This window comes from Eubacterium sp. AM46-8 (assembly GCF_003466705.1).
Classification (GTDB): domain Bacteria; phylum Bacillota; class Clostridia; order Lachnospirales; family Lachnospiraceae; genus Lachnospira.
In genome coordinates, this window is the sequence record NZ_QSEU01000010.1 from 57,672 (window position 1) to 115,342 (window position 57,671).

General features: G+C 38.3%; 45 protein-coding genes, 2 tRNA genes, 2 pseudogenes and 1 riboswitch (2 of these 50 cut by a window edge). Of the genes and pseudogenes, 39 read left to right on the forward strand and 10 right to left on the reverse strand.

What is annotated here, in order from left to right:
• Window positions 1–843 carry the 3' portion of a stage V sporulation protein AD gene (locus DW963_RS08165; RefSeq protein WP_117914969.1) on the forward strand. The gene continues 171 nt to the left of window position 1, outside the view, so the window shows 843 of its 1,014 coding nt (coding positions 172–1,014); its start codon lies off the left edge, out of view; the stop codon is at window positions 841–843.
• A gap of 4 nt (window positions 844–847) precedes the next feature.
• Window positions 848–1,207 (forward strand): stage V sporulation protein AE, encoded by a 360-nt coding sequence (spoVAE, locus tag DW963_RS08170; RefSeq protein WP_041688222.1) that lies wholly within the window; start codon window positions 848–850, stop codon window positions 1,205–1,207.
• A gap of 51 nt (window positions 1,208–1,258) precedes the next feature.
• On the opposite strand, the gene DW963_RS08175 is transcribed toward spoVAE, so the two are convergent.
• Window positions 1,259–3,946 (reverse strand): transglycosylase domain-containing protein, encoded by a 2,688-nt coding sequence (locus DW963_RS08175; RefSeq protein ID WP_117914971.1) that lies wholly within the window; start codon window positions 3,944–3,946, stop codon window positions 1,259–1,261.
• A gap of 135 nt (window positions 3,947–4,081) precedes the next feature.
• Between DW963_RS08175 and DW963_RS08180 the strand changes: the two genes are divergently transcribed.
• The 7 genes from DW963_RS08180 (at window position 4,082) to DW963_RS08210 (ending at window position 13,635) form a co-directional block, all read left to right on the forward strand.
• Window positions 4,082–4,684: a YigZ family protein gene (locus DW963_RS08180; protein WP_117914973.1), complete on the forward strand. Its 603-nt coding sequence runs from the start codon at window positions 4,082–4,084 to the stop codon at window positions 4,682–4,684.
• 383 nt (window positions 4,685–5,067) lie between these two features.
• Entirely contained in the window at window positions 5,068–6,687 is a 1,620-nt protein-coding gene (locus DW963_RS08185; protein WP_117914975.1) for a type 2 periplasmic-binding domain-containing protein, read from the forward strand.
• Window positions 6,688–6,855: 168 nt separating this feature from the next.
• A complete protein-coding gene (locus DW963_RS08190; protein ID WP_117914977.1) occupies window positions 6,856–8,352 on the forward strand; it encodes an ABC transporter permease subunit in 1,497 nt (498 codons plus the stop codon).
• A 13-nt stretch (window positions 8,353–8,365) separates the two neighbouring features.
• Window positions 8,366–9,232: a carbohydrate ABC transporter permease gene (locus DW963_RS08195; RefSeq protein WP_117914979.1), complete on the forward strand. Its 867-nt coding sequence runs from the start codon at window positions 8,366–8,368 to the stop codon at window positions 9,230–9,232.
• 163 nt (window positions 9,233–9,395) lie between these two features.
• Window positions 9,396–10,286, forward strand: a complete 891-nt coding sequence (locus DW963_RS08200; RefSeq protein WP_117914981.1) for a hypothetical protein — start codon at window positions 9,396–9,398, stop codon at window positions 10,284–10,286.
• Complete coding sequence (locus DW963_RS08205; RefSeq protein ID WP_117914983.1) at window positions 10,277–11,833, forward strand: glycoside hydrolase family 28 protein; 1,557 nt, start codon at window positions 10,277–10,279, stop codon at window positions 11,831–11,833. Before DW963_RS08200 ends, DW963_RS08205 begins: the two co-directional genes overlap by 10 nt.
• 29 nt (window positions 11,834–11,862) lie before the next feature.
• Window positions 11,863–13,635, forward strand: a complete 1,773-nt coding sequence (locus DW963_RS08210) for an ABC transporter ATP-binding protein (protein ID WP_353652791.1) — start codon at window positions 11,863–11,865, stop codon at window positions 13,633–13,635.
• Between the two features lie 76 nt (window positions 13,636–13,711).
• On the opposite strand, the gene DW963_RS08215 is transcribed toward DW963_RS08210, so the two are convergent.
• Window positions 13,712–14,035 (reverse strand): helix-turn-helix domain-containing protein, encoded by a 324-nt coding sequence (locus DW963_RS08215; protein ID WP_117914985.1) that lies wholly within the window; start codon window positions 14,033–14,035, stop codon window positions 13,712–13,714.
• Between the two features lie 22 nt (window positions 14,036–14,057).
• Window positions 14,058–15,887, reverse strand: coding sequence for a translational GTPase TypA (gene typA / locus DW963_RS08220; protein ID WP_055287768.1), 1,830 nt, complete (start codon window positions 15,885–15,887; stop codon window positions 14,058–14,060).
• Between the two features lie 236 nt (window positions 15,888–16,123).
• On the opposite strand from typA, the gene DW963_RS08225 reads away from it, so the two are divergent.
• The 3 genes and pseudogenes from DW963_RS08225 (at window position 16,124) to dapB (ending at window position 18,841) form a co-directional block, all read left to right on the forward strand.
• On the forward strand, window positions 16,124–16,768 hold the full coding sequence (locus DW963_RS08225) for a single-stranded DNA-binding protein (RefSeq protein ID WP_117914987.1): 645 nt from the start codon (window positions 16,124–16,126) through the stop codon (window positions 16,766–16,768).
• A gap of 90 nt (window positions 16,769–16,858) precedes the next feature.
• Window positions 16,859–17,031: riboswitch (Lysine riboswitch) on the forward strand.
• Window positions 17,032–17,175: 144 nt separating this feature from the next.
• On the forward strand, window positions 17,176–18,060 hold the full coding sequence (gene dapA, locus DW963_RS08230) for a 4-hydroxy-tetrahydrodipicolinate synthase (RefSeq protein WP_117915053.1): 885 nt from the start codon (window positions 17,176–17,178) through the stop codon (window positions 18,058–18,060).
• Window positions 18,061–18,077: 17 nt separating this feature from the next.
• Window positions 18,078–18,841 (forward strand): annotated as a pseudogene (gene dapB / locus DW963_RS08235) (4-hydroxy-tetrahydrodipicolinate reductase).
• Here the strand turns inward: dapB and DW963_RS08240 are convergent.
• A complete protein-coding gene (locus tag DW963_RS08240) occupies window positions 18,838–19,602 on the reverse strand; it encodes a GNAT family N-acetyltransferase (protein ID WP_117914989.1) in 765 nt (254 codons plus the stop codon). The pseudogene dapB and the gene DW963_RS08240 overlap by 4 nt on opposite strands.
• 152 nt (window positions 19,603–19,754) lie before the next feature.
• Between DW963_RS08240 and DW963_RS08245 the strand changes: the two genes are divergently transcribed.
• From DW963_RS08245 to DW963_RS08260, 4 genes are all read left to right on the forward strand, one after another.
• Window positions 19,755–20,630 (forward strand): DegV family protein, encoded by an 876-nt coding sequence (locus DW963_RS08245; protein WP_117914991.1) that lies wholly within the window; start codon window positions 19,755–19,757, stop codon window positions 20,628–20,630.
• Between the two features lie 94 nt (window positions 20,631–20,724).
• Window positions 20,725–22,497 (forward strand): oligoendopeptidase F, encoded by a 1,773-nt coding sequence (gene pepF / locus DW963_RS08250; RefSeq protein ID WP_117914993.1) that lies wholly within the window; start codon window positions 20,725–20,727, stop codon window positions 22,495–22,497.
• Between the two features lie 150 nt (window positions 22,498–22,647).
• Entirely contained in the window at window positions 22,648–23,202 is a 555-nt protein-coding gene (locus tag DW963_RS08255; protein ID WP_117914995.1) for an RNA polymerase sigma factor, read from the forward strand.
• Window positions 23,199–24,074 (forward strand): hypothetical protein, encoded by an 876-nt coding sequence (locus DW963_RS08260; RefSeq protein WP_117914997.1) that lies wholly within the window; start codon window positions 23,199–23,201, stop codon window positions 24,072–24,074. The genes DW963_RS08255 and DW963_RS08260 overlap by 4 nt, the downstream gene beginning before the upstream one ends.
• Window positions 24,075–24,197: 123 nt before the next feature.
• Here the strand turns inward: DW963_RS08260 and DW963_RS08265 are convergent.
• Window positions 24,198–24,269 (reverse strand) — tRNA-Gly (locus tag DW963_RS08265).
• A 263-nt stretch (window positions 24,270–24,532) separates the two neighbouring features.
• A tRNA-Gly gene (locus DW963_RS08270) sits at window positions 24,533–24,604 on the reverse strand.
• Between the two features lie 182 nt (window positions 24,605–24,786).
• Here DW963_RS08270 and DW963_RS08275 point away from each other — a divergent pair.
• The 7 genes and pseudogenes from DW963_RS08275 to DW963_RS08305 all read left to right on the forward strand — a co-directional run bounded on the left by DW963_RS08275 (window position 24,787) and on the right by DW963_RS08305 (window position 30,890).
• Entirely contained in the window at window positions 24,787–25,014 is a 228-nt protein-coding gene (locus DW963_RS08275) for a hypothetical protein (RefSeq protein ID WP_286169210.1), read from the forward strand.
• Between the two features lie 41 nt (window positions 25,015–25,055).
• The gene (gene trkA, locus DW963_RS08280) at window positions 25,056–26,447 is read left to right on the forward strand and encodes a Trk system potassium transporter TrkA (protein ID WP_117914999.1); all 1,392 of its coding nucleotides are present in this window, start codon (window positions 25,056–25,058) and stop codon (window positions 26,445–26,447) included.
• 20 nt (window positions 26,448–26,467) lie between these two features.
• Window positions 26,468–27,954 (forward strand): annotated as a pseudogene (locus DW963_RS08285) (TrkH family potassium uptake protein).
• Between the two features lie 2 nt (window positions 27,955–27,956).
• Window positions 27,957–29,054 (forward strand): DUF2974 domain-containing protein, encoded by a 1,098-nt coding sequence (locus tag DW963_RS08290; protein WP_117915001.1) that lies wholly within the window; start codon window positions 27,957–27,959, stop codon window positions 29,052–29,054.
• A gap of 14 nt (window positions 29,055–29,068) precedes the next feature.
• The gene (locus tag DW963_RS08295) at window positions 29,069–29,224 is read left to right on the forward strand and encodes a FeoB-associated Cys-rich membrane protein (protein WP_286169211.1); all 156 of its coding nucleotides are present in this window, start codon (window positions 29,069–29,071) and stop codon (window positions 29,222–29,224) included.
• Between the two features lie 18 nt (window positions 29,225–29,242).
• Window positions 29,243–29,965: a helix-turn-helix domain-containing protein gene (locus DW963_RS08300; RefSeq protein WP_117915003.1), complete on the forward strand. Its 723-nt coding sequence runs from the start codon at window positions 29,243–29,245 to the stop codon at window positions 29,963–29,965.
• Window positions 29,949–30,890: a magnesium transporter CorA family protein gene (locus tag DW963_RS08305; RefSeq protein ID WP_117915005.1), complete on the forward strand. Its 942-nt coding sequence runs from the start codon at window positions 29,949–29,951 to the stop codon at window positions 30,888–30,890. Before DW963_RS08300 ends, DW963_RS08305 begins: the two co-directional genes overlap by 17 nt.
• A gap of 68 nt (window positions 30,891–30,958) precedes the next feature.
• Here the strand turns inward: DW963_RS08305 and DW963_RS13310 are convergent, their stop codons facing one another.
• Entirely contained in the window at window positions 30,959–31,120 is a 162-nt protein-coding gene (locus tag DW963_RS13310) for a hypothetical protein (RefSeq protein ID WP_158556568.1), read from the reverse strand.
• Between the two features lie 237 nt (window positions 31,121–31,357).
• On the opposite strand from DW963_RS13310, the gene DW963_RS08310 reads away from it, so the two are divergent.
• The 3 genes from DW963_RS08310 (at window position 31,358) to DW963_RS08320 (ending at window position 37,407) form a co-directional block, all read left to right on the forward strand.
• Window positions 31,358–33,160: a GGDEF domain-containing protein gene (locus DW963_RS08310; RefSeq protein WP_117915007.1), complete on the forward strand. Its 1,803-nt coding sequence runs from the start codon at window positions 31,358–31,360 to the stop codon at window positions 33,158–33,160.
• Between the two features lie 192 nt (window positions 33,161–33,352).
• Entirely contained in the window at window positions 33,353–35,533 is a 2,181-nt protein-coding gene (gene nrdD / locus DW963_RS08315) for an anaerobic ribonucleoside-triphosphate reductase (RefSeq protein ID WP_117915009.1), read from the forward strand.
• Window positions 35,534–35,778: 245 nt separating this feature from the next.
• On the forward strand, window positions 35,779–37,407 hold the full coding sequence (locus DW963_RS08320) for a glycoside hydrolase family 43 protein (protein ID WP_117915011.1): 1,629 nt from the start codon (window positions 35,779–35,781) through the stop codon (window positions 37,405–37,407).
• Here the strand turns inward: DW963_RS08320 and DW963_RS08325 are convergent.
• A complete protein-coding gene (locus DW963_RS08325) occupies window positions 37,404–37,886 on the reverse strand; it encodes an XRE family transcriptional regulator (RefSeq protein ID WP_243269232.1) in 483 nt (160 codons plus the stop codon). The genes DW963_RS08320 and DW963_RS08325 overlap by 4 nt on opposite strands.
• Before the next feature lie 34 nt (window positions 37,887–37,920).
• Window positions 37,921–39,132: a cell wall hydrolase gene (locus DW963_RS08330; protein WP_117915015.1), complete on the reverse strand. Its 1,212-nt coding sequence runs from the start codon at window positions 39,130–39,132 to the stop codon at window positions 37,921–37,923.
• Window positions 39,133–39,566: 434 nt separating this feature from the next.
• Between DW963_RS08330 and DW963_RS08335 the strand changes: the two genes are divergently transcribed.
• Together DW963_RS08335 and DW963_RS08340 are read left to right on the forward strand one after the other, a co-directional pair.
• Window positions 39,567–42,254, forward strand: coding sequence for an ABC transporter ATP-binding protein/permease (locus tag DW963_RS08335; RefSeq protein WP_117915017.1), 2,688 nt, complete (start codon window positions 39,567–39,569; stop codon window positions 42,252–42,254).
• 80 nt (window positions 42,255–42,334) lie between these two features.
• Window positions 42,335–42,649, forward strand: a complete 315-nt coding sequence (locus DW963_RS08340) for a YerC/YecD family TrpR-related protein (RefSeq protein ID WP_012739789.1) — start codon at window positions 42,335–42,337, stop codon at window positions 42,647–42,649.
• A gap of 61 nt (window positions 42,650–42,710) precedes the next feature.
• Here the strand turns inward: DW963_RS08340 and DW963_RS08345 are convergent, their stop codons facing one another.
• Window positions 42,711–43,352: a DUF1836 domain-containing protein gene (locus DW963_RS08345; protein WP_117915019.1), complete on the reverse strand. Its 642-nt coding sequence runs from the start codon at window positions 43,350–43,352 to the stop codon at window positions 42,711–42,713.
• 319 nt (window positions 43,353–43,671) lie between these two features.
• Here DW963_RS08345 and DW963_RS08350 point away from each other — a divergent pair, with 319 nt between their 5' ends.
• From DW963_RS08350 to DW963_RS08400, 11 genes are all read left to right on the forward strand, one after another.
• A complete protein-coding gene (locus DW963_RS08350; RefSeq protein WP_117915021.1) occupies window positions 43,672–44,355 on the forward strand; it encodes a PspA/IM30 family protein in 684 nt (227 codons plus the stop codon).
• Between the two features lie 53 nt (window positions 44,356–44,408).
• Window positions 44,409–45,365 carry an SPFH domain-containing protein gene (locus DW963_RS08355; RefSeq protein ID WP_012739786.1) on the forward strand — a complete coding sequence of 319 codons (957 nt, stop codon included), beginning with the start codon at window positions 44,409–44,411 and terminating at the stop codon, window positions 45,363–45,365.
• A gap of 147 nt (window positions 45,366–45,512) precedes the next feature.
• Window positions 45,513–47,981, forward strand: a complete 2,469-nt coding sequence (locus DW963_RS08360; protein ID WP_117915023.1) for an ATP-dependent helicase — start codon at window positions 45,513–45,515, stop codon at window positions 47,979–47,981.
• Window positions 47,982–48,047: 66 nt separating this feature from the next.
• Window positions 48,048–48,320, forward strand: coding sequence for a hypothetical protein (locus tag DW963_RS08365; protein ID WP_022098403.1), 273 nt, complete (start codon window positions 48,048–48,050; stop codon window positions 48,318–48,320).
• Between the two features lie 191 nt (window positions 48,321–48,511).
• Window positions 48,512–49,573 carry an FUSC family protein gene (locus DW963_RS08370; RefSeq protein WP_117915025.1) on the forward strand — a complete coding sequence of 354 codons (1,062 nt, stop codon included), beginning with the start codon at window positions 48,512–48,514 and terminating at the stop codon, window positions 49,571–49,573.
• A gap of 131 nt (window positions 49,574–49,704) precedes the next feature.
• Window positions 49,705–51,102 carry a 23S rRNA (uracil(1939)-C(5))-methyltransferase RlmD gene (gene rlmD, locus DW963_RS08375; protein WP_199669372.1) on the forward strand — a complete coding sequence of 466 codons (1,398 nt, stop codon included), beginning with the start codon at window positions 49,705–49,707 and terminating at the stop codon, window positions 51,100–51,102.
• Window positions 51,103–51,231: 129 nt separating this feature from the next.
• Window positions 51,232–53,394 (forward strand): DUF8426 domain-containing protein, encoded by a 2,163-nt coding sequence (locus tag DW963_RS08380; protein WP_117915029.1) that lies wholly within the window; start codon window positions 51,232–51,234, stop codon window positions 53,392–53,394.
• Complete coding sequence (gene mcrC, locus DW963_RS08385; protein ID WP_117915031.1) at window positions 53,391–54,440, forward strand: 5-methylcytosine-specific restriction endonuclease system specificity protein McrC; 1,050 nt, start codon at window positions 53,391–53,393, stop codon at window positions 54,438–54,440. The genes DW963_RS08380 and mcrC overlap by 4 nt, the downstream gene beginning before the upstream one ends.
• 136 nt (window positions 54,441–54,576) lie before the next feature.
• On the forward strand, window positions 54,577–55,806 hold the full coding sequence (locus DW963_RS13665) for an SEC-C metal-binding domain-containing protein (RefSeq protein WP_286169215.1): 1,230 nt from the start codon (window positions 54,577–54,579) through the stop codon (window positions 55,804–55,806).
• Window positions 55,807–55,949: 143 nt separating this feature from the next.
• Entirely contained in the window at window positions 55,950–56,639 is a 690-nt protein-coding gene (locus tag DW963_RS08395; protein ID WP_008120506.1) for a response regulator transcription factor, read from the forward strand.
• Window positions 56,615–57,671, forward strand: the 5' portion of a protein-coding gene (locus DW963_RS08400; protein ID WP_117915035.1) for a sensor histidine kinase. Its footprint extends 209 nt past the window's final position; the window shows 1,057 of its 1,266 coding nt (coding positions 1–1,057); it begins with the start codon at window positions 56,615–56,617; its stop codon lies beyond the right edge, outside the window. The genes DW963_RS08395 and DW963_RS08400 overlap by 25 nt, the downstream gene beginning before the upstream one ends.

Genomic DNA, 57,671 nt, shown 5'->3' on the forward strand with positions numbered 1-57,671 from the left:
GAGATGGCGGTTGACAAGCTGCTTATTAAAAGCGGTATGGCTGCGTCAGACATAGATTATATCTATGCCGGAGACCTTCTTGGACAACTTATAGCAACATCTTTCGGTCTTATGAGATATGAAATACCGATGTTTGGTCTGTACGGAGCATGTTCAACGATGGGCGAGGCATTATCACTTGGTGCAATGTGTGTTAATGCCGGATATGCGCAAAATGTAATTGCCATCGCGTCAAGCCATTTTGCAAGTGCTGAAAAGCAGTTCCGTTATCCGCTCGAGTATGGAAACCAGAGACCAGTTGCATCTACATGGACAGTTACAGGAGCAGGGGCGTATATCGTCGGCGATAAGCCTCTGGATAAGAAAAAATGTGTTCTCATAAAGGGTATTACAACGGGAAAGATTGTTGATTACGGCGTTAAGGATTCAATGAATATGGGAGCATGTATGGCTCCAGCAGCAGCAGAGCTTATAGAAGCTAATTTCAAAGACCTTGATGTTGATAAGGACTATTATGATGCAATATTTACAGGCGACTTAGGAGAGATTGGCAACAGGATATTGTCTGAGCTTCTAAAAGAAAAAGGCATTGATATTGCTGATAAGCTGTATGACTGTGGAATGCTTATATACGAAGGGGAAACTAAGTGTTCAGGAGGAAGCGGCTGTGGCTGCAGTGCAGTTGTTCTTGGAAGCTGTATTATGGACAGGCTTATAAGAGGAGAATATAAAAGGGTTCTTTTTGTTCCTACAGGAGCTTTGTTATCTACCGTAAGTTACAATGAAGGAAAAAGTGTGCCGGGCATAGCCCATGGTGTAATTCTTGAAGGAAAGGAGAGTTAAAGCCATGGATTTTGTTAAAGCATTTGTATGTGGGGGGTTAATATGTGTTCTTACACAGATTCTTATGGAAAAGACAAAGCTTATGCCGGGAAGGATAATGGTTATTCTTGTAACAACAGGAGTTGTACTTGGAGCAGTTGGGATATACGAGCCGTTTGTTAAATTTGCAGGAGCGGGAGCAACAGTTCCTCTTACGGGATTTGGCAATGTCTTATGGAAGGGTATGAAGAAAGCAATAGATGAGCAGGGATTTTTAGGATTGTTTACAGGTGGATTTACTTCATGTGCAGTCGGAGTATCAGCAGCACTTATATTTGGATTTATTGCATCACTTATATTTGAACCTAAGATGAAGAAAGAATAAAATAAAAGGATAGTGGTTCGTTCAAATTGAACCACTATCCTTTTTTAATGATTAAGGCCGTTTGTCAGATGAATTAGTTTTATCAGATGTCTCTGTTGAGGCAGCTGTTGATTCTTTAGAATTGTTCTTGTTGCTGCCTGTTCCGGTTGTAACTTTGGAAGGCTTGGTTGTTGCACTGTGAATAGTGCATAACTTAGATAACTCAGTATCTGTAATTGAGATATCAGCATCCCATGTCTTAAACTCAGAACCGTCTTTATCCTCACCAAGCTTATCAGCAGAAGATTTCTTTCTCATAATCTTAGTTGTAACACTTGGACAACCGGAAGTAGCAATATCTCCGGATTCATTACATATTGAAACCTTAACATGTGTTGTACAGTATTCAGTAGGAACTGTGTCTTCAGTGAAATATTCTGTTATAACACAGTTTCCTTCAGGGTCCTGGTCACATAAGCCCTCAACAGGAAGAAGCCCTGACTTAGAGCATACAGCCGCCTCTACAATACCAGATGGCTGTTCATAACTTCCAGTTGGAAGATTAAGATTTTCATGAATTGTCTGCATAATTGTACGCCATATAACATTGTGGTTGACAACATTTCCAAGCTCTTTGGAGTTATCATCATAGCCTGCCCATATTACGGCTGTGTAATATGGAGTGAAGCCACAGAACCATCTGTCGCTGTCGAACTGTGTTGTACCTGTCTTACCTGCTACAGGCTGGCTTGAAAAGTTAGCTGTACGTGCAGTACCGTCAGTAGCAACAGAGCGTAATCCCTGAATAAGAAGCCAGTCAGAATTCTCATTAAGTACCTTATGCGTTTCAGGTACAGAATTATCGATAATAATGTTGCCTTCTGAATCAAGCACTTTTGTGTAGTAAATAGGCTTTGTGTAAGTTCCTTTATTAGCAATGGCTGCATAAGCGGCACACATGTCAATATTGGAAACACCTCGTGTCATACCGCCAAGTGCAAGTGATTGTACAACGTCGTGTGCACCGTTGATTGCATTTTTAGGAGAAACCAGCGTTGTAATACCAAATTTCTCAAGGTAATTATAACCAACCTGGGGCGTAAGCTTTGAAAGAATCTTAACAGCAGGTACATTCTGTGAAACAGTAAGAGCTTCTCTTAATGTCATCAGACCTCTGTATTCACCTTTTGTAAAGTTAGTAACAAGCTTTGCATCAGTTCCTGAATAATAATAAGGAGCATCATCAATGGCAGATGCCAGAGAATATGTCCCTGTATCAAGGGCGGGACCGTATACAGCAAGTGGCTTAATACTTGAACCCGGCTGTCTTGCAATATCATTAGAAGCACGGTTTAAGCTTCGGTTAAGAGTTTTATCACCGCGTCCGCCAACCATAACTTTAACATGTCCGTTGGTCTGATCCATTACAGTAAATGATATCTGGGGCTGTATTGTAAATGTAAGTGTCTCAGCATATATTTCACCACCCTCTTTAAGGAGCTCCTGCTTATATGCTTCAACATAACTTCTTGCAGCATCTTCATCGGTCATCGTAAGACTGAAGCGGGTATCTCCAAGAGTCTTTGTGTACCAGTTAGCCATTGAATTGTGTGAATAATATGAAAATGATCCATCAGTCTGCTTTATTGTTAAAGCATAATTGATAGAAAAATGTGTATTATCATTGTAGTTGCCAGGATTATTGATAACATCGTCAGCAACCTGCTGCATCATTGTGTCCTGAGTTGAATAAACCTGAAGTCCGCCACGATATATAAGGCTTGTAGCCTGTGCTTCTGTATATCCCTTCTGTGACATAAGGTCAGAAGTAAGCTGATTGATAAGTTCATCAACAAAATATGAATAAGTTGTAGTTGATGTTCCGGCAAGTTCAATCCCTTCAAGTCTTGCATAGACATCATCGGAAACCGCTTCATCATATTCTTCCTGGGATATATATCCCTGCTCTTTCATATTGAGAAGGACCTGACTCTGCCGGTCTTTGTTTCTGTCGGCGTGCCTTATTGGATTAAGACCAGTAGGACTTTTAGTGATGGATGCAATTACAGCACATTCACTGATAGAAAGCTCTGATACATCCTTGTTAAAATATCCTCTGGCAGCAGACTGTACACCATAATATCCGTTACCAAGGTTAATGGTATTAAGATAATTCTCAAGAATGGCATCTTTAGACATTACTGTCTCAAGCTTTATAGCCAGATATTGTTCCTGAACCTTTCGCTTAATCTTTTCAATTGTAGATTCGTTAAAAGCATTGAAAACATTATTCTTTAGAAGCTGCTGTGTTATTGTACTTGCACCCTGTGACATCTCACCTGATGAAAGTGTAATTGAAGCAGCTCGTAAGATACCTCTCATATCGATACCATTATGCTCATAGAAACGCTCATCTTCTATAGCTATAAATGCATGTTGCAAATCTTTAGGTATCTGGTCAAGTGTTACATATGTCCTGTTAGCTCCGGCAGAAGAAAGTGTCTGTATTTCATTCTCATCTGAATCATATATCTTAGTTGCAAAGCCTTCAGGCGAAACATTAATAGAAGCTATATCAGGAGCATTTTCTATAATTCCCTGAAATGAACCGAATACAAGGCATGAACCTGCTACAACTAATGCTATTATTCCGACCAGAGCCAGCTTTATAAAAAATATACCTAATTTGGTGCCAAGCTTGGTAGTAGCTGAATTGAGCAGTTTTTTCTTTTGTTTTATGCCTTTATCACCATAATTCATATATTGTCCTCCTTAATAAAGTCATGATATTATATCATAAAAAGAAGGCACAGGCAAATAATTGGAGTTGTGCCGAGTGATTTGGAAAAGGAAAAAATATGAAAAAAATAATTAAAAAACGGACAGGGAGAATATATAGAGAAAAAATCAAAATTTATAGCGCATATTTTTAATGTTGAAAGCGAACAACAGGCAGCAGCCATAATAGCAGAAGTAAAAAAGAAATACTGGGATGCCAGACATAACTGTTATGCCTATATACTTGGGAATAAAGGGGAGATACAGAGGTTTTCAGATGATGGAGAGCCATCTGGAACAGCAGGAAAACCAATACTGGAAGTATTATCGGGCAATGAATGCAGCAATTGCCTGTGCATTGTAACAAGATATTTTGGAGGAGTATTGCTTGGGACAGGCGGACTTATAAGGGCGTATACAAGTGCATCAAAGGAGGCACTGGATGATTGTCTGACAGGTGAGCTTGTTGAAGGAGTACATGCATATCTTGATGCTGATTATAATTATGTAGGGAAAATACAGCATTTATGTATACAGGATGACATTACAGTTGTTAATACAGAATATTCAGATAATGTAATATTTGAATTGATGATGGAAAAGCAGGTGCGGCAGAAGTTTGAGAAAGCACTGACAGAAATGTCATCCGGCAGTATAGGATTAAGAGAAATTAAGGAAGTTAAGATGTATAGAGATGGCAGAGGAATATTGAGCCTGTAAAATATGAATAAAAAATTAACAGTAGTAAAAAATAACAATACATTGGTCAACTTTTGTGAATCTAAAAGAATAATATGTAAAAGTGATGTAAAAAAACATAAAAAATGCGAGTTCGCTAGTGCATTTTTTACATAAAAATATGATAGTTATTGAAAGAAAAAGTATTCTTACGAAATAATTTAGACAATAAATTAAGAAAAATTAAAAAAATGTGAACATGGTAAGCCGCATAAATACTAGGGTTTCACAGAAAACACAAAAAAAATACAATATTTATTAAAATTAGTCTTGTTAAAATAGTACAAAAATGATAATATATCAATGTCTAAAAAACGAAATGGGGGTTAAACCCCGAAAACCAAATAAGGAGGGTTTTAAGGTTTATGAAAAAGACATTAAAGAAGTTTGCTGCTGTAGGTTTAACACTTACATCAGTAGTAGGACTTGTTGCTTGTGGTTCTAAGAACAACACTACAGACAACAAAAAGGAAACAGTTGATTGGGCTTCAGTTGAAAAGCCAGGTAAGTTTACAGTTATGGTAGACGGAACTGTTGTTAAGGAAACTAACGGAGCTGCTAAGTTCTATCAGTATTATAAGGAACTTACAGGACTTGACATTGAGTGGATTCGTCCAGATCATTCAAGCTACGCTGACTCTGTAAAGAACACATTTGCATCAGGTGATCTTCCAGATGTAGTTCTTCTTAACTCAGATTATCTTGCAAACTTCGCATCAAACGGATATCTTTGGGATATGACAGATGCTTGGGAGCAGTCAGCTACTAAGAATTCAGGAAGACTTACTGATATGGCTGATACTGTTATGGCAGGTAATGTACTTGCTGGTCCAGACGGAACAAAGGCTCTTTACGGTTTCTCACCAACACGTGGTAACGGATGCTGTACATATGTAAAGGCTTCTGCATTAAAGGCAGCTGGATTAGAAGCAGATAAGGTTGCTAATGAGACAATGACATATGATCAGTACTATGATATGCTTAAGAAGATTCAGGCAGCATCATCTAACAAGAACTATGTAATCTCTACATCAGGTTTTGTTGCTGGTGGTAACAAGCCAGAAGCTCCATATACTAACTACCTTCCAGAATTCTATCAGGATGCTCAGTTCACATTCTATCTTAAGGATGGAAAGTATGTAGATGGATTCTCAGAAGAAGCAATGAAGAAGGCTATGGACAGACTTAAGACAGCAATTGATGATAAGATTCTTGATCCAGCTACACAGAATGCTTCAACAAAGGAAGCTCGTAACAAGTTTACTAATAAGGACGCTAACCTTGCATCTTCAGTATTTACATACTGGGCTGGTACATGGGATAAGAACCTTACTAAATTACTTCCAGATCAGACAGACAGCCTTGTAGCTATCAAGCCTATCAAGGAAGTTGGCAAGTATATGGAGCGTCTTGCTCCAGCTTGGGCTATTACATATAAGGCATATGAGGATGGAAAGGCTGAGGGAATCTTTAAGTACTTCATCGATACAATGCTTGACGGTGGAGATATCCAGGTAGCTTGGGAATACGGCGCTAAGGGAACACACTGGGATGATAAGGCAGAGACATATACAGTAGCTGGTAAGGATGGAAAAGAAGGTAAGACTTATACAGCAGCAGAAGGAGAATTCCATAATCTTCCATCTCCAGAAACACCATCAACACTTACAACTAAGAACCATATTGATCCAGATCTTGCAATTGCTGGATTTGGAGATAAGGAAGATCCAGGTCACAAGGCTCAAGATCCAATTATTACTGAATGCTACAAGATGTTCAATGCTAACTGCGAAATGGTTGAAGTTCTTCCTACAACAGACGTACTTAGTAACAATATCACAGATATCAATACTAAGAGAGTAGAAGTTCTTTCACAGGTAGTTCTTGGAACTAAGACATATGACGAAGCTATGGCTGATTACAACAGCCAGGTTGGTGCTAAGGTTACAGCTGTTATCGAGTCATTAAATGCGACAATTAAGTAATTTAACTTAAATGTTAAGAATTTAAGATGCGGATGCATCAGATGTTCAATATGGCGGCGCAGAGAAATCCGCGCCGCTTATATTGAGAAAAGATTTGCTTATGAAATTTGTATTTTTTGTATTTATTTGGTAGGCATACGATAAATTATTAGGAAAGAAGGTAAAAAAATGCAGTGTCCATCTTGTAACACAGAGCTTCCTAAGAAAGCAAAGGTTTGCCCTAAGTGTGGTACAGCAATAGGAAAACCAAAGGGAAACTTAAGAGTAATGGCTATCATTGGATTTGTTGTAATGCTTGTTGCAAGTCTTTTACCAATGGTACAGTCAGGCGAGAAGATTAAACTGGGATTATATCCTAAAGCTTATGCTTTCGGCTACATGAATATCAGTATGCCGGTTATGTGGTATTTATTTATTGCATGTATAGTTGTTGCAATTATTCTTGTAGTAGCAAGAAAAGAAATTCTGTCTATTATTCCGGTAGCAGTTTCAGTTGTTATTACAATTGTTTCATTCCTTGCATTCGACTTTAACAGTGTTGAAGGAAAAGTAATGGGTGGTGGTCTTAAATTTGTCCCTCATTCACTTACAGATCTTCTCAGCAATGGTTATAATGGTAATTCATATCATATCGGATGTGGATTAATTGTTCTTGCAATTGGTGTTGTTATTGCAATTGCAGGTTGCTTCATTGATATTATGAAGCCATTTAAGAAAGATCTTCATGTTGATACTAAGTATCTTTCTAATTCATTAAATCAGAGCCTTTCTAATAAAATCTATTATTATAGAGGTTTCTACCTTATGTTCTTACCAGTATTTGTAATGATTATGTTGTTCAACTACTGGCCAATGCTTGGATGCCGTTATGCATTTACATCTTATATCATTGGTAACCCTTATTATATGGGACTTTACCATTTTGTAACAATGTTTACTAACGATGTATATTTCTGGCAGGCATTTAGAAATACATTAATTTTGTCAATTATTAAGTTGTTCTTAAATACAGGCGCAGCTGTTATAATTTCACTTCTTTTGAACGAAATTACAAATATGATTTTCAAGAAGACAGTACAGACAATTATTTACCTTCCACATTTCATGTCATGGGTAGTTGTTGCTTCAGTTTTCAAGATGATGCTTGCACCATATGATATCGCTCCAGTAAACTCAATTCTTATGAACATGGGCCTTATTGATACACCTATTGATTTCATGAATTCTGCTCAGTACTGGCGTGGAACATTCTATGTAATGAATGTTTGGAAAGATACAGGATGGGGAACAATCTTATTCTTAGCTACATTATCAGGTATCAGCCCAGACCTTTATGAGGCTGCACAGATTGATGGTGCTAATAGATTTAAGAGACTGATATATATTACATTACCAGCTCTTGCTAATACTATTATTACAGTATTTATTCTTAACCTTGCCAAGGTTATGAACCTGTTTGAGTCAGTATTCGTATTACAGTCACCTATTACTTATACTAAGTCACAGGTATTACAGACATATGTATATGTTAAGACATTCGGTGGTGGTAACTCAGATTATGGTTATACAACTGCTGTAGGTTTATTTAAGTCGTTCGTTGGTATGATCTTAGTTCTCGGTTGTAACTGGGCAAGTAAGAAAGTGCGTGGACGTGGTATTGTATAGGAGGGAATAAATAATGAGTGATAGTACAACATTAGTTTACAAAAAGAAAAAGAAAAAATTTAAAGTATTCCCATTAGTTAATGCAATATTCTTTATTATTGTTGCATGCTTGATTATGATACCAATTTATCGAGTAATTATCAGTTCTCTTGATGCTAATACTTCATACAACTTTGTATGGTTACCATCTAAGTTTACATGGGGTGGATATACAGCCGTATTAACCAGATCAAGCTTATATACACCATTCTTGATTTCAGTTGTTACAACAGTTATCGGTACATTTGTTGGACTTTTAGTTGTAACACTTGGTGGTTATGTATTAATTCAGTGGGAGATGCCAGGAAGAAACTTCTTCGCTTATATGCTTCTCTTCACAATGATTTTCGATGGTGGTATGATTCCTAAGTACCTTGTTGTCAAGCAGTTGGGATTAATGAATACACTTTGGGCAGTTATTTTACCAATGTCAATCAATGTATATAACTTAGTTCTTATGAGAAACTTCTTTGAAGGTATCCCAGAGTCTCTTTTTGAAGCAGCTCAGATTGATGGATGCTCTCCAATGGGAATTTTCTTTAAGATTGTTCTTCCTCTTTCAAAGGCAGCTCTTGCATCAATTGGTTTGATGTTCGCAGTTAGTTTCTGGAATGATTATACAAACTTCAAGTTATATATTACTAAGAATAAGCTGTTCAACTTCCAGATTCAGTTAAGAAACATGGTTATTGATAGTGATATTCCGGTTGATGACGCAGTTAATCAGGAAACAATTGGTAATGCAGCTACAATCATTGCTATTCTTCCTTTCATGGTTATCTATCCATTCTGTCAGAAGTACTTTGTACAGGGTGTTAACGTAGGTGCCGTTAAGGAGTAATGTTAATATTTTGAATTTATTTTGGACGAGCCTTAAAAGGCTCGTCCTTTTTTGCGCGAGTAGCGAAAAAACTGTATTTTTATTCGTCATTACCAGTCAAATAGTGGAATAATACTGTTTAACATGATACAATAAAACAAATATTGGTTAGGAGGAAAAAGGCTTGGATAAAAGTTTTGAAATTAAAGGATACATTAATAATGTATTAAAAGAAACCGGGCTTGAAGGAGCAGATGCATTTGATAAGGCACTTCTTCTTAATGCCTTAGGTAAACTGGAAGAAGCAGAGCATAGTGATGAATATAAGGATGTTATTACAGGTGAATTAGAGAAGCTTGTAGAGAATGATAATATCAGCATAGGCGAGAATGACCTTGTAAATTATATGTATGGTAATGCATGCTACAGTGTTGGAAAGAATGATATTGCTGTTAATATTGCTAAGCAGACAGAGAGACAGCCACGGACAGAATCAGGTTATTTTACAGGCGCAGAAGGTGGCAGATGCTTATGTACTGCTTTTAAGGCTTTAAGCTTCTATATGAATTATGAGACTAAAGATGGTGGTAAAGAACATTATAATGATATCATTGCGCAGTATAATGCAATATATACAGAATGCTTTGAGAACGCAGGAAAGGCAGCACATGATGGTGATGCTAAGGCTGTAAAAGCACTTGCTTTATTTGCAGCAGGAGCAGTTGATACACTTGAAGTTATGGATCAGGCGTTGTATGAGATATTTGCAAGAATAAGAGAAATGTATAAAGCAGCAGTTTCAGTTCTTAATGATACAATTGATAATACAGATTCATGGTTTGTAAAGCTTATGTATGCATATGCAGTATTGAAAGGTTGCCGTATGAAGCTTATACAGACAGAAAAATATGCATCCAAGGCTGAGGAAATCTTTGAAAAAGCTACTGATAAGCATGTTGCGGATAAGAACAGTATATCTGTATCAGCGGCGTATATAACAGCTTACAGTGAGTATATAAGAAACAGGGATTATCAGGATTACGGACGCAGCAATGGAGGTGTATTATGGAGTTAAAGTTAGTTATCAAGACAGGAAGAAGTGCTGTAGTAGAATTTGATGACGGTGGAAAGTATTATTCTAAGGAAGAATACACACTCCTGATTAATGGAGAAGAATATGGCAAGACAGAAAAGGTTGTTACAACAATATATGGTCTTAAGCCAGATACAGAATATAAGATTATGGCAGTGTATGCAGGAAAAGAATACGGACCTGTAGAATTTAAGACAGATTATGAATATGTGACTCTTAATGTCAGAGAATTTGGTGCGTATGGTGATGGAGAGCATGATGATACTAATGCAATCCAGTGTGCAATTATGGCAGCTCCTAAGGATTCCAGAGTATTAGTTCCAGAGGGTGTTTATAAGATATCAAGTATATTCTTAAAAGATAATCTTAATCTTGAGCTTGCTAAAGGAGCAGTACTTTCAGCATTTACAGAAAGAGATAAGTTCCCTGTATTACCGGGACAGATTGAGACATACGATGAGAAAGATTATTACAACCTTGGTACATGGGAAGGCAATCCTCTGGATATGTTTTCAGCAATTGTATGTGGTATCAACTGTTCAAATGTCACAATTACAGGTGAAGGAACTATTGATGGATGCACAACTCACGATAACTGGTGGAAGAATTGTAAGATAAGAAATACTGCGTGGAGACCAAGATTATTCTTTATCAATAACTGTAGTAATGTTACTATGCATGGAATTACAGTCCAGAATTCACCATCATGGACAATCCACCCATATTTTAGTAAACATCTTAAGTTTATTGATGTTAAGATTCTTAATCCTGCTAATTCACACAACACAGATGGTCTTGACCCGGAAAGCTGTCAGGATGTTCTTGTGCTTGGAACATACATTTCAGTTGGTGATGACTGTATAGCAATCAAGTCAGGCAAGATATATATGGCTCAGAAGGAAAAGACTCCTACAGAGGATATGACAGTTCGCCAGTGCTGTATGAGAGACGGACATGGTGCAGTAACAGTAGGAAGCGAGATAGCTGCGGGAGTTAAAGATGTTCATATCAGAGACTGTATGTTCATGAATACAGACAGAGGTTTAAGAGTTAAGACAAGAAGAGGCCGTGGTAAATTATCTGTACTTGATGATATTTCATTTGAGAATATTGATATGGATAACGTTATGACACCATTTGTTGTTAACAGCTTCTATTTCTGTGATCCAGATGGAAAGACAGAATATGTTGGTTCTAGAAAGCCACTTCCTGTTGATGACAGAACACCTTCAATCAAGAGCCTTACATTTAAGGATATCAATGCGAAAAACTGCCATGTTGCAGGTGCATATATATTCGGTCTGCCAGAGAGTAAAGTTGAGAAGCTTACATTTGAGAATATTAACTTCAGCTATGCTAAAGATGCAAAGCCGGGGGTAGCAGCAATGATGCTTGGCTGTGATGAAGCAAGCAGACAGGGACTTATTGTAAGTAATGTAGAAAAACTTATATTAAAGAATGTCAATATTGAGGGCTGCGATGGAGAAGCAATTGTGGCAGATAATGTTGATAAGATTGAAAGAGATTAGTATAAATATATGGAAAATGAGGAACAATCATGAATTTACATGCACCAAAGGGAATTGATGTTGAGAATTGGTTCATTGAGTGCTATAGGAAGTATAAGGGGCATCCGTTAAAGATACTTATAGGGCTTTATAAGGGAAATTATAATAAGTTCTTTCTTGCAGTATTATTTTTCTTTATAAAGCATGCCCCTGTGTGGGTGCTGCCAATTGTTACGGCTAATATTATTAATGATATTACAAGTGGTTCGCCAGAAACTGTACAGAATATTATTATTCAGGCAATAATTATGGTTGCATTAGTTGTTCTTAATGTGCCAATGAATTATCTGTATACAAGATATAAATCATTAGCAACAAGGTATGCAGAAACAGGACTTAGAAAAGCACTTGTAAGGAAACTGCAGCAGCTTTCAATTTCGTACCACAAAGAGACACAGTCAGGCAGGCTGCAATCAAAGATAATGCGAGATGTAGAAGCGGTTGAGACGCTATCAACACAGATGTTTTTAAGCATATTAAATATTGCACTTAATATTGGAGTTGCACTTTTTGTTACGATATCAAAGAGCCTTATAGTGTTCTTATTCTTTCTTCTTACTACACCTCTTGCGGCGGCAACTATGGTATTTTTCAGAAATATTATGAAGAAGAGAAATACCGAGTTCCGTAAAGAGATGGAAGAGACATCTGCAAGGGTTATGGAGATGGTTGAGCTTATTCCGGTTACAAGGGCACATGCACTTGAAGAGGAAGAGGTAACCAAGATGAGCGGACAGCTTTTTGCAGTTGCTGAGAAAGGCTATAAGCTTGATGTTATACAGGCATTATTTGGCTCGGTTGGATGGGCAATATTCCAGATTTTTCAGGTTGTGTGTCTGGGATTCACAGGATTTCTTGCTTTAAAGGGAAGTGTTGGTCCTGGAGATATTACACTTTACCAAAGTTATTTTGCAACAATAGTAAGCCAGGTATCATCACTTATGTCACTTATACCAGTAATTGCCAAGGGCGTTGAGTCGGTTAATTCTATTGGAGAAGTACTTCTTGAAGAAGATATTGAATGTAATGACGGAAAAGAAGCACTTGATAGTGTAGAAGGTGAGTTTGATTTTAAAAATGTCAGATTTGCCTATAATAATACAGATAAACCGGTACTTCATGAACTTAATCTTCATGTTGATAAGGGACAGACGATTGCACTTGTGGGAGAATCAGGAGCCGGTAAATCTACAATTCTTAACCTTGTTATAGGCTTTAATTTCGCCACAGACGGAGTTGTTACGATTGATGGACATGATATGAGAGATATTGATCTTAGAAGTTATAGAAAGCATCTGGCAGTTGTACCGCAGACATCAATATTATTCTCAGGAACTATAAGAGATAATATAACATATGGAATAGATGATTTCGATGAAGATACACTTAACAAAGTTGTTGACGCAGCTAATTTAAGAGATCTTATAGATTCACTTCCGGATGGATTAGACACAGTTGTGGGAGAGCATGGTGGAAAGCTTTCAGGAGGACAGAGACAGCGTGTATCGATTGCAAGAGCACTTATGAGAAATCCTGAAGTAATAGTTCTTGATGAGGCAACATCAGCATTAGACAGCATATCTGAGAAGCTTATTCAGGAGGCACTTAATAATCTTACTAAAGACAGGACAACATTTATAGTTGCACACAGATTATCGACTATAAAGGGTGCTGACAGAATAGCAGTAATAGCAGATGGTCACTGCGTTGAATATGGAACATATGATGAGCTATGGAACTTAAAGGCGAGTTCTATCAGATGAAATCAATACAGAGCTAAAAAATAATAGGAGGCGGGAAAATAACCCGTCTCCTTATTTATATGCCTGCCGGTTTTAATTACTTATTATCAGCAAACCAGATTCTGAGTGTTGAGATAAGCTTCTCTTTAGAATCAACATCTAACTTCTGTACAATCTGCATGATTTCGTTGTCAAGAGCTGTGTTCTGGTATGACTTGTCAACGCTTCCTGCAAGGTAATCAAGAGAAACACCTGTAAGCTCTGCATAATATGAAAGCATTCTTAATGTCATAAGATTACGTCCGTTTTCTACGTTACTTATGTAACCAGGTGTAACCTCTAATGCTTTAGCAACGTCTTCCTGTGTAAGACCGTGTGCAATTCTTAACTTCTTAACTTTAGCTCCTAAATCGCTATCCATAATTGAAACCTCCTTAAATAAATTACTTCTTGTTAGCTCTGTATCTTGCTGTGTGGTCAAGAATCTTTTTGCGGATTCTAAGACTCTTAGGTGTTACTTCAAGTAATTCGTCTGTGTCGATATAATCCAGTGCCTGCTCCAAGCTAAGAATTTTAGGTGGAACAAGACGGAGAGCCTCATCAGCACTTGAAGAACGAGTGTTGGTAAGATGCTTTGTCTTGCATACATTAACCTCAATATCCTCAGTACGAGGATTTTCGCCAACGATCATTCCGGCATATACCTTCTCACCAGGTCCGATGAAGAGAGTACCTCTCTCCTGAGCGTTGAAAAGACCATAAGTGATAGCATCACCGCTTTCGTAAGCAATAAGAGAACCATTCTTTCTGTAAGAAATGTCTCCTTTGTATTCTTCATATCCTTCAAAAGAAGAATTGATAATACCGTTACCCTTAGTATCAGTAAGGAATTCACCTCTGTATCCGATAAGACCTCTTGAAGGGATAGAGAACTGAAGTCTTGTGTATCCACCGTTAATTGGTGACATACCAAGGAGTTCGCCCTTTCTCTGGCTTAACTTCTGGATAACAGATCCTGTGCAGTCATCTGGAACATCGATATAAGCAAGTTCCATAGGCTCAAGCTTCTTACCTCTCTCATCTGTGTGGTAGAGTACCTCGGCTTTACTTACTGCAAATTCATAACCTTCTCTTCTCATATTCTCAATAAGAACTGAAAGATGAAGCTCACCACGTCCTGAAACCTTAAATGAGTTCTCAACGCCAGGTGTTTCCTCAACTCTTAAACTAACATCTGTATTAAGTTCCTTGAAAAGTCTGTCTCTTAAATGTCTTGAAGTAACGAATTTACCTTCTTTACCTGCAAGAGGACTGTCATTAACCATGAAGTCCATAGAAAGAGTAGGCTCTGAAATCTTCTGGAAAGGAATAGCAACAGGGTTGTTAAGTGAACAGATTGTATCACCGATATGAATATCAGCAATACCTGATACAGCAACAATTTCACCGATACCTGCTTCATTAACTTCTACCTTATTAAGTCCGTTAAATGTATAAAGCTTAGTAATTCTTACACGCTTCTTAACGCTTGGATCATGGTGGTTAACAATCATAACCTCCTGATTAACCTTAAGGCTTCCATTATCAATCTTACCTACGCCAATTCTACCAACGAATTCGTTGTAGTCAATAGTAGAGATAAGCATCTGTGTATCTGCATCAGGGTCACCCTCTGGTGCAGGAATGTTATTGACGATACAGTCAAAGAGTGGCTGCATGTCTTTCTTTTCATCATTAAGGTCAGCCATAGCATAGCCTGACTTAGCTGAAGCAAAGATGAATGGACAGTCAAGCTGATCTTCATTAGCATCAAGGTCAATGAAAAGCTCTAAGATCTCGTCAATAACTTCTTCAGGTCTTGCTTCTGGTCTGTCTATCTTGTTAATACATACTATAACAGAAAGATTCATATCAAGGGCTTTCTGTAATACGAACTTAGTCTGAGGCATAACACCTTCGAATGCGTCAACAACAAGAATAACGCCGTTAACCATCTTAAGTACTCGCTCAACCTCGCCACCGAAATCAGCATGGCCAGGAGTATCAATAATGTTAATCTTAGTATCCTTATATGTGATAGCTGTATTCTTAGAAAGAATAGTGATTCCTCTTTCTCTTTCGATATCATTGGAATCCATAACTCGTTCAGCGACTTCCTGATTAGCTCTGAAAGTTCCGCTCTGCTTTAACAGCTCATCAACAAGGGTTGTCTTACCATGATCAACGTGGGCAATAATTGCAATATTACGAATGTCTTCACGTTTTGTTTTCATTAATAGTATCCTTCCTGATTTAACTCAAAATATCTTCTATGATTAGCAACTTTTATATTCTATCACAATATTCTTAAAAAACAATACTAAATATATAAAAATTTTTTTATTTTTTGAACACATATTATTCAAAAAGTTTTTGTAATATTTGCGAAAACGACATCATATACATATTAGAGAAAACAAAGCACATGCCATAACACATAATAAAGTGGCAAAGAAGGGAGAAATACATAATGCTTGATAAAGTAATTGAAAACAACAGAGTGTGTATCATTGGAGAGATTGTCTCAGAGTTCACTTTCAGTCATGAAGTTTTTGGAGAGGGCTTCTATATTGCTAATGTGTCAGTGAACAGATTAAGTGATATGGTGGATGTTATACCACTTATGATATCTGAGAGGCTTATTGATGTAACTAAGGATTATAGAGGAATGAAAATCGAAGTGGCTGGTCAGTTCCGTTCTTATAACAGACATGAAGGAACTAAGAATAAGCTTGTGCTCTCAATATTTGTAAGAGAATTAAGATTCATAGAAGAAGATGAGATGCCAGAGGAGCAGTCTAAGTCTAACCAGATATTCCTTGATGGTTTCGTATGCAAACCACCAATTTATAGAAAGACTCCATTGGGAAGAGAGATTGCAGATGTATTAGTTGCAGTTAACAGACCATATGGTAAGTCAGATTATATTCCATGTATTGCATGGGGAAGAAATGCAAGATTTGCAGGTGGCCTTGAGGTTGGCTCACATCTTCAGGTAAGCGGACGTGTACAGAGCAGAGAGTACACTAAGAAGATAGGAGAGGATGAGGTCGAGAGAAGAGTGGCGTATGAAGTATCAGTAAGCAAAATAGACCTTGTTGAAGACGAAGAATAACTGATATATACCCTCATATTAAATATGGTTAAAGTATTGACATAACATTATCAGAGTGATATAGTCACATTAACTGTAAGGGTTTCCCCTGCAGCAGGTAGAGGTCGCACGATTCAAGAGTAATTATCCTGATGTCCCGGAAGACATATGAAGGATAGTAAAAGGGGAAAGTGCCGAAGAGGATTGTTTCCGGAGCAGTCTTACTGGGCGTAGGATTAATAGTTTTACGACTGTCATCGAATAGATGGAGAGCTACTTAAAGGACTATTACTATGATTTCTTTAAGAGCCAGTCTGTTTGAGCAGATTGGCTCTTCTATGTTGTTGAGCTACTCGCATAGGTAGCGATGAGAATAGACAGGAATCATGTACATAATAATAGCTGATAACAGCGGAAAGAAGGATGGTATGTCAGTATTTACCGGAGCCGGTGTAGCGATTATTACACCAATGAAAGCTAATGGAGAAGTTAATTACGATAAGCTTGGAGAATTCCTTGATTACCAGATTAATAACTCAACAGATGCAATTATTATCTGTGGAACAACAGGGGAGGCATCAACACTTACACATGAGGAACATGTGGAAACAATCAGATTTGCTGCTGATTATGTGAAGAAAAGAGTCCCAGTTATTGCAGGAACAGGTTCTAACTGTACAGAAACAGCTATATGGCTTTCACAGGAAGCACAGAAGGCAGGAGTTGATGGATGTCTCGTAGTTACACCATACTATAATAAAGCAACACAGAAGGGCCTTATCCAGCATTATACAGCGGTTGCAAAGTCAGTAGATCTTCCTATCATTATGTATAATGTTCCAGGAAGAACAGGCTGCAATATCCAGCCAGAAACAGCAGCCAAGCTTGCTAAGGATGTTGACAATATTGTTGCCATCAAAGCTGCAACAGGTAATCTTGCACAGGAGAGTAAGACAATGGCATTAGCTGAGGGAAGACTTGATATGTACTCAGGTGAAGACGGACTTATCGTTCCTCTTATGTCAATTGGAGCAAAGGGCGTAATTTCAGTATTATCTAATGTTGCACCTAAGCAGACACATGATATCTGCGCTACATTTGCAGCTGGAGATGTGGCTAAGGCTGCACAGTTACAGTTTAAGGCATTAGAGCTTGTAGATGCATTATTCTGCGAGGTTAATCCAATTCCTGTTAAGCATGCACTTAACCTTATGGGATGGGATATGGGACCACTCAGAAGCCCATTATGCGAGATGGAAGAGGCTAACCTTGAGAGATTAAAGAAAGCAATGGTTAACTACGGAATACTTTAATTGACAGGAGAATGAACATGACAAGAATAATTATGCATGGCTGTAACGGCCATATGGGACAGGTCATTACAGGAATCGTTGCTAATGATGCTAATGCACAGATAGTAGCAGGAATTGACCTTCGCGATGACGGACATAACTCATATCCGGTATTTGCTTCATTAGAAGAATGTAATGTTGAAGCAGATGTTATCATTGATTTCGCATCAGCTAAGGCAGAGGATACACTTGTTGACTATATTAAGAAAACTAAGATTCCTGCTGTAATATGTACAACAGGATTAAGTGATGAGCAGATTGCATCAATCAATGAAGCGTCAAAGAGCGTTGCAATATTACGTTCAGCTAATATGTCACTTGGAATCAATACATTATTCAAGCTTTTACAGGATGCTGCCAAAGTGTTTGCGTCAGCAGGTTTTGATATTGAGATAGTTGAAAAGCACCACAACCAGAAGCTTGATGCGCCAAGTGGAACAGCTCTTGCACTTGCAGATTCAATGAAGGAAGTGCTTGATGATGATTATTTCTATAGATATGACAGAAGCCAGTTAAGACAGAAGCGTGATCCTAAGGAAATCGGGATCAGTGCTGTAAGAGGTGGAACTATTGTTGGAGAGCACGAAGTAATCTTTGCTGGAGAAGACGAGGTTATAGAGTTCAAGCATACCGCACATTCTAAGGCTGTATTTGCAAAGGGTGCAGTTGAGGCTGCCAAGTTCCTTGCAGGAAGCCGGCTGGAATGTACGATATGAGAGATGTTATTGCAGCTAAGAACTAGTTGTCAGAACAGTTAATATAATGATATTCAATGCGGCTTGCTTCGGCAAAGCCGCATTTTTTATATAATGCCACAGCTGCCCTGTTATTGCTTGTTACATTAAGTACGAGTGGAAGTGAAGCAATGTTAAAGTAGTCTTTAAGAAAATGCTTCATAAGGCATGTACCAATGCCTTTCCCACGAAGCTTCTCATCAACGAATACGCCGTATACATTGACAAATGTGTTCTGTGTATCAAGATAAAGAAGTGCCACAGGTTCTTTATATTCCGGCAGATACATAAGATAATCATCACCCTCAAGATAGTATTCGGCATTGTCAGGCTCTGCAGCCTGTATTGATTTTAAGTTAAAATGTGCTTTATCAAGCCGGTACAGATATTCGTAGAAACATACATCACCACATAAAGAACAGTTAAGAAGTTCTCCACTTATAGGCGCAATAAGCTCTAAATTGCCAGCAGAGCTGCTTTTAAGCTTTCTGTAACAGATGGATAGCATATTACGAAAATGTCCTCTATGGCGAAAATCAGGTGCTACAAGACCTGAAACTTCAACATATCCGCATTCATCATTGATAAGCAGTCCAACAAAGCCATACATTACAGGTGAATCTGTGCTGTCATCAACAAGCGCACACTGGATAAAGCTGTCGTTATGGGAATCGCAGTAATAAGGCTCGTAGCCGTCACATTTGTTAATAAGTTCTTCAAGAGCATTCATTAAAATGCTGTCCAGATAGTCAATCTCAATATATTTCATAGTTGTTCTCCAATAAAAGTTTATAAAAATATTACTTTGAAATAAGAAACATTTGTTTACAAAAGTGTCAAAATGCCTTACTATATAAAGGTATATACATCAGTATAACAAAATAATTGATTTACCAGCAATAGGTTATTGGGAGGATTTACATGGGTAAAGTTGCCATACTTACAGACAGTAACAGTGGAATTACACAGGCTCAGTCTAAGGAGCTTGGAGTTAAAGTTATACCAATGCCGTTCTTTATAGATGGAGAACAGTATTTTGAAGATATTAATCTTACACAGGAAGAGTTTTACGAGAAGTTAAAGCAGGATGCTGATATATCTACTTCACAGCCTTCTATTGGTGAGATGCAGGACGCATTTGATGAGCTTCTTAAGGAATATGATGAACTTGTATATATTCCTATGTCAAGCGGGCTCAGCGGAACATGCCAGACAGCTACTATGGTTGCTGATGATTATGATGGAAAGGTTCAGGTTGTCAATAACCAGAGAATTTCTGTAACCATGAGACAGTCTGTTCTTGATGCGAAGGAGCTTGCACAGAGGGGTAAGTCTGCGGCAGAGATTAAGGAGATTCTTGAGAAGCATAAGATGGAATCAAGCATATATATTACACTTGATACTCTTAAGTACTTAAAGAAGGGTGGAAGAATAACTCCTGCGGCAGCTGCTATTGGAACTATGTTAAAGCTTAATCCTGTGCTTCAGATTCAGGGTGAGAAGTTAGATGCATTTGCCAAGGCAAGAGGTAAGGCTTCTGCGAAGAAGATTATGCTTAAGGCAATGCAGGATGATTTAGATACAAGATTTGCAGAGTTTGCAAAGGATGGAAAGATGCATATGGAGGTTGCCTATTCAGGTAATCCTGAGGAGGCAGAGGAATGGGCTGCATTAGTTAAAGAGACTTTTCCGCAGTTTGATTTCCACATGGATCCGCTTTCACTTTCAGTTGCCTGCCACATAGGACATGGTGCACTTGCGATAGCGACATCTGCTTATCTGCCAGAACTTGATTAATACGAATGATAAGCCTGTGACAGCGCATGAGTTGTTGCAGGCTTTTGTTATAGATACGGATATTCCCGTAATTTAATATAAATGGAGGATTGTTATGCCAGCAAGAAGTGAGATTGATGATAAGTTTAAATGGGCTGTGAATGATTTATACAGCTCTGATGAAGCATGGGAGAAAGATTATAACAGTATACTTGAAATGACTGGCCAGCCAAGTGAGCTTAAGGGCAGGATGGGTGAGTCTGCCGGCATGCTTTACAAGGCACTTAAGGAGTATGAACAGGTAGAATACATTACTGAAAGAGTGTATGTGTATGCATTTATGAAATATTATGAGAATACAGGCAATTCAAAGTATCAGGAAATGTCTGGGAAAGCCCAGATGGCGGCGATGAAGGTGTCAGAGAAGTACGCATTTCTAGAGCCTGAGCTTATATCAATAGACACAGATGTGCTTGATAAATATATCAGCGAGGATGAAAGACTTGGAATGTATAAACATTTTATAGATGACTGCCTGGCAGGGAAAGAGCATACGCTTTCTGAGAAGGAGGAAGCACTGCTTGCAAAGGCATCACAGATGTCAACTGTGCCTGATGAGGTGTTCTCTAAGTTTAACAATGCTGATGTTAAGTTTGGCAAGGTAAAAAGAGAGAATGGACAGGAAGATGAGCTGACTAACGGAAATTTTGCCACATTTATGGAAAGTCAGGACAGAGCTGTAAGAAAGGCGGCATTTGAGGCGTTGTATAAGCAGTATGGGGCGTATATCAACACGATTGCTGCAGCGTTTTATGGCAATGTCAAGCAGGCAATGTTCTATGCAGACGCAAGGGGTTACAAGTCAACACTGAACATGTATCTTGATGGTTCATTTATTCCGGAAAATGTATATAAGAATCTTATTAAGACTGTCAATGACAATCTTGACAAAATGTACTGCTATGTTGATATAAGAAAGAAGGCACTTGGTGTTGACGAGCTGCATTTTTATGATATATATGCGCCGATGGTAGAGGATATTGACTGGAAGATAAGCTATGATGAGGCTAAGGACATTGTTGTGAAGGCACTTGCACCAATGGGCGAGGAGTATGTTTCACACATTAAAGAAGGCTTCAATAATGGCTGGGTAGATGTGTATGAGAATACCGGAAAGCGTTCAGGAGCATTTTCATGGGGCGCTTATGGCACACACCCATATGTATTTCTTAATTACTCAGATACACTCAATGATGTATTTACGGTTATTCATGAGATGGGGCATGCAATGCATACTTATTATTCCAACGCAAACCAGCCTTATATCTATGCAGGATATAAGATCTTTGTTGCGGAGGTTGCGTCAACCTGTAATGAAGCACTTCTTATGCAGTATATGTTAAAGAATACTGATGATGAGAAGAAGAAAAGATATCTGCTCAATCATTTCTTTGAGCAGTTTAAGGGAACTCTTTACAGACAGACGATGTTTGCAGAGTTTGAGATGGAAGCGCATGCAAAGGCTGAACAGGGTGAGGTTTTATCAGCAGAGAGCCTTTGTGCCATGTACAAGAAACTGAATGAGAAGTATTTCGGCCCGGATATGGTTATTGATGATGAGATAGCACTTGAGTGGGCAAGGATACCACATTTTTACACACCATTCTATGTATACCAGTATGCAACAGGCTATTCCGCTGCAATTGCAATATCAACTAAGATACTTGCAGGTGATGAGCATGTTATAGCAGGTTACAGGAAGTTCTTGTCAGGTGGCTCGTCAATGCATCCTATTGAGCTTCTTAAGCTGTGCGGAATAGATATGACAAAACCGGATGTTGTGCAGGAAGCACTGGATGTGTTTGGGGAATTACTAAAACAGTGGTAATGCTTAATGTGTTGTGAATATAAAGATGATTCTGGGAGATAATGCGTCTTCCAGAATTTTTTTATGGGATAAATGTAACTATTGCCGGAATAATCCGTCTCTAATTATGAAAGGGTTAACACTTTTAAAAAACAGGGAGTACAGACAGTAATGGATGATAAACAGATAATCGATTTATTTTTTCAAAGGGATGAAGATGCAATTAATGCAGTTAATCAAAAATACGGTTCTAAGTTAAATGCACTGGCAGCCAATATACTGCAATCAAGAGAGGACGGGCTGGAATGTGTCAATGACACGTATATGAAAGCATGGAATAGCATACCGCCTGCAAGACCAGAGTATTTATTCGCATTTCTGGCAGCATCTGCAAGAAATATTGCGATTGATATGATAAGAAAAAACAATGCGGGAAAGAGACAGGCCAAAGTTGTTGAATTGACAAAAGAACTGGAAGAATGCATAGGTGATGGCGGATTGCAGACACATCTGGACAAGGAAGATATTGGAGAGATGTTATCGCATTTTCTTGAAACAGTTGATAAAAATAAAAGAATTATATTTCTCAGGCGGTACTGGTACTCGGATTCAATTAAAGATATTTCAGAAAGGATGCAGATGAGCGAATCAGCAGTGAAAGTTACTCTTCACAGAACGAGAAAAGAATTAAGAAGATATCTGGAAAGCGAGGGTTTATATCTATGAAAAAATCAGAGGCAATGGATTTATATGAAGGACTTAATGAAATTAGTCCGCAAATGATTGAAGAAGCGGGAAATTACAAGAAAACTGCCAGTGTGGATATCAGGTATAAAAAGAGCAATAATGTAAAGAAGATAATTGCAGCAGGTCTTGTGGCAGCAGCGGCTGTTACTGTTGTATTGGGAGTCAGAGGACTGAAACCTTCTGTGACAGGAAACGGAAACCAGAGCAGTAATCAACTGGCATCAGAGCAGACAGAATTTAAAATTGCTCATGTAATGAATGTGTATGCGGCTGGGCTTGATGATAAATCAGAATGTATTTTTTCTAATGATGAGAAAAATGCTGGTGTATCAGGAGTTGTGGCTGGAATTTCAAGTCAGGGTGGAGATTCATCTGTGATGGGGCAGATTATGGCAAGTATAAATGTGACAGGCGAAGATATCTTAAAGATTAATTATTCTATAGTGGGTGATGATTCGGATGTGACATATAATCTGGCAAGGATGAAAGAGGTTGACAAGGACAGTCCTGAGTATCAGGTATCTTCTGATAAATTCAGAAAAAATACGGAGAATGGCTATGCTTATTACATTATTGAAGATATCGGGGAAGAGTATGAGGAGAGCGGAAACAGTCAGAGCGGGGGAATACAGATTGTAAAGTTTTCAAGGCAGTTATCAAAAGAAGCTTTGTATCAGGACCGTCAGCTATACAATGAGATGGTTAAAAATATGTATGAAGGACTTACATTAAGTATAACTGTGACATATGGAGACGAAACAATAGAGATTGTTAATGTAGGATTCAAGGAAGTTGTTGATGGCGACAGTTCAGGAAAAGTATCAGATAAAGTGGCTGTTTATGTGAAGTGATGAGTGACAGCGTATTATTAGCGGATCTTAAACGAAGAGAAAGACATGGTGCCGGGTGGAGCCATGTCTTTTTGCATAAATAAAGGAAGCCAGATAAATACTGACTTCCTTACAAAATAAAAGAGCGCGAGACGGGGATCGAACCCGCGACCCCCTCCTTGGCAAGGAGGTGCTCCACCACTGAGCCACTCGCGCATAATTAATGTTCTTTAATTAAATTATCTTGTGAACACAAACAAGATAATACACATAAAACTTTAATCTGTCAAGTGTAAAATTAAAAAAGTTGAATCTATAATGCTATAGATGAGGGGAAACCGACTAAGACTGCTAATTATGATGAAATGGTAGGTTTATCAAGAGGAAATTCTGAGGAGAATTAACGAGAATAAAGAAATTGCCTACTAAACAAAAAAGAGGAAGTCAGTATCTACTGGCTTCCTCTTAAAAAATAAAAGAGCGCGAGACGGGGATCGAACCCGCGACCCCCTCCTTGGCAAGGAGGTGCTCCACCACTGAGCCACTCGCGCAAACACAATTAAGATGATAATAGAAAAATAACATTTTGTCAACACTTTTTTAGGAAAAATATTTTAAGTTATAATTTCTGAAAAATTAATATATGGGAAAGGACGTCAGGGATTTCTATTTTTTTGATAATATGGTATACTTTGCATGCTGAGTAGCAGAATTAGAAAGAATGGAGATTATTATGAATCCAGCATCGATTATGAAGCTTATGAGTGCCAGGAACAAGTTTCAGAAGAATCATCCGAAGTTCGTGGCATTTCTTAACAGATGTTTTGCAGGAGGTCTTAAGGAAGGAACTATAATTGAGATTACAGTTACTAATCCTGGAGAGGCGCCTATAACATCTAATATAAAGGTACAGCAGTCTGACTTAGAGCTGCTTGAAGAATTAAAAGAAATGGGTAGATAGTTCGCTTCGCAAAACAATGCGAAATAACAAGGAGGATTGGAATGTTTGGGAATGATAAGTCCAGAAAGAACGGACTTAATATTATAGTTGTAGGTGGCGGTAAGGTTGGTGCCACTCTTGTCGAGAGACTCAGCAGGGAGAACCATGATGTTACTCTTATTGATAAGAACAGGGTTAAGCTTGATGCCATAACAGGTGCATATGATGTTATGGGAGTTGAGGGCAATGGTGCAAGTTTTACTGTTCAGAAAGAAGCAGGTATTGATTCAGCTGACCTTCTTATATCGGTAACTGATTCTGATGAGCTGAATCTTTTATGCTGTACACTTGCAAAGAGGGCTGGCAGATGTGAGGCAATTGCAAGAGTAAGAACACCTGAATACAGTCAGGAGGCTGCATTTTTAAGAGACAGATTAGGTCTGGCAATGATTATTAATCCGGAATTTGAGGCTGCAAGTGAGATAGCACGTTTGCTTTATATGCCGACAGCACTTGAGATTGGGACATTCGCACATGGACAGGCAGAGATGATTAAGATAAAAGTCCCTGAGGGTAACCAGATGTGTGGCCATACTCTGGCGGAGATATCTAAGGCTTCATCATCTAAGGTTCTTATATGTGCAGTTGAGAGGGATGGAGAGGTGTTCATTCCATCAGGACATTTTATTATAAGGGCAGATGATAAGTTATCTTTCATTGCATCAAGAAAGAATGCAAGGACATTTCTTGCAAGTGTAGGTTTTCAGACACATCAGGTCAAGAGTACCATGATTGTCGGGGGCGGAAGAGTTGCATATTATCTTGCAAAGCAGCTTCTTAACATGGGAATTGATGTAAAGATTATTGAGAATGACAAGGAACGCGCATTAAAGTTAAGCGAAGAGCTGCCGGGAGCTGTCATTATCAATGGTGATGGTACTGATGAGAGCCTTTTAAGAGAAGAAGGAATTGAGTATGTGGAGAGCTTTGTTCCGCTTACAGGAATAGATGAAGAGAATGTTATGCTTACACTGTATGCAAGAAAGGTATCTGAAGCAAAATGTATTACGAAAATAACAAGAATGGGATTCAGCAGTGTTATTAACAGCCTTGATCTTGGCAGTGTGATTTATCCAAGATATATAACATCAGAAGCTATTATTGCTTATGTAAGAGCCAAGAAAGAATCTATGGGAAGTAATAATATACAGACATTGTATCATTTATTTGACCAGAAAGCAGAAGCTATAGAGTTTAATATTGATAAAGAATCAGGAGTTACGGGTAAGCAGTTTATGGAACTTAAGCTGAAAGATAATCTGCTTATAGCACTTATTAACCGTAATGGTAAGATTATTATTCCAAGTGGTACTGACAGCCTTATGGTTGGAGATACTGTGGTTATTGTAACAACTCACACAGGGTTTGATGCGATAACTGATATTCTTGGATAGGAAAGGCTGGGAACATTAATATGAACAGTTCTATAGTAAGATATATTCTTGGACATGTTTTAAAGATAGAAGCGGCTCTTATGGTCATTCCTGTAATTGTTGGAATTATATACAGGGAGAAAGCAATATCTGCATTCTTGATAACAATTGCATTATGTGCTGTATGTGGAATTCTTATGACAATTAAAAAACCTGCCAATACAGTTTTTTATCTGAAAGAGGGATGTGTTACAACTGCACTCAGCTGGATTCTTATGAGTATATTTGGCTGTCTGCCTTTTTTTATAAGCAGGGAAATTCCTTCATTTACAGATGCACTTTTTGAGACAATATCAGGATTTACAACAACAGGAGCAAGTATATTAAGTGAAGTTGAAGGGCTGTCTCAGAGCATTATGTTCTGGAGATGCTTTACTCACTGGATTGGTGGTATGGGAGTTCTGGTATTTCTGCTTGCAGTAATACCTCTTACAGGTGGCTCTAATATCAATCTTATGAAAGCAGAGAGTCCGGGACCATCAGTGGGAAAACTTGTCCCTAAGATCAGATATACAGCAAGAATACTGTATATTATATATTTTGGGATGACTGTACTTCAGACGATTCTTCTTCTTTTGGAGGAATGACATTCCTTGATGCACTTAATACAGCAATGGGAACAGCCGGAACAGGTGGATTTGGTATCAGGAATGACAGCTTTACAAGCTTTTCACCTTATATCCAGTGGGTTGTAACCATATTTATGATATTGTTTGGAGTTAATTTCAACGCATATTATCTTATTGTTCTAAGACAGTTTAAGAAGGCTGTTAAAGTAGAAGAAGTGAGATGTTATTTCGGAATTATCCTTGCGGCAACAGCAATTATATTTGTTAATATATACAGAAGTGTAGGTGCTGTTGAACTCACACTGAGACAGTCAATGTTTCAGGTTGCATCTATTATAACGACAACCGGATTTTCATCAGTAGATTTCGATATGTGGCCGTCACTGTCCAAGTCGGTGCTTGTTGTGCTGATGTTTGTGGGAGCATGTGCCGGAAGTACAGGTGGCGGAATTAAGGTTTCAAGGTTTATAATAGGGGTAAAGACAATATTCAGAGAGATTCAGTCATATATTCATCCTAAGAGTGTTAAGGTGATTAAGACAGAAGGAAAGCCTGTTGATAGTGAAACGTGCAGGTCTGTGAGTATATATTTCATAACATTTATGATGATATTCACAGCATCCTTACTGCTTATATCTATTGAAGGCAAGGATATTGTGACTAATTTCACAGCAGTAGCCGCGACTATTAATAATATAGGTCCGGGTCTTTCGGCTGTCGGACCGACACAGAATTTTGGAAGTTATTCTGATTTCAGCAAATATGTACTGATGTTTGATATGCTTGCCGGTCGACTGGAGTTATTTCCACTGATAATTCTGTTTACACCTTCAATATGGAAGGATCTTGTAACCAAGAAGGTTTCTGAAAGGAAAATGCGTAGAATAAGAAGGGGTTAAATATGAGTAATGTATCTGATTATTTGAAATGGAGAGGTGACCTTGATTTTAGCCAGGCACCATTTAATGACGTGGACAATTTAATACTTGCGCAGATTGCATATGTTGATTTTACTGATATTGTACCGGCACCGGGAAGTATTGAGACTATTACAATTGCGGAAGCGGCAGACACATTTTTTGATACCCATGATGAGAAGGAGATTAAGAAATGCAAATCTTTCATAGGAAAAGCTCCGTATCTTTTAAGAGAGGCAGCAGCAACAAAAAGATTTGGCTCACTTATACTTACTAATTATGTTGATTATGTCGATGGCGGCAAAGAAGAACAGTTTGCGGCATTTCATGTAAGAATTGATAACAGACTTACGTATATTGCTTTCAGGGGAACTGATGATACACTTGTAGGCTGGAAAGAGGACTTTAACATGAGCTTCCTATCACCTGTTCCATCGCAGAAGGATGCAGTAAGATATATTGACACAACCGTGCAGCGTTCAGAAGGAAAGCTGATTCTTGGAGGACATTCCAAAGGTGGTAATCTGGCGGTATATGCATCAGTCTTTGCAAGACCATCAGTTAAGAAAAGAATTATTACTGTTTATAATAATGATGGTCCGGGATTTGACAGTAATTTTGTAAAGCATCCGGATTATCTGGCAATTCTGCCAAGGATTAAGAGTATTGTTCCTTATTGTTCAGTTGTTGGAATGCTTCTTAATCACGATGGAGATTATGAGGTTGTAAAGAGCAGTCAGTCAGGTCTCATGCAGCATGATTCTATGTCATGGCAGGTTATAGGACCAGATTTTGAGACTGAGCAGGATTTAAGCCCTAAGAGTAAAAGGTTAAATACAGCATTGAGTGCATGGATAGACGGACTTACAAGAGAACAGAGAGCAGAATTCGTAGATACATTATTTTCACTGGTAACTGCAAGTGGTGCAAAGAACCTTTCAGAGATAAGTACAGTCAGGTTTAAGAATATTAATGCGGTTCTTAAGTCTTTCAGGGAACTTGACAAATCAGAACGTGCGATGATACTTAAGATATTTGCTTCGCTTACAGGTGAGATTGGAAAAGCCTATAAGAACAACTAGTAAGGAGATAAAGAATGGGACATGTTATATCGGCAGGAATATTGTTAGTTGTGGTTGTTGCCATATACATTGCAGTTTCATATAAGCATGAAAAAAGCGGTCTTGGGAAGGGCTGTGATGGTAATTGTGGTTCATGCGGACTTAGAAGCTGTAAGACAGATAAGAAATAGTACTTTACGGAGGATTGAATGAGCAATACTTGTGACAGGCTGAAGCAATGCCGTGTTAAGAGAGGATTATCAAGGGTAGAAGTAGCAGAAATGTTACATATAAGTCCTGATTATCTTGCCCGAGTTGAAACAGGAACTCAGCCGGTTACATACAGGATGATAGAAAGAATAAACAGATATACAGACTGGAATTCAGATTACATCCTGCACGAAATTGACAATACCAATCCTTTTCTGGATATGTATATGACATGCCCGGATAAGAGAAAGAAAGTTTTTATAAGAAATGCTCTCTGTCTGTTTGACAGTATGCTTCAATTTGGGTATAAAGATGAAAGAAAAGTGGGATATTACCACAGAATGATACTTGAAATTGTCAATGGTATGGAATTGGATGTACCTGACAATGTACGTATAGGATATACGCTTACAGAGTTAAGACGGATTCTTGATATGGACAAGCATATGATGGCTCAGGCTGTTGGTATGACAGACAGAAGTTTCTGCTCATTAGAGAACGGATTATCAAAGCCGGATGTCGGGGTACTGCAGATAATATATACGATATACGGCTTTAATATAAAATATTTTATAAGCCGTAATCCGCTTGAATGTGAAGCTATAAGCAATATATACAGGGGCTTTGATGAGCTTTTAAGAGATTTTATTATGAGACGCATCAGGGACGATTATGATGAAATAATAATTATGAGAGGCCGGACGTATGGTAGAGATATATAGAACAGACCAACAGGTTTTAAGTACGCTGGATGATATTCAGGAAGGCTGTTGGATTAATATGGTTGATCCAACTAACAAGGAAATTGAGCAGATAGCAAAACGCTTCGAGATAGAGCCGGAAGATATAGCATCCGCACTGGATGAAGAAGAAAGTTCACGTATTAGTCTTGAAGATGGATATACTGTTATACTTGTGGATATTCCTACACCTGAGGTAAGACATGAAAAGAAAATGTATACAACAATTCCTCTTGGTATAATCCTTAAAAGTGAAGCAATAATTACAGTGTGTAAGATTGACACACCAATTATTAATTATTTTGTAAGGAATAAGGTAAAAGAATTCAGTACTAAGAAAAAAATGCGTTTTATATATCAGATGCTTTTCCGTTCAGCATTTGTATATCAGGCTAATCTTCGTCTTATTGATAAGAAGAGAATAGAGATAGAAGAACGTGTTGATGGAGACACATCAGATACAGATCTTATTGAGCTTCATGAGCTGGAATCTACGCTAGTCTATTTTGCAACATCTCTTCGAGCTAACAGTATTGTGTTAGAAAGACTCAGAAGATATAAAAGACTTGAGCAGTATCCGGAGGATATGGAGCTTCTGGAAGATGTAATGGTCGAGTATCAGCAGGCTATAGAAATGACAACGATATACAGGGATGTCATTGATGGTACAAGGGAACTGATGTCATCAGTAATTGACAGTAAGCTGAATAATGTAATGAAATATCTTACTTCAATTACAATTGTAATGGCTATTCCGACAATAATATCAGGCATATATGGAATGAATGTCGGGGAAGAATGGATGCCGTTTGCAAAGACCCCATTTGGTTTCGAGATAATAAGTGGCATAATGCTTATTATATGCATCATAGTACTGTGGGTATTAAGAAAAAAGAAGATGCTATAAAAATGCAGTGTCTGTATTGAATCTGGTGATTACCAGTTCTGTATACAGACACTGCATTTTTTGGATGATTATTTGTAAATTTCCTGCCAGCGCGATACCATCTCTAAAGCTTCATTCTCAGATGATACCTTTGTAACTATAACCCCATCAAGATAAATTTCGTACACAGGAAACTTCTTGGCCATATTGCCATGATTGACCTCAACTCTGTTATACTTTACGCGTTCCATTAGAAAACCTCCTCATATTTAATAATAGTGCTTCAAGCTAAAATCAACAATATGTTGTATTATATCACGATGTACAACAAAATGAAATACTATATTTGGTATTAGTACTAAAGTACCAAAAAATTAAGAGGAGTGCTTCAGAATACTTGTAAAATTGTAATATATATAATATAATTTTACTATTGAAATCCGGAATTAGTTATCGATAATTAATAATAAATAGCATGAGGTACCAACATGGATGATAAAGTGACAGAAAAAGAAAGATATGAAATTATACACAAAATGAGCAGGAGAGTCGCATCTGTTGACAAATATTGTGTAGTAAGTGTTTCTAACAAAGCTTTTGAAGAATATTTCGGACATATTGTAGATACGCTTCTTGAAGTGGTAGCACCACAGGATAAAGAAAGGCTGATAAATTTTATAGACAATTATGATGGTACCGCTAAGAGTGGAATGTTTAAGTTTATTAATGCACGGGGAGAGGAAAGATATAATCATCTTTTTGTATATCAGCAGCGCGGTGCTGGCAATGAACATATGAGAGATATTGAACTTGTAGATGTTGAGTCAATTGAGGAGACCAATAAAAGCCTCAGGGATGATGTAGCAAAGCATAAGATGCTTCTTGGATTAGACCGTGAATACACATTTACATATAACAGGGATAATAATATTTTCAGTATGTACAGGTATGATGTTGATTCAAGGGATATTATATATAAGGCTGACATTGATGACTGGAAGAAGCGGATGCTTTCAGAAGGATATATAGAGAAAAGTGATAAGGAAATGTTCACTAACTTTATATCTGAGGTGCGTTCATACACACAGACATTCTCAACAAAGTTTAAGACCAGCATGCGTACATATAACAAGGTTATGGAAACGTTGAGATTCATTGGAACTGTTATGACTAAGAGCGATGGAGGAAAGATTGTTGTTGGCAGGGTCATTCCAGAGGCAGATAATCGTAGTTATAACCAGATTTCAGATATGATAGAGGAGTTACAGTTTGATTCTCTCACGCATGTATATAATAAAAAAACAATAACTGCTTATGCTGAAAAGTGTATTAAAGAAGAAAAGAATAACAGGGTCACAATAGCTATTCTTGATGTGGATCATTTTAAGAAGGTCAATGATGTGTATGGTCATATGTATGGAGATAAGATTCTTGCCAGAGTAGGACGAAAGCTTAAGGAAGTGGTTGGTGAGGATGGAGTTGTCGGAAGAATAGGCGGCGATGAATTTATCATTGTGTTTAATGGCATTAATGATGAACATGCATTAAGAGGAATGCTAAGAGCGATAAGAACACAGATTAAATGGGAATTTGTTGATGATTTTGAAGACCTGACTATAACATGTTCTATTGGAGCATCATATAGTCCAAATAATGGCACAGAATATGAAGAACTTTTCAAAAAAGCAGATTATTGCTTGTATGTTGCTAAGGAAAAGGGAAGAGACAGATATGTATTTTTCAGGGATGATCTTCATAAGGAATCATATGAGAATTCGCTTAATGTTAAGGATAAGAATGTTAATGATGGCAGAGAGATGAAGGAACTTTGTTTTCTGTCAGGAATAATGGAAGAATTTGCACAGGATAGAAGAAAAGCTGTTGATGAACTGCTTCATCATATGTATGATTCTTTTAAGCTTGACAGTATTAATCTGTATTGGGGACATAACCTTAGCAGGACATATTATATCGGAGTAGAACTGGGCGGTTCAATGAGTGCAGGCTATGTTAATACAGAAGAATTCAGGAAGCTTCTTGGTGGAAAGAATCATGTTGCTGTTGGATTTGTTGGAAGACAGACAGATATTGCACCGGAATTTGGGATGGCAATGAGAGAAAAGAGGGTTTTTTCTACCGTACAATGCATAGTTGGAACACAGAACAATGTTAAGGGAATATTTACAATCGACCGTTGTAAGGAATCGTCACAGTGGGCTGAGTATGAAATAGAAATGGCGGTAGTAGCGGCTTCTCTTATTAATATTATTGCTGAATCTGAAAATAATTAATTAATATATTTTATTACAAGATATTGTGTTTTTGATTGACTTACAAGCCTATATGTTGTATAATCAAATCTGCTTGGGAAACCGCATGAATACTGGGTTCCCGGCAGATTTTTTTTCATGTGTATGATTACACATGGTGTTATTAATGATTATTCATGGGGACATGAAAGTATTTATGTGAGGGTTTGAAGTATGAAAATTATTAAAAGAAGTGGGTCAGAGGTTACATTTGATATAAGTAAAATCATGGCCGCCGTATCAAAAGCCAATATGGAAGTTGTCCATAGCGAAAGACTGTCAGAAGAACAGATTGAAACAATATCTAATAATGTTGAGAGCATCTGTAAAGAAATGAACCGTTCATTAAGTGTTGAGGAAATTCAGGATCTTGTAGAAAACCAGATTATGAATTTAAGAGCATTTGCAGTTGCAAGAAAGTATATTACATATCGTTATAAGAGAGCACTTGTGCGTAAATCTAATTCAACAGATGAGCAGATATTGAGCCTTCTTGAGTGTAATAATGAGGAAGTAAAGCAGGAAAATTCTAATAAAAACCCTACTGTTAACAGTGTACAGAGAGATTATATGGCAGGAGAGGTAAGTAAGGATATTACTAAAAGACTTCTTCTTCCAGCAGATATTGTTGATGCACATGAGCAGGGACTTATACATTTCCACGATGCAGATTACTTTGCTCAGCATATGCATAACTGCTGTCTTGTTAATCTTGAGGATATGTTACAGAATGGAACTGTAATAAGTGAGACTATGATTGAGAAGCCACATAGCTTCTCTACAGCATGTAATATCGCAACTCAGGCAATTGCACAGATTGCAAGTTCACAGTATGGTGGACAGAGTATATCACTTGCACATCTTGCTCCGTTTGTTCAGGTGAGCCGTGAGAAATTTATTGGTCAGGTAAGGGATGAATTTGAGAGAACAGGAATAGAAGCATCAGAAGAGAAGATTAAAGAGGTCGCTGAACTTCGTGTGAGAGATGAGATTAAGCGTGGTGTCCAGATGATTCAGTATCAGGTTATTACACTTATGACAACAAATGGTCAGGCTCCATTTGTTACTGTATTCATGTATCTTGATGAAGTTCCAGAAGGAAGAACAAGAGAAGATCTTGCTCTTGTTACAGAGGAAGTTCTTAAACAGAGAATGCAGGGGGTTAAGAATGAAAAGGGTGTGTGGATTACACCAGCTTTCCCTAAGCTTATATATGTTCTTGAGGAGGACAATATAAGAGAAGGCAGCAAGTATTGGGAACTTACAAAGCTGGCAGCAGAATGTACAGCTAAGAGAATGGTTCCTGATTATATATCTGAAAAGAAGATGAAGGAATTAAAGGTTGATGCCAATGGCAATGGACAGTGTTTCCCATGTATGGGATGCAGAAGCTTCCTTACACCATATATTGATCCGGAAACAGGAAAGCCAAAGTATTATGGCAGATTTAATCAGGGTGTTGTAACTCTTAACCTTGTTGATGTTGCATGTTCATCAGGCAAGGATATGGATAAGTTCTGGAGTATCCTTGATGAGAGACTGGAACTCTGTAAGAGAGCACTTATGTGCAGACATTACAGACTTAAAGGAACACCTTCAGATGTTGCTCCAATTCTCTGGCAGAATGGTGCACTTGCAAGACTTAAGAAGGGTGAAACAATTGATAAGCTTCTTTATGGCGGATATTCAACAATTTCTCTTGGATATGCAGGACTTTGTGAGTGTACATATTATATGAAGGGAGTTACACATACTAAGTCAGAAGGCACAGAATTTGCACTTGAGGTAATGAAACATCTTAACAATATATGTAAAAAATGGGCGGCAGAGACTAATATTGATTTCTCTCTTTATGGTACACCACTTGAATCAACAACTTATAAGTTTGCTAAGTGTTTACAGAAGAGATTCGGTAAGATTGCCGGCGTAACAGATAAGAATTATATAACTAACAGTTATCATGTTCATGTAACAGAGAATATCAACGCATTTGACAAGCTGAAATTTGAATCACAGTTCCAGGAATTATCACCAGGTGGTGCTATCAGCTATGTTGAAGTTCCTGATATGCAGAATAACATTCCTGCAGTACTTAAGGTTATGCAATACATTTATGATAATATTATGTATGCGGAGCTTAATACTAAGAGTGATTACTGTCAGGAATGTGGCTACACAGGACAGATTCAGATTATTACAGATGATGACGGAAAGCTTATATGGGAGTGCCCTAACTGCGGAAACCGTAATCAGGATAAGATGAATGTTGCAAGAAGAACTTGCGGATATATCGGAACACAGTTCTGGAATCAGGGAAGAACTCAGGAGATTAAAGAGAGAGTGCTTCATCTGTAAGATTAAATATAATATGGCAGGACATGGATTAATACCGTGTCCTGCCATTATTTTTAATATTCGGAAAAATATTCATTATAATAGACAAAAAGCGACTATAAAAAATGTTAATTAAAAACTTTTATAAAATAACTTTATAAAAGTGCTGGAAATTCTTATTTAACTGTTGTAATATGATAGCAGAGAAATATCTGCATAAGCAGAAATAAATTATTGAGCCGTAAACTGGCAGAAAGAGGTCATATATGTGGACAGCAGATTTAGGAAATGGACGATACAAGAATCCAATACTTTACGCTGATTATTCAGATCCGGATGCAATCCGTGTCGGTGATGATTATTTTATGATATCATCAAGCTTTTCTAATGCTCCGGCTATGCCGTTGCTTCATTCTAAGGACCTTGTAAACTGGAAGGTTGTTAACTACATTTTGCCTGAAGTTCCAGAATTCAGATACAGAAATCCAATTCATGGATGCGGAGTGTGGGCACCTGCCATAAGATATCATGAGGGTACATATTATGTGTGCTTTCCAATGCCGGATGAAGGAATATATATGACTACAGCAACGGACCCTTATGGTGAGTGGAGTAAACCAGTGAACATAAGACCAGGCGCAGGCTGGATTGACCCATGCCCATTCTGGGATGATGACGGAAAGGCATATCTTGTTGCAGGAGTTGCCAAGAGCCGTATAGGATATAAGAGTGTGCTTCATATGGTAGAGATGCAGCCTGATGGAATGGGGCTTACAGGTGGGGAAAAGATTATATTTGACGGTAACTTAAATGACCAGATTACAATAGAAGGCCCTAAGATGTATAAACGAAACGGATGGTATTATATATTTGCACCGGCTGGCGGTGTTAAGACAGGCTGGCAGACAGTGTTAAGGTCGAAAAATGTGTTTGGACCATATGAGTATAAAGTGGTTATGAGACAGGGGGATTCGCCTGTCAATGGACCTCATCAGGGTGCATGGGTTGACACAGTTACAGGACAGGACTGGTTCATACATTTTCAGGATGTGTATGCAGCGGGCAGAATAACGCATCTGCAGCCAATGAGCTGGGAAAATGACTGGCCTGTTATTGGGGTTAAGAAAGACGGCAATGATTATGGCGAGCCTGTGATGGAGTATGAAAAGCCTGATGTTGGTTCAGTTTATGAGATATGTGAGCCGGATACTACAGACGAATTCACAGAAGATAGCCTGGGACTGCAGTGGCAGTGGAATGCCAATCCTGATAGTGACTGGGCGCAGAACGGCACGGATGAAAGCGGAAATGTGTCTGATGACGGTTCTTATATAAAGCTTAATGCGGTTGGCAGAGCATCAAACAGACCAATTGGCGATTACAGAAATCTTCTCTTGCAGAAGTGGCCGGCACCGGAATTTAGCTGTATTACTAAGATGAATATCAGCGGAATGGCTGATGGTGATAATGCCGGATTCATTCATATGGGAATGGATTATCTGGCAGCAGATGTGACTGTTAAAGGCGGTAAGATGGAAGTATATGCAGTAAAGGGTGTGCAGCAGTTTGACTGTGACCAGGCTTATACTAAAGAGACTAAAGAATTGCTTGCTTCATACGATAATCTTAAGGAAATATATTTCAGATACACAGTTAAAAAGACAGGAACTAAAGATTATGTAGAGGGTGGACTTCCTGTTAAGGAAGCATCTGTTGAGACAGTAACAATAGAGATAAGCGCAGACGGAAAAGAATACACCAACCCTGTTTCCGTTATTGCCAAAGCCGGAAGATGGGTTGGTGTAAAGAGCGGTGTATATGTATCACATGATAATTCAGCCAATAGTGAAAACAAAGGCTTTGTTACGGTAGATTATGTAAGATACAGCCGTTAAATATTCTTAATGTTTTTCTTAGCCCACAATTCAAGGGCTTTCGCATTATTGGAAATAAGGTCGAGGGATTCAAGTATCTGCTTGAATTCCTCCTGTTCTCCAATATCAACCTGTCCATCAGCAGAGATATTGATAATAGAAGCACGCAGGTTTTCAATATCATTCAAAGAACCAAGCATTTTTAATGATAATCTGTCAAATGAATTAATCTCGACTTCCTTCATTGTAAGCCTTCCAATCGGACATTCGCTTGAGCAGTAATTATAGCAGAGTTCAGGAGCGTTGTAGCATTTTGACATAGATACAACCTCGTCTGCATAAGGTGTTACATTGCCAAGTTCAATTCTTGCAAGTCTTGTTCTGTCTATACCTACGACATCTGAAGCTGCTTCACGGCTTTCAAAGTCAGCATTTTTCTGTGCAGCAGAAAATCTTGCCTGATAATATCTGTTATCAGATGCTTTAGTTGCTTTCTTCATAGTTAATAATTCTCCCTTTAGTATATTTAATGAGTTAGTAAAATACATGGTCTCCAATAACGGTTCCGCCCACATCGACAGAACTGTCATATACATGAAAATATAATGCATTAATATTGATATAACCGTTAAGCACATCAACGGCTGCCTGGGTGCAGGCTGCATTCGCCCCTCTTGCAAGGACTATTGCAAATCGTCCGCTGGCAACAGGTGAAAACTGGTAAGGCGCATATATTACGCCGCTTATGCTGTTAGCGAAGCGTGGGTCTGCAACTCTGTTGATAACAACACTTCCTACAGCACATTTGCCCTCATATGACTGGTTGCCGGCTTCACATTCGATAATGGCTGCCAGCATGGCAACATCTTCAGCAGTGTGATTCTTAAGAACGTTGTTAAGAGCGTTCTGGTCAACCATAGCAGAACCGGAAGATGAATTACCGCCTGTGTTGCTGGAATTGCCAGAGTTATTGGCTTTGTCAGCCTCTTCCTGTGCTTTTCTTGCAGCTTCAAGAGCTTCCATTTCACGGCGCTGACGCTCTAACATTTCCTGTTCAATCTGTTTTTCGTATTCGAGTGCAAGTGCTTCTGCATCAGTAATGCTGTCACTTGTAGTGTCAAGCTCTGTCTGACACTGTGAGAGAAGCGCAGCAAAATTATCAGCTTCGCGGGAGGCATCATCTTTAAGAGTGACAAGTTCAGCCATTTCTTGTTCAAGCTTTGCCTGAGTTTCTTTAAGAGAAGCCAGAAGGTCACTTAATTCCTGCATCTTCTGGTGGTCATAATTAGAAATCTGCTGGATATATTCTGACTTGGATAAAAGGTCAGAAAGGCTTTCAGCTGACAGAAGCGTTGACAGGATAGTAGCATTATTATTCTCATACATAAACTGTATTCGAAGTTTCATTGCAGCGTATTGTCTGTTAATTTCCTCCTGCATGCTTGCTATATCTTCATTAGAGCGCTCAATTTCAGTCTGCTTGGCATTAATTGCATCTTCAATAGAGGCGATTTTTTCACCGGAAGCAGACAGCTTCTCGTTAAGCTCTCCGTAAGATGCATTGAGTTCACTCTGTTTATTCCTTAATTCTTCAAGCTGTTTATTAACAGCATCGAGGTCATCCTGTGTATCAGCCATCAACTGGTCAGGATAAGCAAAAAATGGAACAGCAAATGTAGCTGCCATTATAAATGTAAGACCAGCGGCCGTTAATTTCCGTAATTTTAATCTGATAAAATGTTTCACATAGACTCCTAGTAATCATTATATTTTTATAAACAAAAAACAATATTAGTATAAAATGTGCTGGAATAAATTGCAAGCCAAGCTTTCCATGGTGTATATTAATTGAGGATTGCGGATTGGGAATTGGTCTGCGTCTTAAATGTTGTGTATATCAGTTGCGGTGTCTGACTATAGCATACGCTTGAATAATCCGAGCTGTGTGTAACTTAATGCCGCTATATACATTAGGGCGGTGCGTCAAATCTCGTTCAAGCGAAGCGCGTTTGATTTGACACACCGTAATAAACTCTGTAGATAGCGGCATTTAGTTACACTAAGCGCAGGATTCCTGAAAGCGTATGCTATAGTCAGACGCCACAACGTCATGTACGCAAGTCGAAGGATACAGACAAGTTCCCAATCCGCAGACCGCAATAAAATAAAAGGAGTATTCGATGCTTGAATTAAATGATATAAAGAAAGACTATGTGTCCGGTTCGACTACTGTGAGTGCACTTAAGGGCATTAATCTTAGGTTCAGGGATTGCGAGTTCGTGTCGATTCTTGGACAGTCCGGATGTGGTAAGACTACTATGCTTAATATTATAGGCGGACTTGATAAGTATACGAGTGGTGACCTTAAGATAAATGGAGTGTCAACTAAGAATTATAAGGACAGAGACTGGGATTTTTACAGAAATAATTCTATTGGTTTTGTCTTTCAGAGTTACAATCTGATTCCGCACCAGACTGTTTTATCTAATGTAGAGCTTGCACTTACGCTTTCAGGTGTATCTAAGGCTGAGAGAAAGAGAAGAGCTATAGAGGCACTTGAGAAGGTTGGACTTGGAGAGCAGATTCACAAGAAGCCTAATCAGATGTCAGGTGGACAGATGCAAAGGGTTGCAATTGCAAGAGCACTTGTAAATAATCCTGATATCCTGCTTGCTGATGAGCCCACAGGAGCACTTGATACAGAGACAAGTATCCAGATTATGGAGCTTTTAAAGGAGATATCAAAGGACAGACTTATAATTATGGTAACTCATAATCCGGAGCTTGCCAAGGATTATTCTACAAGAATAGTCAGATTATTAGATGGTGTGATAACTGATGACTCTGATCCATATACGTTAGAAGATATGGAAGCTGATATTAAGGCTAAAGAGGCTGCTAAGGTTAAGGCATCAGAGAAGAAGAATAAAAAGTCAGGAAAGAAGCAGAAAACATCTATGTCATTCTTTACAGCGCTTTCACTTTCCTTTAATAACCTTATGACTAAGAAAACAAGAACGATTCTTACTGCATTTGCAGGAAGCATAGGAATTATCGGTATTGCAATGATTCTTTCTATCTCAAATGGTATCCAGTTATACATTGACAGGGTTCAGAGAGATACGCTTTCGAGCTATCCTATAACGCTTCAGGCAGAGTCGATTGATATAAGCAGCATGGTTACAAGCATGACAGGCAATTCGGATTCAGAAGAGCATGAGGATAAGTCTAAAATATATTCTAACGATATCATGGGTGACATGATTAATACCATGGTAAAGGAGGTTAAGAGCAATAACCTTTCAGAGTTTAAGAAATATATTGAAAACGGCGGCTCTGACATTAAGTCATATGTAAGTGATATCCAGTATTCATATGATGTTCCTCTTAACATTTATATGAAGGATACTTCTAACGGTGTAGAGCAGTTAAACCCAAGTACAATGTTTGATTCGATATATGGCGAGGGTGCAACAAGCACATCTTCTGCAATGTCATCAGGCATGGGTATGGGAATGTTTTCTAACAGCAGTGTGTGGAACCAGCTTTTAGGAAACCAGCAGGTTCTTGATGAGCAGTATGATGTCCTCGCAGGACACTGGCCAGAGAATTTCAACGAGGTTGTGCTTGTTACAGATAAGAATAACGAGGTTGATGATTATACACTTTACTCATTAGGACTTAAAGACCCTGAGGAAGTAAGAACACTCTTTAAGAAAATGATGGTTGGTGAATCATACGAAACAGAAAAGGATATAAGCTATACATTTGACGAGATACTTGATACAGAGTTTAAGCTTGTTATGCCTACGGACATGTATAAGTACAATGATGTGACCGGTACATGGGACGATTACAGCAAAGATGATAAGTATATGACAAATGTTGTAAATAACGGAACTGATATTAAAGTATGTGGAATAATCAGACCTAATGATGACGCAGTCAGCACTTCAATTTCAAGTGGAATCGGTTATACAGCAAAGCTTACTGAATATATTATCGAAGAAGTAAAAAACAGTGAGATTGCCAAGGCACAGCTTGCTGATACAAGCGTTGATGTATTTACAGGAGTTCCATTTGACAATGACAGGAATACAGAGATTACAATGGACGATGTAAATGCATATATGGCAACACTTTCACCAGAGGAAAGCGCTCAGATGCAGGCAATGACAAGTGGAATGAGCGATGACCAGATACTACAGCTTTTCTCAGCGTCACTAAAGGCTAGAACAACAGATGCAACATTAGACAGCAATAAGTCGAAGCTTGGAATTACAGACCTTGATACACCTTCACAGATAGATATATATGCAACTGATTTTGATTCTAAGGAGAAGGTTCAGAATATTATTAAGGATTACAATAAGTTGCAGCAGGACGATGGCAAAGAAGAAAATGTTATTAACTACACAGATTATGTTGGAATAATGATGTCTTCAGTGAGCACAATTATTAATGCAATCTCTTATGTATTAATAGCATTTGTTGCAATATCACTTATAGTTTCTTCGATAATGATAGGTATTATCACATACATTTCAGTACTTGAAAGAACTAAGGAAATTGGTGTATTAAGAAGTATTGGTGCTTCTAAGAAAGATGTTTCAAGAATATTCAATGCAGAGACACTTATTGAAGGTTTTGTCTCAGGCGCACTCGGCATTGTTGTAACTTTATTGCTGTGCATACCTGCAAATGCGTTGATTAAGCACCTTACAGACATTTCTAATGTTGCACAGCTTCCGGTTGCAGGAGGAGTAATACTTATAATAATAAGTATGTTCCTTACATTTATTGCTGGACTTATCCCGGCAAAGCTTGCAGCTAAAAAAGACCCTGTTGTGGCATTAAGAAGTGAATAATGTCTTTACTTTAAAACTTCACTGTGTTAAAATTTGGAAGTAATAGCCAATGCTATTTTGGGAAACCGGGGTGGACAATTATGAATAATAAGTTAAAGACACAGGCTGTTGAGCAGCTTTTTCAGGCAATATTAAGTCTTAAGGATTTAGATGAAGCATACGATTTCTTTGAGGATGTATGTACAATTAACGAGATTTTATCTTTATCCCAGAGATTTGAGGTTGCCAAGATGTTAAGAGAACACAGGACATATCTTGATATTGCAGAGAAGACAGGTGCGTCTACTGCGACAATCAGCAGGGTAAACCGTTCACTTAATTATGGTAATGACGGGTATGACAGAGTATTTGAAAGACTTGGCATGCTTGAGAAAGAGTCAGAAGACAATAAGTAATCAATATGAAGCAATGTAAAAGGGAACTGTCAGTACTGGCAGTTCCCTTAATTTATATGGATTATTTCTTTTTGTCTGTTTTATCAGGCTTCTCAGGCTGCTTTGGCGCATGCTTGGCAGAGTAATCATCAATCAGACTTTCAATCATGTTCTTCTTCATGTATACATCAAAGCTTAAAAGGCATACAAGGCTGAAGAACTGTAAGAATTCTCTGTCATCATCATCCTTTACATCTGAAAATGCATTGCTTGCCTGTTCAGACTTTGCAAATATATCTTTAGATAATGGCCTTGCAAGAGAGGATTCCATTGAAAAAATCTCTTTATATATATAATCCAGATTCGGCTTGGAACCTTCATCAAAGAATTTCTCTGTGAGAGGGTTGAGCATTTTCTGGATATCACTTATTGAAAGGATATTCTTGAAGTAATAAATAAATGTAAGGATATATATGTGTTCCTTAGAGTATTTCTTTTTCACTGGTGATGGCAGCAGATTGTTCTTGGCATAGTTGTTAATCATTGTTTTGGTTAATACTTTATCATCCGTGGTACGCTTTGTATCGTGAAGATGTTCATACATAAATGTTGTAACCTGATCCATGTACAGATTGATGTTAGGCACATCTCCGGGTTTTATATAGTTAAGAGCGGACATATCTTTAAGAATACCGCTCATAAGCTCTTTAATATCGTTGTTCATATGTTCCTCATTTCTTTAAAAATGCGTATTCATGAGAGAATACATTTATATTAATGCTTAAGCTATATTATATAGTTTTTAAAACCACATTTCAAGTAGGAATAACATAGTGAACTTTTGCATAGTGTAATGTGCATAATATGATATTTTAATATTTGTAATAAAACGCTAAAATATGTCTCAAAGGAGCAAATCTTAGTGACTTTTTACTCCTGATATATTATAATGAAAAAGGTTTTTTTAGAATTCTGGGAGACAGAATTCGGATGCACCAGAGGGTGATATGTGCCGGAAAGCGGTACAGGAATGGAGGATTATTATGGGTATTTTAACAAGATTCAAGGACATTATGAGCGCTAACATCAATGCACTTCTCGATAAGTGTGAAGATCCAGAGAAGATGATTGACCAGTACATGAGAAATCTTGAGAGCGACCTTGGAAAGGTTAAGGCAGAGACAGCTTCAGTTATGGCTGAGGAGACAAGATGTAAAAGAGAGCTTGATGAATGCATAGCAGATGTTGCCAAGTATCAGTCATATGCAGAAAAGGCTCTTAAGGCTGGCAATGAGGCAGATGCAAGAACATTCCTTGAGAAGAAGCAGCAGTTAGTTTCTAAGCAGGCTACATTACAGCAGACATATAATATTGCAGCAGACAATGCAGCTAAGATGCGTCAGATGCATGATAAGCTCTGCAAGGATATCCAGTCTCTTGAAGCAAGAAGAGATGCAGTTAAGGCTAAGGTTGCAGCAGCTAAGGCTCAGGAGAGAATCAACAAGGTTGGTTCAAGTGTTAACAGTGTTGGAACAAGCATGGATGCATTCGGTAAGATGGAGGCTAAGGCTAATAAGATGCTTGACGAGGCTAATGCAATGGCAGAGCTTAACCAGACACAGCTTGAGGCAGATGTTGACAGTCTTGCAGCTAAGTATGATGCAGAGCCGGCTAACACAGCAGTTGATGATGAATTAGCAGCACTTAAGGCTCAGATGGGCTTATAATTCAGAAGCACATTTATAATGAGATAAGCAATACATAGATAAGGAGAGGGAACATGGGATTATTCAAAGGGCAGTTTGCCAACGTAGTTGAATGGGAAGAGTACAGAGATGATATAATCTTCTGGAAATGGACCAACAGAGAAATCAAGAAAGGCAGTAAGCTGATTATCCGCGCCGGCCAGGATGCAATCTTTATGTACAATGGTAAGATTGAAGGTATTTTTAAGGACGAGGGAAGCTTTGATATTGAATCACAGATTATTCCATTCTTATCAACACTTAAAGGCTTTAAATTCGGCTTCAACAGTGGAGTAAGAGCTGAAGTTTTATTCGTTAATACTAAGGAATTCACAGAGAAGTGGGGAACTAAGAATCCTATTCTTATTCCAACACAGGCACTTCCAGGTGGCATGCCAATAAGAGCTTTCGGTAACTTCTCATTTTCAGTATCTGATTACATTACGCTTATAGACAAGGTAGCAGGTGTAAAGCAGATGTACACTGTTGCAGATGTTAAGGAAAGAATATCAGCAGTTCTTGACCAGCTTCTTATGAAGTGGATTTCTAAAGAAGGCAAGGATATGTTTAATCTTCAGGCTAATGCTTATGATATCTCAGCGGGTATTAAGACAGACCTTGATATGGAGATGAGCAAGTTAGGAATCACAATAACAAGCTTTACTATCTCAAGCTTCTCTTATCCGGAAGAAGTACAGAAGATGACTAATAAGGCAGCTTCTCAGGCAATGGTTGGAGATATGAACAGATATACACAGATGGCTATGGCTGATAGTATCGGCAATTCAAGAGGCGGTTCGAATATTGCCAGTGATATGATGCAGCTCCAGATGGGAATGCAGGTTGGACAGCAGATGATGAATAACATGAATACTGCAATGAATAATAATGCAAATGTGTCAGGTGGCACAGCACCTAAGTTCTGTCCTAACTGTGGAACACCAACTAATGGCGCTAAGTTCTGTTCTAACTGTGGAACAAAGCTTGCATAATCTGACAATTAGTAATATGTGAATTTAATAAATAACAATCAGGGATGTTGTCATATTGGCTTGGCAACATCCCGTTGTTTTTGTATAATGTGGTAGTTGGCAGAAATAAGGTGGATATAGATTTCACATTTGCATGAAGGTGGGTATATGAGATTAGAAGATTTGAATGACAGCCAGAAAAGGGCAGTTAAATATACAGATGGCGCGCTGCTTATCATCGCCGGAGCAGGCTCTGGAAAGACGCGTGTGCTTACGAACAGAATTGCATATTTAATAGAAGAATGCGGAGTAGACCCATATAATATTATGGCAATTACATTTACTAATAAAGCTGCAAGAGAGATGAAAGAACGAGTTGAGACTACTGTGGCACAGGGTGCAGGGGCTGTATGGGTAAGTACATTCCACTCAACATGCGTGAGAATTTTAAGAAGATACATAGACAGAATTGGATATGATAATAACTTTACCATATATGATACGGACGACCAGAAGTCTGTTATCAAGGATATATGTAAGAAGATGAATATAGATACGAAGATGCTTAAAGAGCGGGCTATTATGAGTAAGATTTCATCTGCTAAAGATGAATTAAAGACTCCTGATGAGTTCGAGCTTGAGGCGGGCAACGACTATAACCTTAGAAGAATTGCGGGCGTATACAGAGAATATCAGAAGACGCTTAAGCTTAATAATGCGCTTGATTTTGATGATCTGATATTCAAGACGGTTGAGCTGTTCCAGAGTGATGCAGAGGTGCTTGAGCATTATCAGGACAGATTCAGATATATAATGGTAGATGAGTATCAGGATACTAATACATCACAGTTTAAGCTGGTTGCAATGCTTGCGGCAAAGTATGGCAATATATGTGTTGTTGGTGATGATGACCAGTCTATATATAAGTTCCGTGGAGCAAACATTTATAATATTCTTAACTTTGAAAATGTGTTTACAGGTGCTAAGGTTATAAAGCTTGAGCAGAATTACCGTTCAACGCAGACTATTCTTAATGCTGCAAATGCTGTGATAAGTAATAATGTCGGCAGAAAGAGCAAGTCACTCTGGACAGATAACGGAGAGGGCGAGAAGGTTAATTATACTTTGTATGAGAACGGGTATGATGAGGCAGAAGGCGTTGCAAGTGGTATTGCAGAGTATGTAAGGGATGGCTGGAATTATAATGATGTTGCCATTCTTTACAGAACTAATGCACAGTCAAGAGCACTCGAAGAAAAGCTGATGATTCACAATATTCCATACAAGATATATGGCGGACAGAATTTCTATCAGCGAAAGGAAATCAAGGATATTCTTGCTTATCTAAAAACTATTGATAATGGTCTTGATGGTCAGGCGGTTAAGCGAATTATAAATGTTCCGAAGAGGGGAATTGGTAATACAACGATTGACAGATTGCAGGAATATGCAGATTTTAATGATATTACCTTCTGGGAAGCACTTGTCAATGCAAAGGATATTGACACAATAAAGAATGCGGCACTTTCCAAGTTAGAGCCATTTGTTGACCTTATTGGAAGACTGCGTGCCAAGGAAGAATTCATGTCATTAAAGGAGCTTGCTGAGGCTGTAATTGAGGATACAGGATATATCGAGAGCCTTTCACAGAATGAAACGGTGGAAGAGGTTGAGGCAAGACGCGAGAATCTGGATGAATTCATTAATAAGGTAGTAAGCTATGAGGAGGGCTGTAAGGAAGCAGGCGAAGAGCCTACACTTTCAGGACTTCTTGAAGAAGTTGCCTTAATAGCAGATATTGATAATCTTGATGAGTCAGAGCCTCATGTAATGCTTATGACACTTCATAGCGCAAAGGGTCTGGAATTCCCAATTGTGTATATGACAGGAATGGAGGACGGACTTTTCCCAAGCTATATGACAATTGTGTCAGATGATTCAACTGAGATTGAGGAAGAGAGAAGACTGTGTTATGTAGGAATAACAAGAGCAGAGAAAATACTTAATCTTACAAGTGCCAAGTCGCGTATGGTGCGTGGTGAAACACAGATGAATAAGGTTTCAAGATTCATTAATGAAATTCCTAAGGAATATATGCACATAGAAAACAATTCCAGTGGGTATGCTAAAGGCAGGATTGCATATGGCGGTACATCAGATGAGCCGGATACAAAAGGCATTAACATGCGTGCAACAGCCAGATCAATTCTTAGCAGCTACGGAAGCGGCACACCAGGCGGAAGGGCAGCAGGAACATATAGTTCAAGAAAGGTTAAGATAAATGGTGGTTCTAATCCGGGATTTGGAAAAGACCCTATGGAATTATTTGACCTTAAGAAACCAGAAAAGAGAAAGACACCGGCAGATTCTGTAAGAAGTGCTTATGCAGGAGTGCCTACACGAAGCGGCTTATCTTCAAGAAATGTAATAGGTGCTGCAAGAGGTGCAGATATAAGTGCAAAATCTTCAGGCGGACTTGGCTACAGTGTCGGTGATATGGTGAGCCATGTGAAATTCGGCGAAGGAAAGGTACTTGCTATAGAGGATTCAGCAAGAGACTATATGGTAACAGTTGAATTTGCAGAGTACGGACAGAAGAAAATGCTGGCAGGATTTGCCAGACTTAAAAAACTATAATGACAAATGTTTAACGCTATGCTATAATACATTTATTAAATCCGTGGTATGAAAGGAGATATTGTTATGAGTAAAGAAAAATTAGATGAGCTTATCGCAGCTACTAAATTAGGAGAACTTATTAGCAAGAAGGAAGATGAAGATAAGAAATGCTGCAAGAAGTGCAGCACAATTATCATAGCTGTTCTTGCTATCGTTGGTGCAGTTGCAGCAGTTGCTGGTATCGCTTATGCTGTATACAGATATTTTACACCAGATTATTTAGATGATTTCGATGATGAAGATTTCGAAGACGAAGATTTTGACGATGATTTCGAGGATGAAGACATCGAGAAGTAATGTAATAAGTGCGATATGATTGAAAGCCACAGCCGGCTTGATATGTCCATTAGGATATGTCAGTGGTTGTGGCTTTTTTTATTGCATAATATTTAATTATTTCTTAATTGACATAGGGGTGTAATCAGTGTTATATTACTCAACCCTGTCATTAAGCAAAATTTAAGGGGAGGAAAGGAAAGCAGGAATTTATGACATTTTATCAGGAGTTACAGTTAAGCTCGGCTGGTTCAAAACAGCTTATCAAGAACACACAGGATTCTAAAGAGAAAAGAAGACATATTCTTATATATAATTTTAAGGTGTATCTGGTTATGATATTCTGCGTCGCAGTAGTTACAGTATTCAGTAAGCTGCTGGGGAATAATAATAGTGTTGTCGGAGTTACAGTGCTTCTTGCGGTGCTGGTATTAAGACAGGCGGATTTTGGAATTAAGACATCACATGGATTGATTTCGATAATGGGAATATATGCGATATTGATAGCAGGACCGAGGGTTTCCAATATGGTACCGCCAGTTGCTGCATTTGTAATAAATGTTGTGTGTATTATGCTTCTTATGATAATGGGATGTCACAATGTAATTATGTATAATCATTCAACATTCGTTCTTGGGTATCTTTTGCTACAGGGATATGATGTCACAGGCCATGAATATATGATGAGAGTTGTGGGACTGCTTGCCGGGATGTTAGTATGCATGATTATTTTCTATAAGAATCAGAGGAACAGACCATATAGAAGAACATTCTGGGATTTGTTTAAGGAATTTAATATTAATTCAGCAAGGACAAGATGGTACATTAAGCTTACATTTATCGTATCAAGCGCTATGCTGATTGTTTCACTGATGGGACTGCCTAGGGCAATGTGGATTGGAATTGCGTGCATGTCAGTGTGTCTGCCGTTTTCTAAAGATGTTGATAAGAGAATTGGAAACAGGGCATTGTTTAATGTTGTTGGATGTGCGATTTTTGCAGTGATGTATATAGTACTGCCAGAATCAATGTATCCGTATATAGGCATGATAGGTGGTATCGGAGTCGGATATTCCGCTGGTTATGCATGGCAGACAGCTTTTAATACATTTGGCGCATTATCAATTGCGGCGGGACTTTTTGGAATGCCTTATGCAGTTGCATTACGTATAGGACTGAATGCTGCCGGGGCTGCTTATACATGGCTGTGTGACAAGGTACTTGAAAGAATACATTCTGCAGTGCAGGCAAAGAATGTCAGCGTGGTGGAGTAAATGTGACTACTATACTTTAGCACATTTTTCTGATAAAATTATATAAGGTATGCCGTTATGTGAATAAGTGCTGCCAGAAACTATTAATATGTTAATAACAGGCACAATTCATGTGCGGAATGGAGTATAGATTGAAAAAAGGAAGCATATACGAAGGTAAAGTTGAAAAGGTTGATTTCCCTAACAAGGCGACAGTGTGGGTGACAGATGAGGACGGACAGAAGGAAAAGGCAATCGTAAAGAATGCAATTCCTGGACAGACTGTCAGATTCTGCGTGAATAAGAAAAGAAAAGGACACTGCGAAGGCAGACTTATGGAAGTTGTTGAGAAGAGTCCACTTGAAACCAACCCGGCATGTCCACATTTTGGCAAATGCGGTGGCTGCACTTACCAGACAGTAGCTTATGAGGAACAGTTAAAGATTAAGAGTGCACAGGTGGAAAAGCTTCTTAGCGAAGTTGTTTCGGGTGAGCTTCCATTTGAGGGGATAATCGGAAGTCCGGTCACAGAAGAATACCGTAACAAGATGGAATTTTCATTTGGTGATGAGTACAAGGACGGACCGCTTGCACTCGGACTTCACAAACGAAACAGCATGTATGATATTGTTCCAGTTACAGAATGTAAGATTATTGATGAGGATTACAGAAAGATTCTCACATGCGTTCAGGATTATGCAATAGAGAAGGAGCTTCCTTTCCAGCACAAGTTAAGCCACGAGGGGTATCTGCGTCATCTTCTTGTAAGAAAGTCAGTAAAGACAGGACAGATTCTTGTTGATATCGTAACAACGACTCAGATTGAGCATGATTTCACAGAGCTTGTAAACCGCCTGACATCAATTGAATATAAGGGCACTCTTACAGGTGTTCTCCATACATTTAACGACAGCCTTGCAGATGCAGTAATTAACGAGAAAACTGAGCTTCTGTATGGTCAGGATTATATTGAAGAGGAACTTCTTGGGTTGCGTTTCAAGATAACTCCGTTCTCATTCTTCCAGACTAATTCTCTTGGAGCGGAAGTGCTTTACTCTAAGGCACGGGAGTATGTGCTTTCCGGGGGATTTGGAGATGTGGCTGGCAGCAAGCCGGTTATATATGACCTGTATACAGGTACTGGTACGATTGCACAGATGTTATCTCCGGTTGCCAGCAAGGTTATCGGTGTTGAGATTGTTGCGGAAGCTGTTGAGGCTGCTAAGAAGAATGCAGCCCAGAACGGTCTTACTAATTGTGAGTTCATTGCAGATGATGTTTTAAAGGCGCTTGATAATATTGAGATTAAGCCTGATTTCATCGTACTTGACCCACCTCGTGACGGAATTCACCCTAAGGCACTTGAAAAGATTATTGATTACGGTGTTGACAGAATGGTGTACATTTCCTGCAAGCCTACTTCGCTTGCAAGAGACCTTGTTACTCTGCAGGAGAGAGGATATAAGGTAGAGAAGTGCTGTTGTGTTGATATGTTTCCTAATACGGGGCATGTGGAGTGCGTAGTTCTGTTGACTAAGGTACACAAGTAAAAGTGTGAAAAAGGCTTGAAATAAGGGCCTTTTGAGATTTTTAGAATTAAAAATTAGACTAAGGGCGTAAAAGCAGACGCAGAATTAGCTTGGTATAATACACCCGATTTATATCTGGAGGAGAAGTAAATGAACGAACAAAATCAATTTGATTGGGTGGATTTTTATAAGGAATTCGCTTCAAAACTTTTAGATTATAAAGACAGAAGAGATGAACTCGTAGAAAAGGTGAAGGCGATTTATACTATGACGGGTATGAATATGCCTACTTTGGAAAAGGATAATAATCTCATTGACATTGACCCTTTTACTGTGTTTGGCCTCTTCAACAAGAAACTGAAGGATGACAATCGCATCAAGATTTTAACAGCAATTGCTGAACTATTTGACGTTAAAACAGCAGTGCCTACATCGTTTGATAGCCTGCCAGTGCTCAATCCTCAGAATGCTACGTTCTATTATTTTATTGGTGAACGTGGAAAAAGTGACATTGATGAGCTGTGGGAGCTGTTTGCCTCCGCTTTGGCTTATGCGCAGGAGCCTACTGCTGACCGTAGAGAGAAAGTTGCACACTATTTTGATTTGGCCATCAATAAAAAAGGTAACGGAAATAGCAAGATTACAATGGCGTTGTACTGGATTTCACCGAATTCATTTCTGAACTTGGATAGTCGAAATGAATGGTATATTTATGAATCCGGAAAGGTTCCAGCTGATATAGTTAGTGGGCTACCAGAGATTGAAGCTAAGATTCCTTCATCTAAGTATTTTCAAATAGTAGAGTCCTTGCGCAGCTATTTACAGAGCTCAGAGAGTGAATTGAAAGACTTTAAAGAGTTGTCCTTTGATGCTTGGAAATATTCGGAACAGGTCAATCAGGAGAAAGCTGCAGAAAAGAAAGCGGCAACAAAGGTAAGTGACACGCTTGCGGATGATGTTGATACGGTCCACTATTGGATTTATGCTCCCGGTGAAGGCTCATGTATGTGGGACGAATTCTATAATGCAGGTATTATGGCAATTGGCTGGGGCGAGATTGGTGACCTCCGAGAGTTTGATTCAAAGGATGCAATGAAGGTAAAAATGAAGGAAACCTTCGATGAAAAACTTTCCTATAAAAACGCTGCACATGCTACATGGCAGTTTGCGAATGAGATGAAGGTTGGAGATATCATCTTTGTAAAGAAAGGTATGCATCAACTGGTGGGCCGAGGTGTTGTTACATCTGATTATGAATTTGATGGAGAGCGCTCCGACGAATACAAGAATACTCGTCAGGTAAATTGGACCCATAAAGGAGAATGGCCTCATCCGGGACAGGCAGTCATGAAAACCCTCACTGATATTACTTCCTATACAGATTATGTCGAAAAACTCAATGCTTTATTTGAGGATGAGTCTGAAGAAGATGTTGAGGAAGTTGAGAAGTCTTACCCGGTATATACAAAAAATGATTTCTTGTCAGAGGTCTTCATGCCAGAGGAAGAGTACGATAAGCTGGCTGGTATTCTTCGTATAAAGAAAAACATTATCCTTCAGGGTGCTCCCGGTGTTGGTAAGACTTTTGCCGCCAAGAGACTCGCATTTTCTATGATGGGAGTAAAAGATGTAGAAAGAGTTATGATGGTTCAGTTCCATCAGAGCTATTCGTATGAAGACTTCATCATGGGATTTAGACCTTCGACGGATGGATTTGAACTGAAACGAGGCGCTTTTTATAACTTCTGTAAGAAGGCTGAAATCGATGGAGATAATGATTACTTTTTTATCATCGATGAAATCAACAGAGGTAACTTAAGTAAAATATTCGGTGAGCTGTTTATGCTTATTGAAAATGACAAAAGAGGCGTTTCGTTACAGCTTCTATATTCTGATGAGAAGTTCTCTGTACCTAAGAATATTTATATCATTGGCATGATGAATACAGCTGACCGTAGCTTGGCTATGTTGGATTATGCGCTCAGAAGAAGATTTGCTTTTTTTGAAATCAAGCCGGGCTTTACAACGGACGGATTCATAGAATATAGAATGAGCTTAGAAAATGAGAAATTTGATAAACTGATTGCCTGTGTGGAGAGCCTGAATAATGAGATATCTAATGATGAATCATTAGGCGATGGCTTCTGTATAGGACATAGCTATTTCTGCAATCTGTCACCAGACACGATTGATGACCAAGTATTGTCTGGAATTGTTGAGTATGAGCTGATTCCGCTTTTGAAAGAATACTGGTTTGATGAGCCAACAAAGGTGAAAGATTGGAGCAGTAATTTAAGGAGTGCGATTAAGTGATACCGGTTCAAAATGTCTATTATATGCTGTCGTATGCCTTCAAAGTTCTGAATGAACAGGGTTACAAAAGAATAGCTACTGAAGAATTTAATAATACTGCAGAACTGATGGCAGCAATATTAGCCAAAGGTATCGCTGTCCAGCTGAAGCGAGGACTGGGAAAAGAGTATATATCCCAGACGGAGGAATTATCATCACTCCGAGGCAAAATTGATATTGCCGAATCCATAAAGACGCAGAGTATGATTAGAAAAAAGTTGATTTGTACCTATGACGATTTTTCTGTAAATAGTACGATGAATCGAATAATCAAATCAACTGTGGAGCTTCTTCTTAAAGCAGATATTGCAAAAAGTAGAAAAAAGGAACTCCGTAAGCTAATGGTATTCTTTGCGGATGTAACATCGATTGACTTGTACTCTGTGAACTGGAATCTGCAGTATAACAGAAACAATCAGTCATACCAGATGCTAATTTCGATATGTTATTTGGTAGTGAAAGGGCTGCTCCAGACCAATACGGATGGAACGACAAAGCTGATGGATTTCCTTGATGAACAGAGAATGTGCCGTCTGTATGAGAAGTTTATTCTTGAATATTATAAAAAACACTATCCAGAGCTATCCGTCAGTGCGTCACAGATACCGTGGTCCTTAGACGATGGAATTGGAGATATGCTTCCAATAATGCAGAGCGACATTCATCTTCAAAGAGGAAGTACGGTACTGATTATAGATGCTAAATATTATGCGAGTACAACGCAGGTTCAGTTTGATAAACATACTCTTCACTCAAATAACCTATATCAGATATTCACCTATGTAAAAAACCGTGAATATCAGTTTGGTGATACTGAAAATACAGTTTCAGGAATGCTCTTGTATGCGAAGACAGATGCTGTGATTCAACCGGATAATGTATATCAAATGCATGGCAATCAGATAAGTGTTAGAACGCTAGACTTGAATCTTCCGTTTGAGCAGGTTGCAGGACAGATGGATAGAATTGCTGAATCACATTTTGATGATGTTAAAAAATACCTGTAGAGAGGGGGAGCATTAAGTGGTACATAATTGTTATATTAAATGCCAAGTGTGTGGATGTATTACTAGAGTGCGACTTCAAGTAGGGTGGCAAGAGTCTCACCCGATTGTAGTGACTTGTGGTGAATGTAGGACGTCCTTGTTTGGTCGAGTAAAGATTGGACAGGATACTCTCGGTTTAGAATACCATTTTGATAATGCTGATATTTGCAATGAAGAAGACAAAGAAAAATACATTGTGGAATGCTCTGGAGAGTTCCCTGTCTTTAAGCAGAGGCCGGTGGCTGAAGATGAGGGATACGTGCTTACTCCATTTATTCGAGCTACGGAGATAATGGATGAAGGGTATGAAGAGTTTTCCACGTCTGTAAGGCAGTTATCTGACGCTGCAAAATGCTGGACAAGCTATAAAAGAATTCAGGATTTATCTAAGGTAAATAGTCCTTATTTAAAGCAAGAAATTCAAAAAATATTCAGCGGAGAATATTTTCAGTGCAGGGATGAGTATGAACTATTAAGAGCAATTCATATGATTGATGTACATGCATTTTATACCCCACTGAAAAAAGAACTTTTAAATAATATGGATTTTAGCTCTAACATACTTAAATTGGATAGAGCACAATTGAGAAAACTTCTGAATTATCTTGAAAACCACAGCGGATATCGTTTGGAAGAACTTCAAAATTTAATATATAAGCTGATGGATGAATTTATGTCGGTCTATCAGGCATTGATTCCGGCATTTGCGTTACAGTTTTATACAGATAAATTTGATTTAAGTGTTGAAGGCTCTACAACAAGTACCTTTGATACAGTTAAACAGTTTTATTTAGATGTATACGAAGGATTAGGCAATTTGCTTATTATTCCTATTGCGTTGGATAATATAAAAATCAGAAATGATTTTGAAAAAATGGCACCAGTAGAGAAGAATATTTCTTCTATTGATGAGTTTGTTGCTACAACAAAAGCGACTAGATTTCACTACATTTTTTCAAATGAGCCACATGTTGCTCTTGCAGATATAATCTTAAATGCAAAATTGAGAAACGCTATAGGTCATAATGATGTGGAATACGATACCGTCACACAGTGTATTACATATATACCTAATCCTAAAGACCGTTCAAAACAGAAACAGGAGTATTTGTTACAGTTTGAAAATGAAGCACTGAGAATGTATCAGGGAGTTTTAGTTATCTCAGAATATATTTACAGATTAAGACAATTGACTTTGATGGAAAAGGGGATAACACCAATTAAACCAAATGTTCCTATCACTAAATCTAAGAAGATTGGGCGAAATGAACCCTGTCCGTGTGGCAGTGGAAAAAAGTTCAAACATTGTCATGGAAGAAACGAATAAATTAAGGTCGAGTGTATGGGAATTGTGGTTCCAGATGGACTGGAAAATAGTCGTTGACCTATCCCTTGTACTGCGAACAGGTAGGGTTGAGACAATGGGAAGCATTTTAAGATGAATAGTTAATAAAGAGAGGTGCATATGCTATGCCAGGTATACTCGTGGTCGAAGATGATGAAAATTTAAATCGTGGAATTACATTCTCACTGAAAAAATCCGGATATGAGGTTTTTTCAGCAGAATCAGTGAAAAAAGCGAAAAGAATTGCAAGTGATAATAATGTGGATGTTACCATTTGTGATGTGAATCTTCCGGATGGGAATGGACTGGAATTTGTAAGGTGGATGAGATGCAATTATAATACATACATTATCTGCCTTACAGCACTAGATCAGGAGATGGATCAGGTCATGGGATATGAAGCAGGGGCAGATGATTATATTACAAAGCCGTTTAGTCTTTCGGTACTTCTTTTGAAAATAGAAGCACATTTCCGCCGCAGACAGGAGAAAACGGAAGCCGGAAAGATGATTTCGGGAGATATCGTATTTATCGCAGGAGAAATGAAAGTCCTGATAAAGAGTCGAGAAATCAGTCTGACAAAAACAGAGTTGAAAATGCTGACTTTTTTTCTTCAGAATCCGAAACAGATTCTTTCAAAAACACAAATATTGGAAAATGTGTTTGATCTGGAAGGGGATTTTGTGGATGAAAATACAATCGCTGTCAATATCAGAAGACTCCGTGAGAAAATCGAAGACAATCCGGCTGCACCGGTCTATATAAAGAATATCAGAGGTCTTGGGTATATATGGAATCAGGAGGTAAGGCAGTGACAAAGAGATATCGCAAGAAGATCACAGTAGCGCTCTCCTTGGTTTTGCCTGTCATAGTATTGTTTGCAATATTAAATTGCTTTACCACGTATGTGTTTTATGAAGATTATAAATATAAAATGAATCTTATGACAGAGATTGCTGCAAAGGAAGAATTTTCCGGGCTGGATGCTGTTTCGGAATTGCTTAAGGATAAGGATATTGAAACCAACGAACAGGGAAGGCGATTATTGGAGCAATATGGATACTGGGGGAATAAAGGGAATGCATTTTATTCACAATTCCGGCACCAGGTTATTGTGACCGGTGCTGTAAGCACTGTGATATGCGTGCTTCTTTTGACTTTTTTACTTTATTGGAAGAAAAAAGAAGATGCGTGTCATCAGAAAATTTTAGACCAGTTGGAAGAAATTCTGATCAGATTCCGTGAAAATAAATTTGATGCTTTACTGAAAACGGAAAATCCAGCAGAACTGGAAAAATTGAATGACCAGCTTGAAGCAATCGGACATCATATTCAGTTGCTAAAGGAAGAAGCACGGGAAGAAAAAGAGAGCACGAAAGAAATGGTTTCTGATATCTCTCACCAGTTAAAGACACCGGTTGCAGCTTTGGATACATGTTTTAGTGTGCTGATGCAGAATGACTTAAGTGCCACAGAACAGGAGGAGTTTCGTATCCGTTGTCGGAGTGCTCTGGATGGACTGGAGACATTATTGCAGTCGCTTCTTGAAATATCCAAGATGGAAACTGGACTGATTCAGATTAATAAGAAAAAACTTCCGCTTATGGATACTGTCATATCTGCTGTGAACTGTACTTATCCAAAAGCGGATGAAAAAGAAATTGAATTCGTTTTTGACTATGCAAAAGAGCTGGAAACATGCATGGTTATGCAGGATAAAAGATGGCTTGGTGAAGCTGTGATCAACGTTTTAGATAATGCAATCAAGTACAGCCCGGATGGTTCAAAAATATTTATCCGGTTACAAGAAAGAAACGATTTTGTAAGAATGGAAATTGAGGATCAGG

What these genes read in the sequence shown, in the direction of transcription:
- spoVAE (WP_041688222.1), top strand. Translation starts at nt 848, where the DNA reads ATGGATTTTGTTAAAGCATTTGTATGTGGGGGGTTAATATGTGTTCTT.
- DW963_RS08175 (WP_117914971.1), bottom strand. Translation starts at nt 3,946, where the DNA reads ATGAATTATGGTGATAAAGGCATAAAACAAAAGAAAAAACTGCTCAAT.
- DW963_RS08185 (WP_117914975.1), top strand. Translation starts at nt 5,068, where the DNA reads ATGAAAAAGACATTAAAGAAGTTTGCTGCTGTAGGTTTAACACTTACA.
- DW963_RS08190 (WP_117914977.1), top strand. Translation starts at nt 6,856, where the DNA reads ATGCAGTGTCCATCTTGTAACACAGAGCTTCCTAAGAAAGCAAAGGTT.
- DW963_RS08195 (WP_117914979.1), top strand. Translation starts at nt 8,366, where the DNA reads ATGAGTGATAGTACAACATTAGTTTACAAAAAGAAAAAGAAAAAATTT.
- DW963_RS08205 (WP_117914983.1), top strand. Translation starts at nt 10,277, where the DNA reads ATGGAGTTAAAGTTAGTTATCAAGACAGGAAGAAGTGCTGTAGTAGAA.
- DW963_RS08210 (WP_353652791.1), top strand. Translation starts at nt 11,863, where the DNA reads ATGAATTTACATGCACCAAAGGGAATTGATGTTGAGAATTGGTTCATT.
- DW963_RS08215 (WP_117914985.1), bottom strand. Translation starts at nt 14,035, where the DNA reads ATGGATAGCGATTTAGGAGCTAAAGTTAAGAAGTTAAGAATTGCACAC.
- typA (WP_055287768.1), bottom strand. Translation starts at nt 15,887, where the DNA reads ATGAAAACAAAACGTGAAGACATTCGTAATATTGCAATTATTGCCCAC.
- DW963_RS08225 (WP_117914987.1), top strand. Translation starts at nt 16,124, where the DNA reads ATGCTTGATAAAGTAATTGAAAACAACAGAGTGTGTATCATTGGAGAG.
- dapA (WP_117915053.1), top strand. Translation starts at nt 17,176, where the DNA reads ATGTCAGTATTTACCGGAGCCGGTGTAGCGATTATTACACCAATGAAA.
- DW963_RS08240 (WP_117914989.1), bottom strand. Translation starts at nt 19,602, where the DNA reads ATGAAATATATTGAGATTGACTATCTGGACAGCATTTTAATGAATGCT.
- DW963_RS08245 (WP_117914991.1), top strand. Translation starts at nt 19,755, where the DNA reads ATGGGTAAAGTTGCCATACTTACAGACAGTAACAGTGGAATTACACAG.
- pepF (WP_117914993.1), top strand. Translation starts at nt 20,725, where the DNA reads ATGCCAGCAAGAAGTGAGATTGATGATAAGTTTAAATGGGCTGTGAAT.
- DW963_RS08255 (WP_117914995.1), top strand. Translation starts at nt 22,648, where the DNA reads ATGGATGATAAACAGATAATCGATTTATTTTTTCAAAGGGATGAAGAT.
- DW963_RS08260 (WP_117914997.1), top strand. Translation starts at nt 23,199, where the DNA reads ATGAAAAAATCAGAGGCAATGGATTTATATGAAGGACTTAATGAAATT.
- DW963_RS08275 (WP_286169210.1), top strand. Translation starts at nt 24,787, where the DNA reads ATGAATCCAGCATCGATTATGAAGCTTATGAGTGCCAGGAACAAGTTT.
- trkA (WP_117914999.1), top strand. Translation starts at nt 25,056, where the DNA reads ATGTTTGGGAATGATAAGTCCAGAAAGAACGGACTTAATATTATAGTT.
- DW963_RS08290 (WP_117915001.1), top strand. Translation starts at nt 27,957, where the DNA reads ATGAGTAATGTATCTGATTATTTGAAATGGAGAGGTGACCTTGATTTT.
- DW963_RS08295 (WP_286169211.1), top strand. Translation starts at nt 29,069, where the DNA reads ATGGGACATGTTATATCGGCAGGAATATTGTTAGTTGTGGTTGTTGCC.
- DW963_RS08300 (WP_117915003.1), top strand. Translation starts at nt 29,243, where the DNA reads ATGAGCAATACTTGTGACAGGCTGAAGCAATGCCGTGTTAAGAGAGGA.
- DW963_RS08305 (WP_117915005.1), top strand. Translation starts at nt 29,949, where the DNA reads ATGGTAGAGATATATAGAACAGACCAACAGGTTTTAAGTACGCTGGAT.
- DW963_RS13310 (WP_158556568.1), bottom strand. Translation starts at nt 31,120, where the DNA reads ATGGAACGCGTAAAGTATAACAGAGTTGAGGTCAATCATGGCAATATG.
- DW963_RS08310 (WP_117915007.1), top strand. Translation starts at nt 31,358, where the DNA reads ATGGATGATAAAGTGACAGAAAAAGAAAGATATGAAATTATACACAAA.
- nrdD (WP_117915009.1), top strand. Translation starts at nt 33,353, where the DNA reads ATGAAAATTATTAAAAGAAGTGGGTCAGAGGTTACATTTGATATAAGT.
- DW963_RS08320 (WP_117915011.1), top strand. Translation starts at nt 35,779, where the DNA reads ATGTGGACAGCAGATTTAGGAAATGGACGATACAAGAATCCAATACTT.
- DW963_RS08325 (WP_243269232.1), bottom strand. Translation starts at nt 37,886, where the DNA reads ATGAAGAAAGCAACTAAAGCATCTGATAACAGATATTATCAGGCAAGA.
- DW963_RS08335 (WP_117915017.1), top strand. Translation starts at nt 39,567, where the DNA reads ATGCTTGAATTAAATGATATAAAGAAAGACTATGTGTCCGGTTCGACT.
- DW963_RS08340 (WP_012739789.1), top strand. Translation starts at nt 42,335, where the DNA reads ATGAATAATAAGTTAAAGACACAGGCTGTTGAGCAGCTTTTTCAGGCA.
- DW963_RS08345 (WP_117915019.1), bottom strand. Translation starts at nt 43,352, where the DNA reads ATGAACAACGATATTAAAGAGCTTATGAGCGGTATTCTTAAAGATATG.
- DW963_RS08350 (WP_117915021.1), top strand. Translation starts at nt 43,672, where the DNA reads ATGGGTATTTTAACAAGATTCAAGGACATTATGAGCGCTAACATCAAT.
- DW963_RS08355 (WP_012739786.1), top strand. Translation starts at nt 44,409, where the DNA reads ATGGGATTATTCAAAGGGCAGTTTGCCAACGTAGTTGAATGGGAAGAG.
- DW963_RS08360 (WP_117915023.1), top strand. Translation starts at nt 45,513, where the DNA reads ATGAGATTAGAAGATTTGAATGACAGCCAGAAAAGGGCAGTTAAATAT.
- DW963_RS08365 (WP_022098403.1), top strand. Translation starts at nt 48,048, where the DNA reads ATGAGTAAAGAAAAATTAGATGAGCTTATCGCAGCTACTAAATTAGGA.
- DW963_RS08370 (WP_117915025.1), top strand. Translation starts at nt 48,512, where the DNA reads ATGACATTTTATCAGGAGTTACAGTTAAGCTCGGCTGGTTCAAAACAG.
- DW963_RS08380 (WP_117915029.1), top strand. Translation starts at nt 51,232, where the DNA reads ATGAACGAACAAAATCAATTTGATTGGGTGGATTTTTATAAGGAATTC.
- DW963_RS08395 (WP_008120506.1), top strand. Translation starts at nt 55,950, where the DNA reads ATGCCAGGTATACTCGTGGTCGAAGATGATGAAAATTTAAATCGTGGA.